The organism is Streptococcus dentasini, from assembly GCF_053206945.1.
In genome coordinates this window covers 57,672-115,342 of sequence record NZ_JBRUHS010000007.1, presented here as the reverse complement: position 1 = coordinate 115,342, position 57,671 = coordinate 57,672, and the positions used below count along the sequence as shown (strand labels likewise).

Genomic DNA, 57,671 nt, shown 5'->3' with positions numbered 1-57,671 from the left:
GAGCTTGAAGGGCTTTAATTTCAGCGATGCTAGCGAGCTTATTCTGCTCCTCAGCAATGCCTATGGCCAGCTGTCCTGAGAAGATCTGTGCTAAACCCAGAGCTAAGTTCTCTTCTACCTCTGTTATCTGTTTATCACCAGCAAAGTACATTTTCAGGGCTCCAACAGTCCTAGTGTTGATTTTGAGTGGAACGACAATAGCTGAATTGAGAAGGCAGCTTTTGTCAGGGCAGGAAATGGCTGATTTATCAAGAGCAGTCTGAGATTCTCCACTTAAGATAACACTTTTAGAGAGGTCGGTTTTAACGGGCTGTCCAGCAATATGGTGATCCTGCCCTATTCCTATGTGGGCTAGAACATTGGTGCGATCTGTCAGACCTACGGCATCAAAATTGGTATGGGCTTTGATAATGGTGCAGACCTTAGCTGCTGATTGCTGACTCAGCCCCTGTCGGAGATAGGGCAGGGTTTGCCGTGTTAAATCTAGGACATCCCGTGTCTGGACAGCCCGTAGCTGCTGTTCATTAGAAAGATAAGTCTTGAGGATAGCCAGAAATAGGGTCGATCCCAGACAATTGAGCAGCATCATCGGGATGACGATTAATTTGACCAGATCCCAACCTGTAAAAAATCCAACAAAGAGCATCTGGATAGACTCTGCCAACAAGCTGATAAAAATAACTTGAGCAGTCGAGGGGTAGAGCTTTTTACCTCTTAGATAATCGCCAATGCGACCACTGAGATAACCGACTAGAGAAGAACTGACAATATAAAAGGCACCGGAAAAATTTCCTTGGAGGAAGCGATGAATACCTCCGATAAAACCTACCACCGTACCGACTAGAGGTCCCCCTACTAGACTGGCGGTAGTGATGACTAGTGTTCTGGTATTAGCCAATGAATCTGAATGAGAAATAGAAGTGAGGATCGGTCTTTCAACCAAGCTTCGATCTCCTCTGATTTCGATTCCCGTCATATTGGAGATAATGACAAAAATACCAAAGATGATCATCAAGTCAATTGTTTCACGCTTGGATCGTTCACCAATTAGCTGCCGAAAGTAACTGTTATTGACAAGTAAGAAGGCTAGAATCATAATAATTCCCAGCCTTTGGAAAAGCAGAATCATTAACATAGCGAGAGCCTCCCATAGCTGCCTGCTGTATGACTATCCCTAGTATCTGCCTCAAAGAGCCTATTTGGCTAAATAAGGATAGATAGCTTGGTAGTCTGTGATAATTTTATCAGCTGCACTTAAATCTTGGAGTGGATAATCAGGATTGGCAAAACCAAAGCAGTACATTCCAGCTGCTTTGGCGGCCAGACTGCCATTTTTAGTATCTTCGATAACGGTGCAGTCGGCGGGATTGACCTTTAAAAGTTGAGCTGCTTTTAAAAAGACGTCGGGAGCTGGTTTTGAATGCGGCACTGCTTCACCAGTCACCATGTAATCAAAACAGTCTGCCAACTCTAACTCTGTCAGCGCATACTGAATATCACCTAAGGGGGAGGATGATGCAACAGCTAAACGGTAATCATGATCGTAAAGCCAGTGTATTAACTGCTGGGCACCCTTGATGGGACGAACACCATCGCGTGCTATCATTTCAGAACGCCGTTTATTCATTTCTGCAATGTAATCCGATACAGATTTAGGCAGTTGAAATTCGTCCTTCATTTTTTGCCACATGAATTCAAAGGTGGTCCCCATATACTGATATTGGTAACTTTCATCGGTATCAATTCCATGATCCCTCAGGATCTGCGTTTTAGTCTGCAAAAAAGTATACTCTGAGTCAACAATAACACCGTCCATATCGAAGATAATAATTTTTTTCATGGCTTCCTCCTCAATCTTGTGCCTCTATTGTAAACGTTATCTTTTACATTTTCAACCAGAAGATAGCCAGCCTGTTTCTTTGAGTATGAATAAGGAAAATGCAAAAAAGCTATTAAAATTCAGTGGCATTAAGCTTTGAGGTTAGTTTGCAGGGGAACGAGAATTTTAAATCTAATTTGAAAATCTCTCCATCTTTCGCTATAATAGGACGTTGTTAGCTCGGCCTTTGGCCGGCTTGTAATAAATATAAGAATAGAGTTTGAAGTAGCAAGGGCTGGGCTTGCCCTACTATTTCAAATAATAAAGGAAGCAAGATGACACTTCAAGATGCAATTAAAAGACGGCGAACCTTTGCGATTATCTCTCACCCAGACGCAGGTAAGACAACCATTACTGAGCAGCTACTCTATTTTGGGGGTGAAATCCGCGAAGCGGGTACCGTCAAGGGAAAAAAGACTGGAACCTTTGCCAAGTCAGACTGGATGGATATTGAGAAACAGCGTGGAATTTCTGTAACATCCTCGGTTATGCAGTTTGACTATGCTGGCAAGCGTGTCAACATCCTAGATACACCGGGGCACGAAGATTTCTCTGAAGATACCTATCGGACCTTGATGGCGGTGGATGCAGCTGTCATGGTAGTCGATTCTGCTAAGGGGATTGAGGCGCAGACCAAGAAACTTTTTGAGGTCGTAAAGCATCGTGGTATCCCCGTTTTTACTTTTATCAATAAGTTGGATCGTGATGGGCGAGAACCCTTAGACCTCTTGGAAGAATTAGAGGATGTCCTAGGTATCGCCAGCTATCCTATGAACTGGCCAATCGGTATGGGCCGATCCTTTGAGGGACTCTACGATCTTCACAACCAGCGATTGGAGCTCTACAAGGGTGATGAGCGCTTTGCTGAAATTTCAGATGGAGATACCCTCTTTGCCAGCAATCCCTTCTACGAACAAGCTAAGGAAGATATCGAGCTTCTGACTGAGGCCGGTAATGAATTTTCAGAAGAAGCCATTTTGGCGGGTGAGCTGACTCCCGTTTTCTTTGGTTCGGCTTTGACAAACTTTGGGGTACAGACCTTTCTTGATACCTTTTTAGAATTTGCCCCAGAACCACATGGCCACCAAACGACGGATGACCGTGTGATCGATCCTTTGGATAAGGATTTTTCCGGTTTTGTTTTTAAAATTCAAGCCAATATGGATCCCCGCCATCGCGACCGTATTGCCTTTGTGCGTATCGTTTCTGGTGAGTTTGAGAGAGGTATGTCAGTCAACTTAACGCGGATGGGTAAGGGGGCTAAATTGTCCAATGTTACCCAATTTATGGCCGAATCACGGGAAAACGTGGAAAATGCTGTTGCTGGTGACATAATTGGCGTTTACGATACGGGGACTTATCAAGTTGGTGATACTCTTACCGTCGGCAAGAATAAGTTCGAATTTGAGCCGCTGCCAACCTTTACACCCGAACTCTTTATGAAGGTTTCAGCCAAGAATGTCATGAAGCAGAAGTCCTTCCATAAAGGCATTGAGCAGCTGGTGCAAGAGGGAGCTATCCAGCTCTATACCAATTATCAAACCGGTGAATATATGCTGGGAGCTGTCGGTCAGCTTCAATTTGAAGTTTTTAAGCATCGTATGGAAGGTGAATACAATGCTGAAGTGGTCATGACCCCGATGGGCAGTAAAACGGTGCGATGGATTAAGCCTGACGACTTGGATGAGCGTATGTCGTCCAGCCGTAATATTCTTGCCAAGGATCGTTTCGATCAACCCGTTTTCCTCTTTGAGAATGATTTTGCCCTGCGTTGGTTTGCAGATAAGTATCCAGATGTGGAGTTAGAAGAGAAGATGTAATTATGTGTGGAAGCTACCTTCAAGGGTAGCTTTTTATATGGGGTTCTTAGATTAGGCAGATATTTAAGATTATCACCTTAAAAATCTCATTAATTAGTGATAAAACAGAAAAATTATTGATAAATATAGGTTTTGTAAGCAATTTGTTGTAGAGATGACAGTTTTTTTATATGAAAATTATGTTACAATAACGTAAACTATCATTAAGGAGAAATGTCTATGTCATTGGAAAAAAAAGAATATTTCAGTTTTCGTAAATTGAAATTTGGGCTGGCTTCTGTCGCCGTTGCAGCTTCTTTAACGGGGGCAGCCAGCGCTGCTCAAGCTGATGAAGCGGATTATCAGGAGGCTCAATCAGGCAGTCAAGGGCAGACAGCTGTCAATCAGCTGTCTGAGTCAGAGGAGCACACTCAAGTAAAAGAGCAGGTAACAGCTGCTCCCACTGCAGTAGCGCCTTCAGAAGGACAAGATCAAGAACTTGCTTCCAGTCAGGAAGATGGAGCTGTTAGTAGCGAAGTTCAAGCAACTGAAACATCAGAAAATACCAGCACAGCTGTCAGTCAATCGCTGGATTCTGAGTCGGTAGAGTTACAGACAGAAGCGGCGGTGTCTCGCATGCCAGCCCTTAGCCCAGAAGTCGCAAAATTAGCTTTTAGGCAGGCTGATGTTGCTAAGACGCGCTATCGTAACACTTTTGTTGATGATGGTCAGGGGAATTGGTACTATCTAGATAACGAGGGCAGTAATGTCACAGGCAGCCAAACGATTCAGGGCAAGGAAATGTATTTTGCCCAAGATGGTAAGCAAATCAAGGGACAAGAAGTTACTATTGACAATAAGGTTTATTACTACGATGCCGATAGCGGTGAGAAGTGGTTCAATCGCTTCCGTATGGGTAGTGATGTCCAGACTTGGTTCTACTATGGAAATGATGGTGCCCGCGTGTCAGGAGCTCAATCTATCAATGGCCAGAATCTTTATTTTGATCCTGATACTGGTAAGCAAGCCAAGGGTATTTTTGCGGTTGATAAGGATGGTAAAAACCACTACTATGATAGAAACAGCGGTAATCGTGTAGAAAATCGTTTTCTCCAAGTCGCTGATAAGTGGTATTATCTGGGATCGGATGGTGTTCCTCTGACCGGAGCGCAGACGATCAATGGCCAAGAACTTTACTTTAACGCTGACGGCAGTCAAGTCAAGGGGGATTTTGCAGAGTTTGGTGGTGCTAAGCACTACTATGAGGCAGGTTCAGGAGATTTAGTCAAAAACACCACCCGGGTGATTGATGGTGTTACTTATGACTTTAATCATCAAGGGGAAGCAGTGGCTCTCAATCAGATTGAGACAGTTAAAGCCAGTATTGTTATCAGCAGCTATGAATTCGGTCCCAGTGTGTCAAAGGTGATCCTGCAGTTTAATCAACCAGTGACTCCTGCGGTTATCCACAATGAGGCGACTGTTACTACTGCAGGGCTTGAACGTAAAATTCTCAATTCTTATGTATCCGATGCAGAAGGCCATGTCGTCTATTTTGATAGTAGCAACTATGTGACCTTGGAGCTGGATGTTCCTTATAACACAGCAGATAGCAGTAAGAATGCCTCGCCATTCACTTTTGATCTTGCTGCCTTCCGTAATAACTGGGTTGGCAGTTACATAGTTAAGGTTGATAATTTACAAGTAGAGGCTGATGGTTCGGATAAGCGTCAGACCGTAAATTCTGAACAAGATGCCATTAATAATCGTCTCTTACCCGATACTGATCGCTTTTCAGAACGCGGTAAACTCAGTCAATATCAGTATGCTGCCTACCAGCCTGAGCAGGCCAAAGCTGGTGAAAAAAATCCACTTATCGTCTGGTTGCATGGTGTTGGGGAGGTTGGTACAGATGTGAATATTCCTCTTTTAGCGAGCAATGCTGTTAAGCTAACTGAAGATTCTATCCAAGATCACTTTACATCAACAGGTAGGGGGAAGCAGAAAGGAGCTTACGTTCTTGTGCTGCAAACGCCAACGCCTTGGAACAAGGACGACACATCCAGTTTGATGGCAGCGATTCGTTCTTATGTAGCTGCGCATCCTGATGTTGACAGCCGGCGTATTTACCTATCCGGGGTCTCCAATGGTGGGGGGATGACCTTAGATATGGGGGTAGCCTATCCAAATTACTTTGCTGCTCTAGTACCAATTGCTGCTCCTTATGATGACTATCTTAGCAATAACAATGAAACGATTAGTGCTACGGCTATCAGCGCTTTGAGAAATCAACCCATGTGGCTGATTCATACGCGGGCAGATGATACTGTTGACCCTGATACTAATGTTTTGCCTTTCTATAAAGACTTGCTTAAAGCAGGTGCACAAAATAAATGGCTCTCTTACTTTGAGAGTAATGTCGGTCAATTTAATCCTAACATTACCTACAATGGTCACTGGTCCTGGGTTTACTTCCTGAATGATCAGGTTACTGGTGTTCAAAATACGGATAATGCTAAAAACTGGGATGGTTTATCTGGAATGGTAGCGACTAATGCTACTCACGGTGGTGATGGTCAAGCTGTCGTAAATGATCGATCTTACGGCAATGTCTTTGATTGGCTCAATGCTCAGGTGAGACGCCGTCGGTAATCCTCTATAAAAAGAAAGATCTCAGATGTCTTATCTGGGATCTTTTTGTATGATGAATTGTCACATTAAGTGCACATTTTTTCCCTAGAACACTTCATAAGGAGTTTTCCAGCCTAGGCATTTTCGTGGTCTGTTGTTTAACTTATCCTCCCATTCCTGAATGATTAAGGGGTGTGCTTCTGTTAAATCACTTCCTTTTGGGAAGTATTCCTGTAATAGTCTGTTTGTATTCTCATTTGTTCCACATTGCAAGGCGCATGAGTTAGGGAAATAAACCTCAACACTAAGCTTATAGGTGAGTTCATGATGTCTTGAGAATTCCTTTTTAAGCAGGCTTTAAGTGCATACAACTATTCTTTGAAATCTTTCAGGCCTTGTTTGTAAAAATAACCGCCTATGATACAGCTAATATCTGCGATAAAACCAAAGGAGATATTGACGGGGAGAGCAATGATAAAGAGGGTATGAGCTGCCGATGGAATGTTATTTTGTCCAGAATATTTTCTCTTAGCCAGAAGACCATAGATGAAGGTGACAATTTTTATTATGAGACTGATAAAAGCAAACACTAGATAGGTGAGTCCTGCTAGAGCTTCATCATCGGAAGTCGTTGACTGAATGGCCATATAGGAAAAAATGCTCCATTTTAACAGTCTTAAAACTAGAGCTAATCCCCCTCCATATAAGCCTAATTTAGCATTAATACTGGCTAAGTTATTCGATTCCATGTCTTTCTCCTTAGATACTTATCTTTGCTTGATTCAGTCTATCAGAGAGAAGCAGCTAATGCAAATTAAGTTGCGATGACAAAAGTTAAGCTGAAGTAGAATGGATAAACCAGCATCTGAGCATTGAACATTCATCACCTAAAAAGGCTCTGTAATTTCTGATGGGGATTTACCCACCGCAGGAATTACAGAGCCCAATAAATAGCAAGGGAAAACAAGGAAAATTGATAGCCTTACAATGATTGATTTTATTTTTCCTTTTGACAAGCGTTTTTTGGCTAAACAACAGCAGAGAAGGGGGATTATCTATTATGAGTCAGGTTTTGAAAAAAGTAGATTTTAAGAAAGCGCTATTAGGAGCCGTTGAACTCAATGTTTAAGAGTCTTAAGGCACGATCGAAGTAACTATCGTCATTAGCGATGTCATCTCTATCCTCTCTATACAGTTTTAAGTCGTCGGTAATAATACCTTGGATAGGACTCTGAAGGAATTGCATCATCAGGCTGTCTTGGTTGATAGTCCAAATATAGAGCTGTTTTCTTTGTTGGGCAGCTGACAGGAGAGTGATATCGTTGTAAGAAAATTCCTCTAAGGCATAAAAATCAACCTGATAATCGGGAATTGGTCCTAATTGCAGGGAAATAAGATAACCGGTATCAGCCTGAGGCAGTTTAGTTTCAAGGTTTTCAATCAGCTGACGGTCCAGTGACATAATCTTGTTGTTTTTTGTGATATGCAGCTGTTTGGCCTCCTTGATAAAAGCATCAAGGAAGACTTGAGGGTTATGGTTGTAAGGCTTGAGTTCAATAGCAATTTTTTGGTGATCTTGCTGGGCTGCTGTCATAAAATCTTTAAAGGAAGCGATATGACTGGTATAGCCGTTTTGGTGAGTTTTAAGACTAGTGACTTCGGCTAAGGTCATGTCAGAAATATTTTTATTAATCCCTGTCAGCCGTTTGATGTTTTCATCATGACTGACGACAAACTGATGATCTTTGGTCATAACGACATCCATCTCCGAATAATCAGCTCCAGCCTTGTGAGCAGCTTGCATAGCAGGGATGGAGTTCTCAACGGCACGACTGACATCCCCACGATGGGCAACCATTTGGGGATGATTCGTATTCTGTAGGAGATATAAAGAGAGGCCGTTGGAGGCAATCCAAATTATTAGACTTAGTATAAAGATGGGCCGAGACCATTTAGGAATTGCTGTCCTGCCTTCCCTTTTAGTAGGTGAAGCTGTTGATAACAGCGCATTACTCAGGAAGAGCTGCTGTACTAGAGTGATGATAATGGCATATTTTAAGGCGGTATGAAGGACAAATGTCAGGCTCCTCATCAAGCTGTAGAAAAAAGTTTCAATGACAAGATTTTGTCCATCTGGATCCAGAAGTGTAAAGAAGGGGATGCTGATACCGTAGAGCAGAGCTAAGAGTGTACTAGTTCCAAATGTATAGATACCAACTAGGCTTAAAAGCTTTATTTGCTGATTTTTAGTAAGCAACCAACTATCTCTTAGCGCTTGACTGGGCTTGTGACTACTTAAGGTATAAAGAGGCAGAAAGTAGATAAATCGCAGATTTAAGTAGGCTACCAGCCCAAGCATCGCCCAGTAGAAAGCCTTACCTGTTTGTGTTTTAACCAGTTCTTCTGAAATAAAGTTAGGAATTTTAAAGTGTTCAAGGGGGGTTGAATTTAGTCCAAGATTAGCAATAGGGACCATGAGTAAAAGATAGCAGAGGAAAATCAACAACTGAGGCCCAAGGAGCTGATGGAGTTTATAGGGAAGTTCTTTCAGGCGCTGCTTTAGGGAAGGTCCCTGATAGGTATTGGCGACTGTCGCTGTTAAAATGGCAAATTCTAAATAGATCATGCTGGCCAAAAGTAGCAAGTAGATAAATAGAAAACTGAGGGCTAGTGGGTGTGCAAAAAGATCCGGCAGATCATCAGGGCTGAGACCGGTTATCCCGGCAAAAAGCAGAATACGGTTAAAGACAAAGGCCAGAATTCCCTTAGCGACATAAGCTAAGCCAATCTGGAGCACAATGCTGGTCAAGATGTAAGTCCAGATATAGGTATGCAAATTTTTCCCTACCTCTTTTAATAAAGATCGCAGCGACAAGATAAATCCTCCTTCTCTTAGAATACAAAACTGATTTGATAAATAATCTGGTTGACAGTTAGAGATTGAAAAATAGGGTCAAAGCAGCAATAGATCAAGAAAAAAACAACTGCTGACTATCCTTGGGTACAAACACAGATAAGTTTATACGGTTCAACCGTGGCTGTGAGATCCTGGGCTTAGCCCCTATCTGTAAGTTCAAGATTGCCTGAAATGGCGGCAAGGACTCATACGCTCGCTCAGTTGGCCGAGGCAACCAGCAGACGCAATCTATCCAGTCGTATTGTGACCTTATTCAAAAGCGATCAAATTAGTTCAATTTTTAAAAAGCTATTGATTTATAGATAGTTTTAAGATTATTGTAACATAATCTTGGTTCAGGTTTGATTTATTTTATGACGTAAGTCTGGACAATTTAAGGCTAGGCGGACTATTAGAAATGACCTAGCTTTGAGCCAAACCATTTGTAATAATTACCCATCAAATACAGTCATAGATTTCTCTAATTCTTGTGACAGATGGCTTCGTTTATGCGCTTGGTAATCAGGATTATTTTTGACGAGATTATAGCGTTTGGAGAGATTCCAAGTCCCCGTAGGGTTGAGTTCAGGATGGTTGGATACAAAGTCGATCGTCAAATCCCATTCGCGGATATAGCCCAGAGGTCTTGAATGATAGGTGACGCCATCAATAGCAGTATCACCGTAGGAGCGATGAGCATGACCAAAAACGACATCTGCAACCCCGTAAGCTGAGAAGAGCTGGTGAAATTTCTGACTACCTAGAAAAGCATTAAATGGCATAAAGCGCTCATGGGTCATAGTGAACCGGCTATGGGGGACAAAATGCATGGCAATAATCAGCCGGCTGGTATCTAATTTATTTAGCTGCTCTTCTAATTTTGTCAAAATGCGCTCCGTAATTTGAGCATCACCTAAGGAGCGATTCAGTCTGCGGTCAAACCAAAATGTTTTCTTGCGTCGTATAATTTGGTCAATGGGCTCAGGTGAGAGGGAGTAGTCATACCAACCATGAAAGGCTAAAAGCTGCCGCTGTCCCAAGTTGTAAACTTGGAAATCCAAAGTCTCGATTTCTGTATCGGATAAGTCTAGCATATCGTGATTTCCTAAATTATAGGTTACTTCAAAATCCTGAGCTAGACTGTTTAGGAAGGGAAGAGAGACCTCTGTGTGGTGGTTGGAAATATCACCGGCGATATGAAGGTGGTCGATTTTTTTATCTATCAAGGTTGTGCGAAGAGTTCTTATTTCAAACTCGCTGAATCGGTTAAGATCGATGTGGAGGTCGCTCATAATTGCTAGTTTTGTCATGGGTCTATTGTAACAGAAAAATGCTTTCCGGTGTTAGCTATTTAGTCTGGGAGCCAGATCGTCGAGTCTCATTTTTGTAGTAGCAAATAGCAGAAGTAACAATACAACACATGGCAAATTTAAGGGCTTTGTGGTAAAATACTAAGGATACTAAGTAGATAGGAGAAACCTAATGGAAGTGGCTGAAATCCGTCAAAAAATAGTAGAAAATCAAGAGAAGTTGACTAGCTTCAGGAGGTCTCTTTGACCTCGATCGTCTAGAAGAAGACATCGCTTTGTTGGAAAACAAGATGACAGAGCCAGATTTCTGGGATGATAATATCGCTGCTCAAAAAACTTCACAGGAGCTCAATGAACTTAAGCAAAAATACGATACTTTTAGGCAAATGGAAGAGCTAGCAGAGGAGTCCGATCTTTATTTAGAAATGCTGGAGGAAGACAGCAGTGTTCAGGAAGAATTGGAAGAAACGCTTGAAAAATTAGATCGGATGATGACCAGTTACGAGATGGCCTTGCTCTTGTCCGAACCTTACGATAATAATAATGCTATCTTAGAAATTCATCCGGGTTCAGGGGGGACCGAGGCTCAGGACTGGGGAGATATGCTGCTGCGCATGTATCAGCGTTATGGCAATGCCAAGGGATTTAAGGTTGAAACCTTAGATTATCAGGCTGGTGATGAAGCCGGTATTAAATCAGTAACCCTCTCTTTTGAAGGTCCTAATGCTTACGGCCTGCTTAAGTCGGAAATGGGGGTTCACCGCCTAGTTCGGATATCGCCTTTTGATTCAGCTAAACGTCGCCACACCTCCTTTACATCGGTTGAAGTCATGCCGGAATTGGATGACAGTATAGAGATAGAGGTGCGTGAAGATGACATTAAAATGGATACCTTCCGTTCAGGTGGTGCTGGTGGACAAAATGTTAACAAGGTTTCGACGGGTGTTCGTTTGACCCATCTCCCAACGGGCATTGTTGTGGCATCGACGGTAGACCGTACCCAGTATGGTAATCGTGATCGAGCAATGAAGATGCTCCAATCTAAGCTCTATCAATTGGAACAGGAGAAAAAAGCGCAAGAAGTTTCTGCTCTCAAGGGTGACAAGAAAGAAATTACTTGGGGCAGTCAAATTCGCTCCTATGTCTTTACCCCTTACACGATGGTCAAGGATCACCGTACCGGTTATGAGGTTGCTCAGGTTGATCGGGTTATGGATGGCGATCTTGATGGCTTCGTTGATGCCTATCTCAAATGGCGGATAGAAGAATAAGATAGATTCAGAAAGGAAAACTATGGCACTTATTGAATTAAAAAGAGTCTCTAAGAAATATGATCGCGGTGCTGCGGCCCTGCGGGATATTTCGCTGAATATCCGACAGGGAGAGTTTGTTTACCTAGTTGGTCCCTCAGGAGCAGGAAAATCTAGCTTGATTCGCCTGCTCTACCGCGAAGAGCCTGTTAGCCGTGGTTCGATCAAGGTTGGGCAGTTCCACCTCAATAAAATCAAAAAGAGACAGATTCCTATCCTGCGTCGTTCCATCGGTGTGGTCTTTCAGGATTACAAATTACTTAACCACAAGACGGTTTATGAAAATGTGGCGTTTGCGATGGAAGTTATTGGTGAAAAGCCCCGCATTATTCAAAAACGGGTTAAGGAGGTTCTCAGACTAGTAGGGCTGAAACACAAAGAACGTTCTTTCCCTAAGCAGCTGTCTGGTGGTGAGCAGCAGCGCGTCGCAATTGCGCGTGCACTGGTCAACAATCCGCGAGTTTTAATTGCGGACGAGCCAACTGGTAACTTAGATCCAGAAATTTCTGAGGAGATTATGACCCTTTTAGAACGTATCAATGAACAAGGAACAACGATCTTGATGGCAACTCACAATAGTACAGTTGTCAATACTCATAAGCATCGTGTTCTAGCCTTGGAAGAAGGTAAGATTGTCCGTGACGAAGAGAAAGGGGAGTACGGTTACAATGATTAGTAGTTTTTTCCGCCACTTAAAAGAATCCTTTGTTAGCCTGAGGCGGCAGGGATGGATGACCTTTGCGGCTGTGTCATCTGTAACCATCACTCTGGCTTTGGTTGGACTTTTTGCCGCTGTCTTGCTCAATATTAACAAATTGGGGAACGATGTCGAAAATAATCTGACAATCAATGTTTACATGGAAACCAATGTTTTTGATGGGCATCAGACAAACTCTGATGGCAGCAATAATGATAGTTATCATACTATTTATAATCAGATTCAGGCTATTGATGGTGTCAAATCTATTAAGTTCTCCGATCGGAATGAGCAGCTGAAAAATCTGCAGGATGAATATGGGGAAGCTTGGTCTTACGATGAAACCAACAACCCTCTCTACGATGCGTATTTAGTTAAAGTTGATTCAGCGGATGACATGAAAAAGATCTCCGAGGAGATTAAAAAAATTGAAGGCGTTAATGATGCTAATTACGGCGGTGTTGATACCGAACAATTAACTGCGGTAGTCGGTCGTATTCGAACTTGGGGAACGGCTGGTACAGTACTTTTGGTGTTAGTAGCGATCTTCCTAATTTCTAATACTATTCGCATTACTATTATGTCTCGTAAAGATGACATTGTCATTATGCGCTTGGTCGGTGCTAAGAATTCTTATATCCGAACACCCTTCTTCTTTGAGGGAGCTTGGATCGGTATTCTAGGAGCGATTGTACCGGCCGTGGTTGTTTATTTCCTTTATAAAGCAAGCTTAAATGGTATTGGGCCATCTTTGGCAGCTGAAAACCTTGGCCTTTACCCAGCTGACCCCTTCCTTTACTATCTGGTGGGGAGCCTGTTTTTAATCGGTATTGTTATTGGTTCTATCGGATCCATGATTTCTATCAGTCGTTACCTTAGAGCCTAAGGCAGCAAAGTTAAATTAGGTTTGGATCGGTTCAATTTAGTGAGTATAATCATAAAGGTGTTATGATTTCAGTGTGTCATTATCACAGTTAATAGTTGAACAGAGAGTGGGGCTCAATCAGTAATCGTGGCAAAATCACGATTTTGATTGTCCTCGCTCTCCTATTTTAAGGCTCAGGCCTCTGCCACTTTCCTGTTTTTAGATGGCAGACTTTGGCAGTCTATCCCCAAACTGTTGGAGCTATCACTTGGATGGTTGTTAAACAGTCCACTGGACTGTTTAAGGGGGTGCCTAAGATAGGGAAGCGCCCTAAGATAAGGGACCCCCAATCAGCAGTGGTTCATTGGTGCTAAAGCACCTAATGAACTGTGCAGGGGTAAGACTTCTTGGCATAGCCAACAAGTCTTACTCCCAACCACTGCGTTGATCTGATAAATCTAGAGTATCTACTAAGAGTCTGGACTTTTGTCACAGACTCTTTTTCTTACGGTTTCCAGTCAGTTTTTCTCAGAGAGAAAAACAAGAGAACCACCACCTTAGTTGGTGGCTGATTATACAGTTGACATATATAGTTTAACTGTATATATTATCACTATAAAGTTTAACTGTATAGTTGAACGATATAATATTAGAAAGGACAAAACATGAGGCGCAATAAGGATCTTCCCTTGACGGAAACGACTTATTATATTTTATTGGCTCTATTTGAACCGGCTCATGGCTATGCCATCATGCAGAAGGTTGATGAGATGAGTGATGGCGATGTTTGGATAGCTGCTGGGACAATGTATGGTGCTATTGAAAATCTTCTCAAACTACAATGGATTCAATCAGTTCCAAGTAATGATAAACGTCGGAAAGTCTATCAAATAACTTCAGCTGGTAGAGAAATACTGGAATTAGAGATCCAGCGATTGAAAAAAATGGTGACCATAGCAAATAATTTGGATAAAAAATAATATACAGGGAGGATTTAGAAAGGGGCAAATTATGAAGAAATATCGTGTATTCTTTTATAATTTAAAACAAGAGGAAGAATGGATAAATGCTATTCAAAAAGGTGGCTATCGTCTCACTGCGGTAAATCCATTACTTTTTAGATACACCTTTGAAAAGTTACATGAAGAAGACTTCGTTAAACCAGTCAGGTTAGACTTTAGGAGTAAAATGACGAGCGAGGATTTTCAGGAATACTTGACCCTGTTTAATGACAGTGGGTGGAAATTCATTTACGGTGATAAGTGGGCAGGAAAAAATATTTTTTAAAGATACAAACAAATGCTCAGGATAGTAGTAATAATATTTTTTCAGATAAAGAGTCTAAAAGAGCTCTACAAAAGAGGATAATATCTAACCTAGGTGGCTTAGCGCTATTTTTCTTCCTATTAGCACTTACGGAATTTATCAGCAAGGCCAACAATGATTTTTTGTTTTCCTTTATAAACGTGAAAGAACAGTATTTAACCCCTGGTCTGTGGCAGCTAAGGGGGACCCTCCTTCTGGTTTTCTTTCTTATTTGAAACACCATTTGTTATCCTTTTTAGGACCCCAACGCTTGCTATTATTTATCTTTTAATTTCATTAGGCTATGTAAAGGTCTGTCTCAGTAGCTACAAGCAGTATCGCGGTTAAGGAAAATTGACTTCTGCCAAATCGTGATTCTTTAATCTCTAACCTTATAGATTGCATGATTGTATATTGGTATCTTATGTCTGTTTCTGCCGCTTTTGTTTTCTTATTTAGAAATACTGAGATTCATGTGATGAGGCCTATCGTGACTAAGTTTGACAGGAAATTTGTAATTCAGGGTAGTACCTTGTTTTGTTGGTTTTCAATTGTCATATTTCGGTTTAAAAACCCAGTTAACCCTACTTTTCTCCCTATTCGTTTGAGACGGTTTGATTCCCATTTTAGAAAGAAGGATTAGATTTTCAAAGTTTTCGGGCTCTAGAAGTTACTGTTACTTGTATTTTATGACCTACTCTTTTTGAAAATCTATTTCAGGAATTTTCAAAAAACTCTTTTCTTATGTGGTAAATAGGAGTATAATATGGTCATATTACTTTTAGCGGGCATAATGTGCTGACTCCAAATCTATTGAAAATACTTATATTTTTTGCAGGTTTGATAGAGTTAGATTAAGTCTCGTAGTTTAAGGAGGGAAAGCCTATGAAGAAGAGCTTCATTCATCAACAGCAGGAGATTTCTTTTGTGAAAAATACCTTCACTCAGTATTTGATTGATAAGCTTGATATCGTCGAAGTACAAGGGCCTATTTTGAGCCGAGTCGGAGATGGTATGCAAGATAATTTGAGTGGGGTGGAAAATCCTGTGCGTGTGAATGTCCTCAAAATTCCTGACGAGACTTATGAAGTTGTTCATTCTCTAGCCAAATGGAAACGTCATACTTTGGCGCGCTTTGGTTTCAATGAAGGTGAGGGGCTCTTTGTTCATATGAAGGCTCTGCGTCCCGATGAAGATTCTTTGGATCAAATCCATTCCGTCTATGTTGATCAATGGGATTGGGAGAAGGTTATTCCTGATGGTCGTCGCAATATTGTTTATCTCAAAGAAACCGTTGAGCAAGTCTACAAGGCTATTCGCCTGACTGAGTTGGCCGTTGAAGCACGTTTTGATATTGACGCTGTATTGCCTAAGAAGATTACCTTTGTTCACACTGAGGAATTGGTTGAAAAATACCCTGATTTGACGCCCAAAGAACGTGAGGATGCCATTACCAAGGAGTACGGTGCCGTCTTCTTAATTGGTATCGGCGGGGAGCTAGCAGATGGTAAGCCGCATGACGGCCGCGCACCAGACTATGATGACTGGACATCTGAGTCAGAAGAGGGTTACCACGGCTTAAATGGTGATATTTTAGTTTGGAATGAGGCGCTTGGGCATGCCTTTGAACTTTCGTCTATGGGAATCCGGGTGGATGAGGAAGCGCTTAAACGCCAGGTTGAGATTACCGGCGATCAAAAGCGGCTGCAATTGGAGTGGCATAAATCTCTGCTTAATGGTCTCTTTCCATTAACTATTGGCGGCGGTATTGGACAATCGCGTATGGCTATGTATCTTTTGCGCAAAAAGCATATCGGTGAAGTCCAATCCAGTGTTTGGCCAGATCAGGTACGTGAAGAATTTGATAATATTTTGTAGACCATAAAAGCAAGCGGGCTGGGCAGGCCTGTTTGTTTTTTTATAAATGTTATAATAAGAAACAGAACCATTTTCCATGCTCATACCCTTTAAAACTCAAAATAATGGGTCTTTGTACTTTTGAATATAATATGGTTTCTCGGTAAAGCTCAACTTAGGAATTAAAAAGCAATATTAGTAAAACAGAAAAAGACTGAAGCTTGGGGCTTTGTCAGCCTCTCTAAATTCCTTTGGAGTGTTTTACGGCTTAGCGACATGAAGTTTGGTTAGTCGATTTTACTAACCAAACGGAGTTAGTGGGAGAGGTAGCCAATTCACCATAGTGATTGGCGTTTGTTATCAAGTGCAAAGCACTTAGATAACAAGCCTCTGCCGTACCTTGATAATTGAACCCGCCTACACTCCTGTGGAATTAGATAAATGTCGCTTGATTCTTAATGAATCGTCACTCCATTTCCTAAATTCCTTTGGAGTGCTTAACGGCTTAGTGTCTTGGTAATCGAACCCGCCTATGACTCTGTGAAATTAGACTCGCCTTCTTAGAATCTTTGGAGATTCTTCGTCCGGCTCCCTAAATTTCTTTGAGTCGCTTAACGGCTTAGTATCTTAATAATTGAACACGGGCTAAAAGCTCGGGATTTAGATAAGCTTCCTTGTGTGCCAGCACACAGCGTCACCTTCCTAAAATCCTAGTCGCTTTTGACGCCCTTTGTATCTTAGTAAAGGAGAAAAAATGGCATTTGAAGATGAATTTTTTAGGCGTAAAACTCCTGATGAGCACAAATTGATAGCATATGGTTTTTATCAGACGCAGACAGGTTATTCTTATGCTGCTGATATTATGGAAGGGGATTTTGAGGCTCAGATTAATATAGCAAGGAATGGTCGTGTGAGTGGCTGCCTGATTGATAAAGACTTGGGTGAGGAATATACAGCTATTCACGTAACTGCGGGTGTGGGTCATTACGTTGGTCAGGTTCGAGAGGTTTACGGTGCGCTCTTAGAGGATATTGCACAAGCCTGTTTTGATGAGCATCCTTTTGATTTTCCGCAGTCCAATCGCTTAGCCCATCATCTAGCGATAAAATTTGGTGACCAATTTGACTATCCCTTTGCTAAATATCCTCAATATGCTGCCTTTCGTCATCCTGCTAATCAAAAATGGTATGCCTTACTTTTCCCCCTTGCATTTGGGAAATTGATTAAAGACGATAATCGTTTAGCTGAAAGAGATTTAGAGCGTCAGGTAGAGGTGATTAATATTAAGATTGCCAAAGAGCGTTTATCTGATTTGCTGCAGATAAATGGTATTTATTCTAGCTATCACATGAATAAGCAATCGTGGATTTCTATTGTTTTGGATGACAGCTTATCAGATAATCTTATATTTGAACTCGTAGAACAGAGCCGATCTTTGGTTGGACCTAAAGGCTATAAATCAATAAGCGGTCCCGACTACTGGCTGATTCCTGCTAATCCTAAATATTATGATATTGATGCAGAGTTTGCGGCTAGTGATAGGATTAAATGGACGCAGAAGGCGCAGATTCAAAAGGGAGACTGGGTCTTTATTTATATGACTGCCCCTATAAAGGCAGTGCGCTATGCCTGCCGTGTGTTAGAGACTTATATTCCTAATGAAAGTTACCGCGATCGGTCGGACATTAAGGCCTTGATGGAAATTGAGAGGGTTAAGACTTTTGAAGATTGGGAACTGCCTATGGATCTGCTTAAAGAACAAGGAGTTAAAACGGTTCGCGGTCCCAGACGCATGACTAAGGAGCTAATTGACTTTGTTGTCAATCAGCTAAAAGACTAGGATACTTTGTTGGCGGCATGCTTGATAAATTTTGATATAATAGTGAACATGAGAATTATTGCTGGAAGATTTGGTGGTCGTCCTTTAAAGACTTTACCAGGCAAGATAACTAGGCCGACCTCTGATAAGGTCAAGGGAGCTATTTATAGTATGATTGGCCCATTTTTTAATGGTGGCCGCGTCTTAGACCTATATGCTGGTAGCGGAGGTCTTTCGATCGAGGCGATATCTCGTGGGATGACTGAAGCTGTTTTAGTAGAGAAGGATCCCAGGGCTCAGGCCATTATTGCAGATAATATTAAGATAACCAAATCGCAAGGGCAGTTCTATCTGATTAAAAAGAAGGCTCAACAAGCCTTGCGGCTATTGACGGGGCCCTTTGATTTAGTGTTCTTGGATCCTCCTTACACAGAGGAAGAAATAGTTCAAAATATCCTCAGTTTAGAGAAGCTTAATCTCTTGTCCGAGGATGTGATGATTGTCTGCGAGACTGACAAGGCTGTCGTCTTGCCGCAGAATATTGGCCAGTTTTATACATGGAAACAGAAAATATATGGAATTAGTAAGGTAACAATTTATGTCAGATAAAATCGGTTTATTTACAGGATCTTTTGATCCTGTCACTAATGGCCACGTGGATTTGTTTAGGCGGGCCAGTCACCTTGTTGATCATCTCTATGTAGGAATTTTTTTTAATCAGGAAAAACCAGGTTTTTTTAGTGTGGACAGGCGGCAATTCTTAATCGAACAGGCGGTTGCTGGTTTGCCTAATATTTCCGTCATTTCCTCGCATGATAAGTTGGCCGTGGAAGTTGCTAAAGATATAGGGGCTGGTATCTTGATACGTGGCTTACGAAATACTCAGGATCTTAATTATGAAACCAGTCTGGACTATTTCAATCATGACTTAGCCCCCCAGCTGGAGACGATTTATCTATTGTCCTCTCCCGAGTATTCACAGATTAGTTCTTCGCGTATTCGAGAACTAGTTCATTTTGGGGCAGATGTACGCCCTTATGTTCCTGAAGCAGTTGCCTTAGAATTGGAGAAAATACAAAATGACGATTAGCTACGCTCAAAATGAGCAGTATCAGGGTTTCAGCGGCTTTGTTAAACGCTTTAAGTGGTGGCTGCTAGGTGGTCTACTGGGCAGCTTACTTCTGCTGCTTATTTTTTGCCTCTTTGCCCCCTTACCCTACTATGTAGAGGTTCCGGGGGGAGCCTATGACATCAACCAAGTTGTAACTGTAGACGGTAAAGCTAGTAAGAGTAAAGGCTCTTATAATTTTGTAGCTGTAGAGGTACGGCGGGGAACTCCTGTTCAGCTTTTTTATGCTTGGCTGACACCCTATACGGATGTTGTCTCTGATGATGAGATGACTGGTGGTGCCAGTACCAAGGAGTTTGAATTAATGAATCAATATTATATGGAGAATTCCCAGAATACGGCCGTTTACCAAGCCATGAAGCTTTCTGGTAAGAAAGTCCATATGGATTATAAGGGTGTCTATGTTTTGGATATTGCAGATAATTCAACGTTCAAAGGAGTTTTAGAGATTGCTGATACGGTGACAGGAGTCAATGGCAAGACCTTTAAAAATTCAAAGGACTTGGTGAAGTATGTTAGTGGGCTCAAGCGTGGTTCCAAAGTCAGCGTTCAATACACGCGCAAAAATCAGAAAAAATCAGCTGACGGTAAGGTTGTTAAGCTAAAAAACGGCAAGAATGGTATTGGTATCTCGCTGACAGATCATACCGAGGTTAGTTCCAAACAAAAGGTTAAATTTTCTACGGAAGGCGTTGGTGGTCCCAGTGCGGGTCTGATGTTCACCCTGTCTATCTATGACCAGCTCAATCAGGAAGACCTCTTGCAAGGGCGCAAGATCGCAGGTACAGGGACTATTGAACCAGATGGAAGCGTAGGTGATATCGGCGGTGTTTCACAAAAGGTGGTGTCAGCTGATAAGTCAGGAGCGGAGATCTTCTTTGTTCCTGATAATCCTATTAAAAAGAATGAAGAACAGTACTACCCTAAAGGAAATAACTATGAAGAAGCCAAGAAGGCTGCTAAAGATATCGACTCTGACATGAAAATTGTTCCAGTTAAAACTGCACAAGATGCTATTGATTACTTGAAGAAATAAAAAAATCAAAATCACGGTGAAGGTCGTGATTTTTTGGTTCTCTGATTTTATATTCTCCACCTGAAATTATTGACCTACCCAAGCTGACTTTAGTCACTATATTACCTGTCATTTTATATCTGGTTCAAAATAGTGTATAATAATAAGGTTAATGGAACTACTAGTGTTAGATTACTGCTGAAAGAAGGGAAGCCGATGAGACGAGAAATTTCCCCTGAAATGTTAAATTATAATAAATTTCCGGGGCCAAGTTTTGTGGTTTTTGATAATCATATTCAGTCTGATGGGATCAGTCTGGAATTGGTCGATAATTATCGGGAGGGTTTTAAGCTGGAGAATTTCCAGCAGCGTTTTTCGGAAATTTTGCTTAAATACGACTATATTCTAGGTGATTGGTCCAGTGATGAATTGCGCCTAAGGGGATTTTATAAGGATGATAGAGTTGTCAAAACGGATAGTAAAATTAGCCGTCTTGATGACTACCTGAAAGAGTATTGTAATTTTGGCTGCGCCTATTTCCTGCTGGCTAATCCTGAACCAAGAGAAGTGAAGTCTGATGAGGGAGATCGCCGTCGCCGCCGCGATAACCGCAAGCGTCGCTCTTCCCGCTCCCCAATTAATCCTAATGAGTCTTCTTTTAAGGTGAGAGAGGATAATAATCAGTCGCATCGTCATTTTAATAAAAAGGGAAGCAAAAAGAAGCAGGAAATAAACGATTCAAAAGAGGAACACTACCGTCAGCATTTCACGATTAGAAAGAAGGAAAATTGAATATGACTAAGGAAGGGGTTACCGTGAAGCCGTCAATTTACGGACTAACTCGAGATGAGTTGATTGATTGGGCTATGGCACACGGTGAGAAAAAATTTCGGGCCACTCAAATCTGGGACTGGCTCTATAAAAAACGCGTCCAATCATTTGAAGAAATGACTAATATTTCTAAGGAGTTCATCGCTGTTTTAGAAGAGAATTTTTGCTTTAATCCTCTTAAACAGCGCATTGTTCAAGAATCCGCTGATGGGACTATCAAATATCTTTTCGAGTTGCCGGATGGCATGCTGATTGAGACGGTACTTATGCGGCAGCACTATGGTTTATCTGTCTGTGTGACTACCCAAGTCGGCTGTAATATCGGCTGTACCTTTTGTGCCAGCGGTTTGATTAAAAAGCAGCGCGATCTTAACAATGGGGAAATTACTGCTCAGATTATGCTGGTGCAAAAATACTTGGATGACCGTGGTGAAGGCGATCGCGTCAGTCATGTTGTCGTTATGGGGATCGGTGAGCCGTTTGACAATTATGATAATGTTATTAGGTTCTTGCATACCATCAATGATGATAACGGCTTAGCCATCGGTGCCCGTCATATTACAGTATCGACATCAGGTTTGGCTCACAAGATTCGTGAGTTTGCTAATGAAGGTATTCAAGTCAATTTGGCTGTGTCTTTGCATGCTCCTAACAATGACTTACGTTCCAGTATCATGCGTATCAATCGGTCTTTCCCTTTAGAAAAGCTCTTTGATGCCATCGAATACTATATCAAGAAGACCAACCGTCGAGTGACCTTTGAATACATCATGCTCAATGAGGTCAATGATTCTCCTGAAAATGCGCAAGAACTGGCTGACTTAACCCAATCTATCCGCAAACTTTCCTATATCAACCTGATTCCTTATAACCCTGTATCTGAACATGATCAATACAGTCGCTCAACCAAGGACCGTGTGGATGCTTTCTATGATGTTCTTAAGAAAAATGGCGTCAACTGTGTGGTTCGTCAAGAGCATGGTACTGATATTGATGCGGCCTGTGGTCAACTTCGCTCTAATACGATGAAGCGCGATCGCCAAAAAGCAGTGGCAGGGGCTGCTAACTAATGACTAAAATTTTAGAACGGTTGTTTGATGGGGAGGCGGAAGTTACAGATTTAGGATATAAGCTTACTTGCTTCCTGTTGACAGGATACGGTCTCTGTCTGATATATCTGTGTTTTGCTCCCCAGCCATTTGAAATGACTGGAGTTGAAACGCCTAATATCCATTACTTGGGCCGGATTCCTGTCTTACTGGTACCCTTTAATTCTTTTATCAGTATTGGACAGCTAGATACTCTAAAGGAACTTTTTTGGATCATGGGGCAGAATTTCAGCAATCTCTTTTTACTGACTCCTGTCCTGCTGGGGCTTTTGGCACTGTTTAAAAGGTGGCGCCGCTGGCGTTTAGTCTTAGTGATGAGCTTTCTTATGAGTTTGTTCATCGAGTCTACTCAGATTCTCTTGGATCTGCTCTTTAATTTTAATCGGGTTTTTGAAATTGATGATCTTATCTTTAATACCTTAGGCGGATTAGTTGCTCTGTGGCTACTGCCTGTGTTACAATTTATAGTAGTTAAGATACTATTACGTAAGAAGAAATAAACAGAGAGTGAGACTCAATCAGTAAATTGTGATGGAATCACGATTTTGATTTTCTTTGCTATCCCATTTTAAGGCTCGGACCTTTGTCATTTTCCTGTTTAAGGGGGCGCTTGAAAATAAGACTGAGCCCCAAGATAAGGACTGCCAATTAGCGGTGGTTCATTGGTGCCACAGTATCTAATGAATTGTGCAGGGGTAAGACTTCTTAGCATAGCCAACACGTCTTACTCCCACCCACTGCACCAATCTGGTAAACTTAGAATATACTAATGAGTCTGGACTTTTGTCCCAGGCTCTTGTTATGGCTAAAACTAAAAAAATGGACACTCTTTGAAAGTCACTAGAATTCTGTTAGTAAATGTGCCTTGCTCTTGGGGAGAAAGGCCACTTTTTACATTTTTAGCCTTAGTAAATTTACTGGGTTGGGACTGCTGTACAACCCATCTGAATTTCTTGACTTATACGGATGGACTTTACAACCATGTAAATCACCAGTGCAGTGCAAGTTAGTAAGTACTAAGCAGACGCGGATTTGACCAGAACTTTAACCCGAAGATTGCTAATTCTGGGTTGTTTATTTGATTTTTAGGGGATAGGGAGCTTTTAAACTCCCTTTTCCATTTTGAGAGAGGAATTAGAAGTGATTATAAAAAAACTTTGGTGGTTCTTTAAACTTGAGAAAGGCCGCTATCTAATTGGAATTTTGTCATTGAGTTTAGTCAGTGTGCTTAATTTGATCCCACCTAAGGTGATGGGACAGGTTATTGATTCGATTGATGCTAAAGACTTAACCCTAACGAGCTTACTGACAAAATTAATTGTTTTACTCCTAGCTGCCCTTGGTATGTATCTCTTACGATTAGTTTGGAGGGTTTATCTCTTGGGGACTTCCTATCGTTTGGGTAAAATTTTACGTAGTCGCCTGTTTGAGCATTTCACTAGAATGTCACCCTCGTTTTTCCAGAAGTACCGTACTGGAGATCTAATGGCCCATGCGACAAATGATATTAATTCCCTGACGATGCTGGCAGGAGCAGGTGTTATGTCGGCTGTTGACGCCTCCATCACAGCTCTGGTAACACTTATTACCATGTTTTTTACTATTTCTTGGCAGATGACTCTGATTGCTATCATTCCTCTACCTTTAATGGCTTTTGCGACAAGCCGCCTGGGGCGTAAAAATCATGAATCGTTCAAGGGAGCACAGGCTGCTTTTTCTGATCTTAATAATAAGGTACAAGAGAGCGTGTCGGGGATCAAGGTAACCAAGTCCTTTGGTTATCAAGCGCAAGAATCTGATAGTTTTGCCAAAACCAATCAGGCAACTTTTGAGAAAAATCTCGTCAGCATGCGCTACAATAGCATGTTCACTCCGATTACACTAATTTTTGTTGGTTCCAGCTATGTCCTAACTCTCCTGGTTGGTGCTTATTTGATTACAGCAGGTCTCGTGACGGTCGGTAGTTTAGTCACTTTCATTACTTACTTAGATATGTTGGTTTGGCCATTGCAAGCGATCGGCTTTCTCTTTAATATCAGTCAGCGTGGTAATGTCTCCTACGATCGCATTTCTGAGCTTTTAGCTCAAGAGAGTGATGTTATTGAGGCTAGGCAGCCCTTGGAAACTATTGAAAATGGTGTTATTAGCTACGATATTGATCGTTTTGATTATGAAGACGAGGAGAGTTTGGCCGATATTCATTTCACGCTTGAAAAAGGACAGACTCTGGGAATCGTCGGTCAGACTGGTTCTGGAAAAACGACCTTACTTAAGCTTTTGCTGCGTCAGCATGATGTAACTTCTGGTATTATCAGCCTCAACGGTCATAATATTAAGGACTACCGTCTGTCTGACTTACGCAGTCTTATCGGTTATGTACCTCAGGATCAGTTTCTTTTTGCTATGACAATTTTAGAGAATATCCGTTTTTCCAACCCTCATTTAAGTATGGAGCAAGTTGAGACTGCCGCTAAACTAGCTCAGGTTTATGAGGATATTCAAGCTATGCCTGATGGTTTTGACACTTTAATCGGCGAAAAAGGTGTTTCGCTATCAGGTGGACAGAAGCAGCGGATTGCTATGGCTCGCGCTATGATTATGGATCCAGAAATCCTTATTTTGGATGATTCCCTGTCAGCTGTTGATGCTAAGACAGAATACACCATTATTGATAATCTTAAAGAAACGCGCCAGCAAAAAACAACTATCATTACGGCTCACCGCCTAAGTGCCGTTGTCCACAGTGATTTAATCCTAGTCATGAATAAAGGACGAATCATTGAACGCGGACGGCACGAAGAACTCTTAGAGCAAGGTGGTTGGTATGCCCAGACTTATGAATCACAGCAACTTGAAATGGAAGGAGAGCTTGATGGGAACTAAAGTAATGAGCCAGAAACTGGTATTTAAGCGACTCATGGCCTACCTGAAATCCTATAAGTGGTTAACTGCTTTTGCCTTGGCTTTCCTGCTTTTAACAACTATCGTGCAAACAGTAATTCCTCTAGTAGCACGTTATTTTATCGACCATTATATTGAAAATGTCAATCAAGTAGCTCTGATGATCCTTTTGGGCTATTTTCTGCTTTATGTCTTACAGATGATTTTCTCCTATGTAGGGAATTATCTCTTTTCCAAGGTAGCCTACAGTATTGTTCGGGATATCCGTCAGGATGCCTTTGACAATGTCCAGCATTTGGGCATGTCTTATTTCGATCAGACCCCAGCAGGATCCATTGTCTCTCGTTTGACCAATGATACTGAGGCTATTAGTCAGATGTTTTCAGGGATTTTATCTAGCTTTATTTCGGCTGTCTTCATTTTTGCGACAACCCTTTATACCATGATAGTCTTGGATATCCGTCTGACTGCCATTATTGTGTTCTTTTTGCCTTTTATCTTTATTTTAGTTGATCTCTACCGTAAAAAATCGGTCAGTGTTATTGAGGCAACCCGCAGCAAGCTGAGTGATATTAACACTAAGCTTTCTGAATCTATTGAAGGAATTCGGGTGATCCAAGCCTTTCGTCAGGAGGAGCGACTCAAAGAAGAGTTTGAAGAGATCAATCAGGATCACCTGCGTTATGCTAATCGCTCAGTACTCTTGGATAGTATTTTTCTACGGCCGGCTATGTCGCTTTTAAAGCTCCTAGGCTATGCTGTTTTGATGGCTTATTTTGGTTTGACTTGGCAAACGTTTGGAATCACAGCCGGACTTATGTACGCCTTTATCCAATATATCAATCGCCTTTTCGACCCGCTAATTTCAGTAACTCAGAATTTTTCAACTTTACAAACTTCCATGGTTTCGGCTGGTCGTGTTTTTATGCTGATTGATCGTGATGACTATGAACCAAAGCAACAGACACGGGATTTGAGAGTTGAAAACGGTGATATTGAATTTAAAAATGTTAGCTTTTCTTACGATGGCGAACGAAAAATCCTAGATAATATTAGTTTTAAGGTCAATAAGGGTGAAACAATCGCTTTTGTCGGACCAACTGGCTCAGGGAAGTCCTCGATTATCAATGTTTTTATGCGTTTTTATGAATTTCAATCTGGTCAAGTCCTCTTGGATGGTCAGGACATTCGTAATTATTCGCAGGAAGAACTGCGCTCTGCTATTGGTTTAGTTTTACAGGATCCCTTTCTCTATCATGGAACAATCAAATCCAATATTCGTATGTATCAGGACATCAGTGATAAAGCGGTAGCAGAAGCAGCAGAATTTGTCGATGCGGCTGATTTTATTAAGCAGCTACCACAGGGCTATGATGAGCCAGTGACAGAGCGAGGATCAACTTTCTCGACTGGTCAACGTCAGCTTTTGGCTTTTGCACGAACGGTAGCCAGCCAGCCCAAGATTCTCATCCTTGATGAGGCCACAGCTAATATTGACTCAGAAACTGAGGAGGTTATCCAGACTTCTCTGAAAAAAATGCGCCAAGGCCGAACAACTATTGCCATTGCCCACCGTTTATCAACGATTCAGGATGCTAACTGTATCTATGTCTTAGATAAGGGGCGTATCATTGAAAGTGGGACACACGAGGAGCTCTTGGCTAAGCAAGGAACCTACTACCGTATGTACCAGCTCCAAGCCGGTATGCTTTAAACTACAAAATTAAACTGCCCATCCTTTATTTGATAGAAAATGAAGCAGCTAGCCGAGCCTATTGCTTTGCCATCACTCTGTAAAAAGCATCTGTAAGAGATCGTGATTAGGTATAGCAATGTGAGTCTTTCTGTCCTTTGTTTTTCAGACTCATAGATTTATAAAAGAATAGTGCAGTTTCCTTGGTGAGTAAGAAACTACACCAGACTCTATACTAAAAAAAGTAGAAGTTCAGATGGCGAGCTTCTACTTTTAATTTCAATTTTATTCTTCGGAAGGACGTAGACTAGATAGATACGGATAGCCTGAGAGTAGGCCTTTGGCGCAGTACTGATGATGTTATTCAGAGGTTATTTGCTCATCAATTTTCTGATGCTGTTATAATTAGTCTTTTAAATTAATCTGTCCCAAGCACAAATATAAAGAGGTTGTAACATTACCAACCTCTTTTCTATAGGAGTATATATCACCTTAGTCTTCTGTTCCTAATTTGCGCTTGGTTGTCAAACCGAGGCCGGCCAAGGCTAAAACGGCACCGACAGCGGTAAGGGCTGCTTGAGCAGACTCACCTGTGTTAGGAAGGTTATTGTTTTGCTTATCTTGAACAGAAGCACTACCTTTGCCATCTGTCTGAGCAGCATCGATCGTTACAGGTCGTGTACCAGCAGCCGTAGGAGCAGCTGCTTGAGTATTATTATTGCGGTTTCCATTATTGCCTGCTGCCGCCCCATTACCAGCACCGACTGGATCATTTCCGTTTGCTGGGTTATTCTGTCCAGTATTAGCACTGTCATTACCAGTATTGGCATCATCGCTTGGATCAGATGTTTGGGCAACTGCTGAAGGATCCTTAGTCACATAGTGGAAAGTTGTTTTAGGCAAGAATTTTACCTGCTGCCCGTTGTAATTGAGAACATAGTTACCATTAGCGTCTGTTGTCGTAGTGAAACCATCCTCGTTTCGGATCTCACCATTGCTGCCGATTTCTAACATAGCGTAGAAAGCATCCTCACCAGCATTTGAGAGACCAAGAGCCATACCCTCCCCGCTATTGGAAAGGATAGAAATGGCGTGTCCAAAAGATTCCATACCATCACCACTGGCAATATTAAAGTAGTCCGAGAACCAGCTTAATGCCAAGTAGTAGGCAGTCGCCTTGTCTGAACCTAAGTTTTGGCCTGCATCGTTCTTTTGAGCAATAGAGGCTAGTCCATCTTGGTGCCCGTTTTCAGAATAAGCAGTGACACCGTCAGGGAAACCTAGATTGGTATCGTGGTCAATACCGTCAGTTTCAGATGCTTCTTCATCGGCACGTGCTTGTGCGTATGCCTTCATCAAATCGTTAGCTTCTGGTACTGGCACATTGATTCCGTTAAGTTGACGAAGTTGGGTCAAGTATTCATTCAGATACTTGGCGATGTTGTCCGCATTTGGTGTATAGGGCTGATTTGGATCAGCCACTTCGATATACTCATTAGCTGTACCATCGTAGTTAACATCCGTCACAGGGGCGGTTTTTGCTGTTGCAGTCAAAGTTTGGTCAAAGTCTACCGTACCGTATTCTTCTGTATTTTCTGGCTTAGTAGCAACCGAGTTAACGGACTGGGGCTGCGACGTTGAGTTAGCAGGAGCAGCTGCCTGCTGCTCAGCTTGTGGGGTTGCTTGAGCAGTATTGGCTGCTGTTGCAGAAGCATCCGCAACAGTGTTTGCAGCAGGTGCCGTGGTCGTAACTGTTTCAACTGGAGCTGATGATTCAGGGAGGACAGCAGCTACCGTGTCGGCTGCTGGAGCCGCAGCAGTATTGGCCGCAGTAGTTGATACCGGCTCGGTTTCAACCGCAATCTTTTCTTCCTTGCTGGCATCGGTCGCAGTAGTTTGTTGAGCTGCTGTATCAGTAGCCGTTGTCGCCTCGTCGGCTTGAACGGTCGTACCAACACCTACAGCGATAGTAGCAGTGGCAAGGATGGCTCCGCAGAGACCTGCGAATTTAGTTTTACGTTTGCTGAATGTATCTTTCTGCATAGTACTTCCTATCTAATAAAATTATTTGTTTTAACAGTGAGATATTTTATCACAGATTTAGGAATATGCAATATGCTATTCTAGGGCTAAAATACTTTTTTAGAGAAATAAGACAGATCATTTACTAGTAAAAAACCTTGATAGATTTCTGTTTAAAACAGTTGAGGAATTTCGAAAAGGTACTAGATTAAAAAAAGTTTCAAGTTTATTACAATTCATCTAAACTAATATTACCATTCTAAAACCCCTGCCTTAACAATGTTCTTGCCACTTCCTAATAGGTGTAGCAATAATCCTGTCTTTGCCGTGTTTTTTCAGATTAATAGAGTTATCAGATAATTCACATCAGTTACGCCTGTCATAAATTATCTGAAATAAATCTTGTAAACATGGAAGGCCTATGTTATAATTTAGCCATATTTAAGGAAAGATTGAAAGTGATTTAAATAGGAGTAACCAAGTGAGGTTGGGGATTTGTTGGCAACATTTTTGCCATTTCCTATAATCCTCAATTGATAAGGCAAAAAAGAGGTTGGGCCAAAATTAGCTCAGCCTCCTTGTTTTGGTATAAACTTTTGGCGCAGTGGTTGGGACAAGACTAGTTGGCAACGTCAAGAAGTCTTACCCCTGCGCCGTTCATTTAGAGAGTGGAAATACGAACCAAAATTTTTAATTTTTGGGCTGTTCCAGCTCCCTTTTTTTATTCCTTCAAACATTATAGCTGGTAAATTAGGACTTAAAGCACTTATATTCCAGATCCTATTTGCGGATAAATGTAGAGCAATCGTTGTGCTGGATTCATTCACTGTTACCCTGTTTAAATTCTTTATCCTGTGCTGCGGTGAGGACTAGATTGGTAGCGATAATTGAATATATCTGGTAGGATGTCCCAAACCTGTGCTTTTTTGGTATAATGGATAATGATTTTATAGAAAGAATAAAGTGAGAAGTAAGATGTCCAAGATAAAGATTGTTACAGATTCATCGATTACGATTGAGCCTGAGTTGGTGGAGAGTTTAGGAATTACGGTGGTACCTCTGTCAGTCATGATTGATGGTGTTATTTATAGCGATAATGACTTAAAAGAAGAGGGGAAATTTCTCTCACTTATGCGTCAGAGTAAGGAGTTGCCCAAGACCAGTCAGCCCCCAGTCGGTGTTTTTGCTGATATATATGAAAAATTAGTGAGGGATGGTGCGGAGCACGTTGTTTCCATCCATATCACTCACAGCTTATCGGGAACGGTTGAAGCAGCTCGTCAGGGAGCTGCTATTGCAGGAGCTGATGTGACAGTGATTGATTCAACCTTTGCGGATCAGTCCATGAAGCATCAAGTTGTTCAGGCTGCCATTCTGGCCGAGAAAGGAGCCAGTCTCGCTGACGTTTTAGCCAAGGTTGAAGAGGTTCGTCAGAAGTCGGAACTCTTTATCGGTGTCTCTACGCTGGAGAATCTAGTCAAAGGAGGTCGTATTGGCCGTGTGTCCGGCATGCTATCTTCCCTTTTAAATATCCGTGTTGTGATGGAACTCAAGGATTCTGTCCTCAACCCAATTGTCAAAGGTCGAGGAAATAAGACCTTCGTTAAGTGGTTGGATAATTTTATTGAACATGCTGAGACAAAAAAAGTAGCCGAGATTGGTATTTCATACTCTGGCGGTCCCGAATGGGCTCACAAGATGAAGGAAAGATTGCAAGAATTGGTGGAGAGCGATCGTATTTCTGTGATGGAAACTGGCTCGATTATTCAGACTCATACGGGTGAAGACGCCTTTGCAGTTATGGTGCGTTATGAATAAAAAACGATTGTTAGCCCCGGCATTCTTCCTATTTTGTCTAGTCGGTTTTGCTTTGGCTATTAATGTTCTTTTACCTAGAGCGGGTGGAGACCATGTTGCTTTTACCTTTAGAGTCGATGCTGAAGGCAAGACCTTTAATTATTTAGCTCTAGGAGATTCTTTAACAGAAGGAGTTGGAGATACAACTGGTCAGGGTGGCTTTGTTCCCATTCTATCGCGGTCTCTTGAAAATGATTACGGTTATCAAGTGGCTTCCAGTAATTATGGTGTTGCCGGCAATACCAGCCAGCAAATTCTCAAGCGGATGCAAAACAAAAAGGATTTGCAAAAGGGCTTGCAAAAGGCTGATATGATGACGCTAACAGTCGGTGGAAATGATGTTATGGCTGTTCTTAGAAGAAATCTCAGTGCTGATTTAAAGGTAGACAGTTTCAAGAAGCCGGCTCAAGAGTATCAGGGGCGCCTCCGTAAAATTGTTAAACTAGCCCGTCAGAGTAATCAGGAGCTTCCTATCTATATCGTAGGAATTTATAACCCTTTCTATCTCAATTTTCCAGATATGACTGAGATGCAGACTGTCGTTGATAATTGGAATAACAGTACTCAAGCGGTAACAAAAGAGTATAAAAATGTCTATTTTGTCCCTGTTAATGACCTGCTTTATAAGGGAATCAATGGTGAGGAAGGAATTACTCAATCCTCAGATGGTGAATCTGGAGATAGCAGCAGTATTCAAAATGATGCTTTGTTTGAAAAGGATCATTTCCATCCCAATAACACGGGTTATCAAATAATGGCTGATGCTGTTTTGGAGAAGATAAATGAAACAAAAAGTAAATGGTAAAAGAAATTGGTGGCAGTGGGGCTTTCTTGCTCTGCTTGCTTTTAATCTGGCCTTGGTTGGTGTTCTAATATTGAGACTAGGCACTTTTGAAGATTCGTCTAATCATGGAAATCAAGCGACTGTCAGTCAGTCTGATATCAAGATTGGAACATTTAGCTCATCACGCGATGAGCTAAATGCCACGGTAGCCTCCTATTTGAAGCAGTATCAGACTAAAAAAAATAGCTATAGTTTTTCAGCGACTTCCAGTCATGTCGTATTTGAGGGAACTTATACTCTTCTGGGATATCAAGTTCCGCTGCAAGTTTACTTCACTCCTGTTGTCTTAGAAAATGGCGGCATCCAGCTTGATGTCAGTTCTGTCTCAGCAGGAACCTTGTCGTTGCCAGTTTCTGAAGTGCTGAAATTTATAGCTTCCAGCTACGATCTACCAGATTTTGTTGAAGTAGATAGCAAGAAATCCGCTATCATCCTCAATCTTCCTAAGATGAAAAATAAAACAGGTGTCTATGTTAAAGCGACCGAGTTTAACCTAGTTAATGACAAGATTAGCTTTGATGTTTATAAGCGAAAGTAATTTTCTTGCTGATTTTAGGGAGATAAAGGCCAGTTCTGTAGGCGAATGATGACATTTTGTCGCTTTGAACTCGTCTGGAAGATGAAATATTGTAAAAAAGGCCCAAATTAACGTTTTATACTTGACCTTGTAAGGAAATTTAGATATCATAGTCTCTGTTAAAGTCATAAGTGCATAGATTTATTGACTTAATAATATTTGGAGGATTAGTGAAATGGCTAATAAACAAGATTTGATTGCAAAGGTTGCTGAAGCAACAGAATTGACTAAGAAAGACTCAGCAGCAGCAGTTGATGCTGTATTCTCATCAATTGAAGGATTCCTTTCAAAAGGTGAAAAAGTTCAATTGATTGGTTTTGGTAACTTTGAAGTTCGTGAACGTGCAGCTCGTAAGGGTCGTAACCCACAAACTGGTGCTGAAATCAAAATTGCAGCTTCAAAAGTTCCAGCTTTCAAAGCTGGTAAAGCTCTTAAGGACGCTGTTAAATAAGAATCGTTTTGATAATGCAAAGGCTGGGAGTCATAATCTCCTAGCCTTTCTTAATTTAGAAGTGAATAAGATGGGAAAAACATTTTTAATTGCCTTACTGATTTTGCTGATATTTACCGCACTTAAATTTCTTGTATTTGGTGTCGTGTTTAGAATCTTCAAGCCACAGGAAATGACGGAAGAAGAAAAGGCAGCTTTTGACAGTAAGATGGACGGCGAAGAAGAGAATGATGAGGTTGATTCTTTACTAAAATAGAGCAAAAAAGACTCGAGGTAACATCACCACCTCGAGTCTTTTGAATTGAGTTATCTATTGAACTTGTCCCCTCTGATAGGAGTTGTTGTAGACCTTGAAATTATGATCATGCAGAACTTGGGCAGCGTAGGCAGGCCAGTTAGGATTGCGAATGAGGCCGCGACCAACTTCAATGAGGTCTGCCTGTTGGGTTTGTAGGAGATACTCGTCCAGCTCAGGAGCGTTTAGGAGGCCGACTGCTGTAACAGGGATATTTACAGCGGTTTTCATTTTACTAGTATAAGGAGCTTGGTAGCCGCCATAGACTGGAATGTTTGGTTTGATATCCATCAGGCCGCCAGTAGAGATATCAATGCATTGAATACCATCTTCCTCTAACCACTGCCCAATAGTCTGCCAGTCTTCAATGCTATTTTGCTGGCCAGTCTCATCGTAGGCAGTCATAGAGAGACGGGTCCAGATAGAGCCATCGAAGTTTTGTTGAATAGCTGGTATTATTTCTTTAAGGAAGCGATAGCGATTCTCTAGACTACCGCCGTAAGCATCTTGACGGTGATTCGTTAAAGGTTCTAGGAATTGGTTGATTAAGTAGCCGTGGGCACCATGAAGTTCTATCATATCAAAACCGGCCTTTTGGGCTCTGCCAGCTGCTGTACTAAAGGCTTCTTGGGTCTGTTTAATGTCATCTACTGTCATTTCACGCGGCGTGGGGTAGTCTGCATTGTAAGCAATAGCGCTAGGGGCAATGCTGTCAACAGCATCTTTTGCCTTGCGTCCACCGTGACCTAGCTGAATACCAACCTTGGTGCCGAGAGTATGTAATTCGCTAACTAAGGCCTTGAGACCTGGGATATGATCATCACTCCAAATACCAAGATCATTATTAGTTAGTCGGCCATCGGGATGAACAGCCGTGGCTTCTAAGATAATCAAACCAGCCTGCCCTATAGCTCTAGCCCCGTAGTGAGCATGATGGAAGGGAGTGACCTTTCCATCTTCCTTGTCAACTACATACATGCACATGGGGGGCATGACAATACGATTCTTCAAATCCAGCCCCGCAATTTTAACAGGTGATAATAACTTTGACATTGCAATACCTCCAATAAAATTCTGTTTACATTATAACAAAAAGCTAATTTACGATATAAGAAAAAAATCCTCAAATTCCCTAACCTGCGGTTACATAGAAATTTGAGGATTTTTAGCTACTCAGACAATATAATTTAGCTGACCCTGGAAATCTTCCAACTTGTCATAGCCCTTCTGGGTCATGATAGTCTTCAATTCTTTTGTAATACGCTCAAAAATGGCTGGTCCTTCTTGGTGAAGAGCTGTTCCAATCTGTATCATGCTGGCACCGCAAAGGATGTGCTCAAAGGCATCGCGGCCAGATTTTACTCCTCCGGTACCGATGATTTTGATAGAAGGATTTAAGCGTTGGTAAAAGGCATGGACATTAGCTAGTGCTGTCGGTTTGATATAGTCACCACCAAGGCCCCCAAAACCATTTTTAGGTTTGATGACAACGGTTTCATCTTGGATGAAGAGGCCATTTCCGATAGAGTTGACACAGTTGACGAAAGCTAATGGAAATTTATTGAAAATGGCAGCTGCTTGATCAAAATGGGCAATATCAAAGTAGGGAGGCAACTTGATTCCAAGCGGTTTCGTGTAGTAGGAGAAGGCTTTTGCTAGAATTTGTTCAGTCGCTTCAAAATCATAGGCAATCTGAGGCTTACCAGGAACATTAGGGCAGGAAAGATTGAGTTCAACCATGCCCTGATAATTACTAGCCTGAATGGATTTGAGGATGGCATGTGTCTCTTCTTGACTCATACCGACAACAGATAGAAAGTGATTCTTGGACCCTGGTTGATTCTGAAGCTTGATGACATAATCCAGATAGTAGGTGAACCCCTTGTTAGGAAGTCCCATCGAGTTGATGGAGCCTAAAGGAATATCAGCATAGCGAGGTTCTGGATTGCCTAAGCGCGGTTCTAAAGTGCCAGTTTTGGTTACAAAAGAGCCTGCAGCTGACTGGTCAATTTTTGCTAATTCTTCTTTGGTCATGCAGTAGACCCCTGCTGCATTCATCAGACAGTTGTCAAAGGTAAAATCTCCGATTTGTGTTGCTGTAGAAACCATGCGAATCCTCCAATAGATCAATCTTATTAGCTTACATTCTACTATTTATAGGCAGTGAAATCAAGATTAAACGAATATTTAATGGAGAATAAGTGATATATGTTCGTATAATACTGCTTTAGTTTGAGATGTGCCTATAAAATTAAGGATTTAGCTGAACAAGTCCAAGGAAACACTGGATTTTTTGGCTATTTTTTTGTAGAATGTAAAGGTAATGGTATAATGCCGTAACGAATTTGACCCTGTAAGGGTTCATTTTAAGAAGGAGACACTATTAATGGTAAAATTGGTTTTTGCTCGCCACGGTGAGTCAGAATGGAACAAGGCAAATCTTTTCACTGGTTGGGCTGATGTTGATCTTTCAGATAAGGGGACACAGCAAGCGATTGATGCCGGTAAACTGATCAAGGAAGCAGGCATTGAGTTTGACCTTGCCTTCACATCAGTTTTAAAACGTGCTATCAAGACTACTAACCTTGCACTTGAAGCAGCTGATCAACTCTGGGTTCCTGTTGAAAAATCATGGCGTTTGAATGAACGCCACTACGGCGGATTAACCGGCCAAAATAAGGCAGAAGCTGCTGAAAAATGGGGTGACGAGCAAGTTCATATTTGGCGCCGTTCTTATGATGTTTTGCCACCGGCTATGGCTAAGGATGATGAGCACTCAGCACATACAGATCGTCGTTATGCTTCTCTTGATGATTCAGTTATTCCAGATGCTGAAAATCTGAAGGTGACCTTGGAACGTGCGCTTCCGTTCTGGGAAGATAAAATTGCACCAGCACTTAAAGATGGCAAGGATGTGTTTGTAGGTGCACATGGTAACTCAATCCGTGCCCTTGTTAAACATATCAAACAATTATCAGACGATGAAATCATGGATGTTGAAATTCCAAACTTCCCACCATTGGTATTTGAATTTGACGAAAAACTTAATCTTACAAAGGAATACTATCTAGGTAAATAAAAAGGTCCGGTGGACCTTTTTATTCCGAACTCAAAAATAAAGAAGTGAGGCGAGTCTGTGACAAAAGTCCAGATTCTTAGTAAATACTCTCGATTTATCAGATTGGCGCAGTGGTTGGTCGGATATCCTTTTCTTGGGGCGCTTTCCTATTTTTAGGCGCCCCCTTAAACAGTCCACTGGATTGTTTAAATAGCAGCCCACCTATACTAGTGTGATGAACTTGCTGTTCATCTTATCCCCAACCTCAAAAGGTCTCCCAGACCTTTTGAGCTGTGCGGAGGTGGGTTAAAAAGGTCTAGTAGACCTTTTTAATTGAGAAATAAAGCTTGTAAAGCAAGTGTCAAAATGCTCTAGTGGAGTTTGGCAGTCTGGGGATAGACTGCCAAATCCTGCCACCTAAAAACAGGAAAGTGGCAGAGGCCTGAGCCTTAAAATAAGAGAGCGAGGACAATTAAAATCGTGATTTTACCAAGATTTACTGATTGAGTCCCACTCTCAAGTTTTCTCAGTTTTTTAAAAGCTGGAGGAGTAGACAGCCTCGATGATTTTGATTTTGAGATAGTTAGTTCACACCTCTTAGGAAGGATTACCTAAGAGGTGTTTTTACATATTCTCAACTGGCTAACTTCGTTTAGAACTTTCATATTTCTTATCAATATTGAACCTGAAAAATACTTTTTGTTGACTGGGGTTTTTTTTCTTGAATTGTGATAGAATAGTCCTGATAGATTTTATTGAAGTGAGGAGACCATGGAGATCAGAAATCCATTTAAGAAAAAGGAAATAGTAAACGATACTGAGGAGAAAAAAGAACAAAAAGCAGACAAAGTTTTAGCTCGAAAAACCAAGAAAAAAACAAAGAAAGTAGGTTTTCTTTCTAGTATAACCAGCCGTCTTTATATTATTTTTGCCTTGGTTTTAGTTCTTTTAGCAGTCTTAATTGGACGTCTAGCTTATATGCAGGTCAGTAACCGGCAATTTTACTTAGATAAACTCAATAAGCAAACGACTTATACTGTTACCCAATCTTCAGAACGGGGACAAATTTACGATGCAACTGGTCAAGCACTGGTCGATAATGAAAAGAAGACCGTTGTGACCTACACGCGTAGCAATAAGGCTACAGCTCAGGATATTCGTGATATTGCCAAGCGCTTATCAACCATGGTCAATCTGACAGAGACCAAGGTTACTGAACGCCAGAAAAAAGATTTTTATCTAGCAGATTCTAAGCATTACAAGGCCATTGTGGATAAGTTGCCAGACAAGAAAAAATACGATAGCTACGGTAATAATTTAACCGAATCGGCTATTTATAAAAACGCTATTGCAGCTGTCCCTAAAAGTAAGATTAACTATTCAGAAAATGAGTTGAAACAAGCCTTTATCTTTAATCAGATGAATGCTGCTTCAAATTTCAGCACAGTCTACCTCACGACGGGGGATTTGACTGAAGATCAGATTGCCTATATCACAGCAAATAAGTCTGATCTGCACGGTATTAGTGTAGGGTCTGACTGGAATCAAACAGTAACGACCTCATCCTCATCCTTGTCAGATATTATAGGAACACTCTCTAGTGAAGAGACTGGTTTACCTCAGGAGAGTGCTGATGAATACTTGGCTAAGGGGTATTCTCTGAATGACCGTGTCGGAACCTCTTATTTACAAGAGCAGTATGAAGATGTTCTTCAGGGAACGCGGACGACTACCAAGATTAGTGTTGATAACGAAGGCAATGTTATCAAAAATAAGCAAACCTCACAGGGCAGTAAGGGGAATAATATTAAGTTGACTATTGACCTCGGTTTCCAAAATGGTGTTGAAGGAATTCTCAACCAGTACTATGGACCAGAGGTTGCTTCTGGCAATGCTGCTAATTCGGAAGGCGTTTATGCTGTGGCCCTGAATGCAGATACGGGTGCTGTCCTGGCCATGGCAGGACTGGCACACGATACGGATACAGGAGAGACTAATTCTAATGCATTAGGAACAGTAACTAATGTTTTTGTGCCTGGATCTGTAGTCAAAGGGGCGACACTGACAGCAGGTTGGGAATCTGGCGTTCTGTCGGGAAATGATAGTTTGGTTGATCAAACTATCAGTGTCAATGGTTCCAACCCAATCAATTCTTGGTTTACAGGACAGGGCAGCCGGTCTATTACAGCAACCCAAGCCTTAGAGTATTCTTCTAATACTTATATGGTGCAAGTGGCACTCAAGATGATGGGACAGGATTATTATCCAGGAATGAGTTTGAGCAATGATGGTGTAGACTCTACTATGACATCTTTGCGCAATGCCTATGCAGAATATGGCATGGGTGTTAAGACAGGTATTGATTTGCCCAATGAGTCGGAAGGCTATAGGACTGACGATTACAAACCTGGTAACGTTCTGACTGAGGCTTTTGGTCAGTTTGATAGTTATACCCCGATGCAGTTAGCCCAATATTCTGCAACGGTAGCTAATGGGGGAACTCGGATTGCCCCGCGTTTAGTTCAAGGTGTCTATAATAATAATGCTGATGGTGGCCTCGGTGATATGGTTAGCTCAATAGATACCAAGGAGCTAAACAAGGTCAATATCTCCAGTGAGCAGATGGGCTTGATTCAAGAAGGATTCTACGAAGTGGTGAATAGCTCAGATGGTTATGCAACTGGTAAGGACATGGCAAGTTCCTCTATTAGTATCTCTGGTAAAACCGGGACTGCTGAAACCTTTGCGACCGACAGCAACGGTAATAGTGTAACAACGGTTAACCTCAATGTTGTTGCCTATGGAAGCGCCAATGATGGAACTAAGGTGGCGGTAGCGGTTATGTATCCCCATGCTGCCAACTCGGAAACCAAGGCTCATCAAAACATTGCACGTGAGATTTTAAATCTTTATCAATCTATGTACGGTGGTGGCCATTAATTTAAGAATAATTCCAAAAGGCTGGAAAATTTCCAGACCTTTTTAGTGAAATGAGGATATAGATTTGCTTTACCCAACTCCTATTGCGAAATTGATTGACAGTTTTTCAAAATTGCCGGGCATTGGCAGCAAGACTGCGACCCGTTTAGCTTTCTATACAATCGGTATGTCTGATGAGGATGTTAATGACTTTGCCAAAAATTTATTAGCTGCCAAGCGCGAACTAACCTATTGCTCAGTTTGTGGTAATCTCACAGATGATGATCCCTGTGCTATCTGTACTGACGAGACGCGGGATAAGTCCGTTTTGCTGGTTGTTGAGGAGAGCAAGGATGTCACTGCTATGGAGAAGATCCAAGAGTACCACGGTCTCTATCATGTCCTTCATGGCTTGATTTCTCCCATGAATGGCATTGGTCCAGATGATATCAATCTCAAAGCCTTAATCAATCGTCTCATGGATAGCGAGATTAGTGAGGTGATTGTTGCTACCAATGCGACAGCAGACGGGGAAGCGACCTCCATGTATATCTCGCGTGTTCTCAAGCCTGCTGGTATCAAGGTAACGCGTCTAGCGCGTGGTCTATCCGTTGGCAGTGATATTGAGTATGCTGATGAGGTAACTCTTCTTCGTGCGATTGAGAATCGGACAGAATTGTAACCGTTAAATAGCTCTAATCAACTTGTTATATCTAGGACAGTTAAAACGAGGCTGAACTTTTGTTCCAATATCATTAAGTTAACTAGAGTCTGGGCAAAACTAGCTTCAACATAAAACCACACGGTGATTTCCATCTTGAACATAATCAGGATGAGATGTACACCGTGTGGTTTTTGATTTTTTCACGATTCAGTCGCCAGTCGTTTGGCTAATTTTGTTAGGCTCATGCTCATAAAAAGGAAGCCGACCTTCGTTTGGACGGCTTGATTACCCCCGACGTGGACTCGATACGCTTTAATCTGCCAAAAACGGGTTCAGCATCCGTCTTACGTTTGGTATAGATTTGAGAGTCTTTTTCACTGGGCAGTTCTTCCTTGATAACTTCTTCGTTCAGCTGCACGATTTTACGACCAGAAAAGACTTGACGCATAGGTAAAGAGCGTCATTTTCAAAAGCGTAGCTGGATGAAAGGCCAGACGACCAGTAGGAGACTTTTCCTTAAGCAGTAGGTCACTAGAAATACTATCTACAAACAGACTAATCAGCCTAGCCTCGTGTATCATAGGAATATCAACGGCAAGATTTAATGCCAAAGTCAATTGAGTTGTGCTATACTGTTTATACATTTGTCATAGCTTTCTAGTTGTTTTGTCGTTACTATAATCATAAACTACGACAGACAAAATGAGCATCTCCAATTTAGGAAATGCTCATTTTTTAGCTTTTGAGTTTCTTAAATAATTATAAAATAGATACTTCATTCTATTTTACGTTTCAAAATTGCAAAATAGGGAAATTAGTATTTCTTGCTTTTTCTTGTAAAGCCAATACCAAATAAGCTCAAGAGCAATCCTAAAACAGTAACTGTTGTCTGATTAGAATCACCAGTTTGTGGTAAACTTTGGCGAGAGGAAGAAGAATTACCTGAAGTGTTTTGTTTAGAAACAGACGAATTTTCCACTGTCAAAGTGACATTATCAGCCCATTCTAACTCAGTAGCTAGAATGTTATTTCCTGAATGGAGTTGCTTGGTTTCCTTTTCAGGTTCTGCAGGAGCAGCCGGTTTACTTTCTCTTTCAGGAGCTTCAGGAACAACAGGGCTGTTTTCTTCAGGCTAAGTGGCTTCTTCAGTATTTTGGGGTTGCTCCTTCTGAGTTTTTTCAGCGTTCTCTTCAGGCTCTGTAGGAGCAGCCAGCTCGCTTTTCTCAAGTTTAGCACCTTCTTCAGCCTTCTGAGGTTGTTCATCTTGATTCTGTTGCGCGTCCTCCTCAGGAGTTGTAGGAGCAGCCGGCACACTTTCCTCGGGTTTAGCATCTTCTTCAGTATTCTGATGCTGCTCGTCTTGAGTTTTTTCAGTTTCCTCTTCAGGAACATCAGGAACACTTACCTTTGGTTGAGTGGCTTCTTCAGTATTCTGATGCTGCTCGTCTTGAGTTTTTTCAGTTTCCTCTTCAGGAACATCAGGAACACTTACCTTTGGTTGAGTGGCTTCTTCAGTATTCTGATGCTGCTCATCTTGAGTTTTTTCAGTTTCCTCTTCAGGCTCTGTAGGAGTAACTGGTTCACTTCCTTCCTCAGTTTTAGCTTCCTCTTCAGGAACCACAGGTGCCTCAGGTTCGCTTACCTCAGGTTGAGCAGTTTCCTCAGGTGTCGGAGTGGCTTCATTTTGCTTTTTTTCCACCGGTAAGTTGTTATTATTAGCCAGATTGTAAACTGTCATATCAATAACTTTGTTATTGATAGGGTCTTCTGAATAGAGTTTGAAATCTTGTGTGTTAGAATTTGCAAATCGAGCTACTGTATAAGATTTCCCATTTTCAAATAAAAACTCGACAGAGGTTTTATCAGTAATAACCTTGAAATTAGATACTGTTCCGACATAACCAGAATAGGTCTTATTATAATTATTGGCTAATTCAGTTGGTAACTTGTCGGTATAGCTAGTAACTTGATACCATCCAGTAGTAGGATCATAATTTAAAGAAATCTTATCGCCGCCTTGCCAAATATCTAAATAGATACGACCTTCTGGGGAACTAACCGAAATATCGAACTCTTGAGCAGCGGGTTGCTCTGGAACATCGTAGAAGCTATGAATATCACCATTTGTATCTTGACCTATAATATAAGCAGGACCTTGAGGATTGCTAGCTGTTAAGCTGTATGTACCGACTTCATTAGTCCTCATGCCCTGAAGTGCTGAACCTAGCACATCATTACGCAATTTAATATCATTATCTAATGTGAGGGTACGAGGAGTGCTGTACGCCCCAATCGTATGGTAAGGCAGATCGTCATTCCATGTTGTGTCTCTTAGATAGTTCCAGTTACCAATCCAGCCAAGAGCGGTTAAACTAGAGTTGATATCATCTAAGTTTGAAGAGCCATCTGTGTTGATTGCATAAAAATCAGAACCTAAATCTAAACGTTCGACATCTGTTTCAGCAACGAATCCGCCGTTTTCATCAAGGTGTCCGACAACATAGTAAGTACCAGTAGTTTCATCTTTCGAGTAATCTTTTGCTCCGAAGATAAATACTTGCTTAATCCATCCGTTTGGCATAACCATTGTTTTGACAATCGGACATTCTACCGGTGCATTACCATCAAAGTTACGTCCATGGAAAAACTCATTTGCTTCAATTTTTGTGCTAGGTGCCCAATCTACGCCGTTGGCTGAAGTGTAAACGCCAAACTCGTTTCCTTCCGCCGTATACATATAGTATTTACCATCTTTGGTAAAGACATAGGGATCGCGGAAATCAAAACCATTTTTAGCATTATCCACTGTCAGCAGTGGGTTACCATCGTTAAGCGGTCTGGTAAAAGTCTCACCGTTATCCTCAGAAACAGCTCCAAAGATAGTTTGCTTTCGAGTATCTTGCTTAGCACCTGAGAAGTAAACAACACGTTCGCCAGCCTTAGTACCAGAAATAGATCCATCAGAAGTAATGATAGATCCTGTCATTGTTGATTCCCAACCATTCGTTGGATCTCCACCGTTTGGCAGTAAAGCACTATTGGGAACTGTGTAGTTAACAAAATCTGTGGTAAATCGATGTTCCCACTCTAAACCATGTAAGTAGTAGATATCCCAGCCGTTTTTGCTATCATTTCGTACAATGGTTTGGACATCGTTTGAAAAAGTATCTGATACACCTAAGTGGGCATCAGGTCGCAATTCATCAGTCTGTTGCGCAGCAAGCAAATGAGGTGTATCTTCTGTAGGTATCTCAGGACTATTGGCATCAGCCACTAAAGAAACTGGTAGTAGTTCGGCGGGGAGAGTAGAATCCGGCTGCATGACTTCATCAGCAGCCAACTCATAGGTCGCAGTGGTTTGCTCACCAGAACTTTCAGGAGTATCACTGAGAGCCAGAGTGTTTTCTGATGTCTCTTCGGTTGTCAATGGTGCAACCTCTTCTCCCTCAGTGATAGTTTCATCAGCAGTTGTTACAGGAATTTCAGGTTGATTTTCAGAAGGCAGGAGCTCTGAGGGTGTTTCGTCTGGACTGCTGGCAGTTACTGCTGTTGTTTCCTCCGTTATTTCATCAGCTTGAACAAGGTTTTGTGACCCCAAAAAAACAGCTCCTGAAAGAGTGATAACTCCGATTGTTCCATATGCTTTTGATTTTCGAATGAAACCGTGACCTTTTTCTTTGAACATTAGATGTCCTTTCAATGTTTTTAATGTAATAAGATAGTCTGTCTTTAAATTCATGGCCTAGTTAAAAGAGAACCAAGGATATTTTTAGGCAGAAATAAAAATGAAAACATTTTTCTGAAACTTTTCACTAACTTTAATTATACTATTATTCTTGATAAAAGGCTTGGAATAGAAGTTTTTCATCTATTATTTTGATTGAAAATTGATCAAGCTAATCAAATCCTATTTCAACTCATTGAATGCCTGAGGTTATTGGTTATAAGACCGTTAAACTAAGGAAAAATGAGAAGAGAATGTGATAGACACCGTGATTGCTGAGTATTTGCCTGAAAATGGGCTAATCTGCAAGATTGCATGGAAGAAACTAATAAATTGAAGAAGTTAATTTTTTAGAAAGTCCCAGATTTCTAGTTGCTAACTTAAAAACGTCCGCTAGAGAGTTTTACTCTCTCTTCATGCCTGGTTAGGATAATTCTTATCACTTGTGTAAAAATGAAGAAGGTCATTCAGTCAATAACTGCGTCTTGCATGTAAAACATTTAAAATACATAGGGATAGAAGCTTTTGTTCCTGCCTCGTTTTCTATTATAGATTTTTGGCCTTTTGGACAATCTTGTCCAAGGCTTTTTGTCGCTTCTGGTCAGAAATTTTTTCAACACCAGTAATTTGACTGATGGTGACTGAAGAAATGCCACATGCTTTTAAAATCTGATTTTTCAGAACTTTACCATAGTCTTGTGCAAATAGCGTAATAAAGGCAGGTGTATTGTGGGTAGTAATAATCCAGGCCTTACCATTGAGATGGCCTTTCAAGCCAGTCTTAGTGTTGTGGTAAGCAAAGCCAGCGACAAAGACACGATCCATAAAGCCCTTAAGCACTGCTGGCATCCCTGACCACCAAATAGGGAAGATGAAAATGAATTGGTCTGCCCAAGTTACTAAATCACGGTATTTAGCGGTTTCAGGATCAGAGGCTAAATCACGCCTGCGATGGCTATTATCAAAATGTAAAACGGGATTAAATCCTTCAGCATAGAGGTCTAGTACCTCAAGATTGTGGGACTTATCAAGGTTTTCTCGCACTTGTTTGAAGATGTGTGCGTTGAAACTTTGTGGGTTAGGATGGGCCGTAATCATTAAAATATTCATGCGTTTTCTCCTTTGATGTAAATATCAAGCATATGTTCGATCATGGTTCGCAGAGATGCTTGTGAAAAGTCCGTTCCGATAGGACTTTTTGACAAAATAGCCAGACCTGAGATGAAGCTCCAGAAGTGAAAGAGAGTTTCGGCTTCACTATTGTGGAACCCCTCCTCCTGTCTCAGTTTAAGAACAACACACTTAAAAGCATCAAAACCGGGTAAGTCTTTGTCTGCTAAAATAGTATATTCAGAAAGCTCCATGTATTTAAAGGGATATTTAATAAAAAGTGCTTCAAAGACATAAGGATTCTTTTGTGCGGCTAAAACAAAGTTAAATCCCATTTGAGCCAATTTATCTCTCGCCGATGAGGATGAATTGATATTTAAGGTCATTTCACCGGCCCAGAAATCAGAGAGGCGTGATAGAAGGAGTCTGAGATAACCATCTTTACTGCCAAAGTGCTTATAGGGAGCACCGTGTGTGACACCACATTTTTGTGAGACTGTTCTTAGCGATAGATTATCTATGCCATGCTGGTAAATTTCTTCTATTCCTGTTTGGATTAAATTTTCCTTGAGCTGCGCTGTATTTCGTTTCACATAATCTCCTTTCTCAGCAAAAAGTATACATTGACTACTTTTTGAATGAAGTATACACCGTCTACTTTTGTTTGTCAAGAACTTTTCAATATTGACAAAAAATAATAAAAAAGATATTATGTTAAGCAGCTTAACGTAATATAAGGAGAAAGTGGATGGCAAATAATCTGCTCAATTTGAGCCAAGAGTTGCAAATATTTGTAGAAAAATATAAAAGACTGGAACAGGAACAACACCATATTCCCGATAGGGATCTGACGATGGTTGAGGTTCATCTGTTAGTCTTAGTTGGGCAGGAGAGGGGAATTGGTCTGTCTCAGATTGCCAAAAAACGACAGATTTCCCGCAGTGCCGTTACTCAGCTGGTCAATAAATTAGTTCTAAAGGGCTATCTGCAAAAGAAACTTTCACCGCATAAGAAGAGTTCTTATGGTTTGATTTTAACAGAGTTAGGGCAAGAAATTTACCAGCTGCATCTCTATCAGCACGAGTTTCTGAGGAAAAAGCTAGAGGAGGTTTTGGCGGTCTATCCCGAGCATTTTTTAGAAGAGGTAAGACAGTTGATGTCGGAAGTAGAAGGTGTCTGGGACGCCTTGGTAAAAAAGAATCGAGAAGGCTGGAACAATGGAGATTAGACTGATTAGTGATACTGCATTAGCAGACAGTGCTTTTGACATCATTATCAGTGGCTTAAAGCCTTCTAGCCCTTATCGGTTGGAGATGACCCTCTTGAATTACTATAATATCAACGCTCCTATGAACTTAAGTCGGAGAATTCCCTGGCGAGCCAGTGGTCTTTACGATTCAGATCAGCAGGGCTGTATTCGACTCAGCCAAGCAGCTTGCCAGTCTGGCTCTTATCGAGGACAGTATCCCATGGGGTTGTTTTTTAACAGTAGACCAGACAAAATAAAGAAAACAAGCCTGCCTTCGTGTTTAGAAGATATCTCGTTAGACGAGCGCTTTGATGTCCTTTTGGAAGTGTTTGAAGGGAAGCGAAAATTGGGAGAATTGCGGTTTCCACGTTATTACCAACTGCCTCATATCAGGTGGCAGGATGTCTCCTTTTCCCAAGCCAAAGCCAGACTTTTTTATCCAGAAAAGGCTCACAATTTCCCAGCCATCGTTGTACTGAGCGGCAGCGATGGTCGGATTGAAAAAGCCCAAAATATAGCTCAATTACTGGCCAGTCATGGATTCGTGACTATGGCTTTATCTTACTTTGGCTTGGAGGGAACAGCTCCTTATTTGGATAGGATCGATTTAGCAGTGGTTGAAGAAGCAGCAACTTATCTAGCAACTAGATCTGACGTAGACAGCAGTCGTTTAGGACTGTATGGTCGCTCCAAAGGAGCTGAAATGGCCTTGTGTGTAGCAGCTTATCTGCCTGATTATTTTCAATGCTTGGTACTCAACTCTCCCTCCTGTGCGGTGATGGAGGGATTGAAAAGCTTTCGCAACTCCGGTCATTCATCCTGGGTCTATCAGGGGAAAGCATTACCCTATACTCATTTCTCACTCAAAGATTTTATCAAGAGCCGCTTATTGAGGCGCCCTTTTATTTCTTATTGTAAAGATAGCTTGATTCCAGTTGATTCTATCAAGGCTAATGTGCTCTTGATAGGAAGTGAGCGAGATGAAGTCTGGCCAGCCGCTGACTCTATTAAAAGGATAGAAGCCGCTTGGAATCAACACCAGCGGCCCCTTTATCATCTGGAAAGCCTCTTGCTTAAAAATAGCGGTCACATGCTGAGCATAGCTTTTCAGCCTAACAATCGGTATAAAAAAATAGCTTGGCCAGAGTTCTTAGCTGACAGTCAGAAATCTTGGCAGGCAACTTTGGATTTTTTCAAAAATTATCTGTAGACTCTTTCTGACTATCCCTAATCCTATCCAATTATGCTATAATAGTGGGCGGCTAAAAAATTAAGATAGAAAAGGGAACTTATGTCTAAACAAACATTAGTTTTATTATACGGTGGACGCTCGGCAGAGCGTGAGGTATCCGTCTTGTCGGCTGAAAGCGTCATGCGTGCTGTTGACTATAATAAGTTTACTGTCAAGACTTACTTTATCACCCAAGCTGGTGATTTTATCAAGACGCAAGAGTTTACCAGCCAACCTCAGGATGATGAGAAACTGATGACCAATGAAACGGTTAATATGACTGCAAAGATCAAGCCAAGTGATATTTATGAGGAGAAGGCTGTGGTTTTTCCAGTGCTCCATGGTCCTATGGGCGAGGATGGTTCTATTCAGGGGTTTCTGGAGGTGTTGAAGATGCCTTATGTGGGGACCAACCTCCTCTCATCCAGTGTTGCTATGGACAAGATTACCACTAAGCATGTTTTAGAATCAGCCGGTGTTCCTCAGGTGGCTTATGTGACCTATATGGAAGGTCAGGATATGGCAGAGGCTATTAGCCAGACTGAGCAAAAATTGGTCTACCCTGTCTTTGTTAAACCAGCTAATATGGGTTCGTCCGTTGGAATTTCTAAAGCTGAGAATGAGGAAGAACTGCGTGCTGCCCTTGAACTAGCCCTCAAATACGACAGCCGTATCTTGATTGAGCAAGGTGTCAAGGCGCGTGAAATTGAAGTCGGTATTCTTGGCAATACTGATGTTAAGACGACGCAGCCGGGTGAAGTCGTCAAGGATGTGGCCTTCTACGATTACGAGGCCAAATATATTGATAACAAGATTACTATGGATATTCCAGCCAAAGTATCTGAGGAAATTATGACTAAGATGCAGACCTACGCTGAGACAGCCTTTCGTGCTATCGGCGGCTGCGGTCTGTCTCGCTGTGATTTCTTCCTAACTGAGAGCGGTGAGATCTACCTCAACGAGCTTAACACTATGCCAGGCTTCACTCAATGGTCCATGTATCCGCTTCTATGGGAAAATATGGGACTGCCTTATAGAAATTTGGTGACAGAATTGGTCCGCCTAGCTCAGGAAATGTTTGATAAACGCGAGGGACACTTATTATAAGTGTAAAACGAGCAAAACTATTGTGAACTGAGTCGGCTGTGTAAGAGTATTTTCAGCTATCATTGAAAAAGAGAGTGGGAAAAAATCAGTTGATTAGGTTGGCTGTATCAATCTGGTAAATGTAGAATATGCTAAAGAGTCTGGACTTTTGAACCAGACTCTTTTCTACCATTTGTTAGCTGTAGTGGGTGATGAAAAGTATACTCTGGAGAGAACAAAATCGGTTCTCTTTTTTCAATTTCCAGAAAAAGTTAAAAAGTTTCCAGAAAAACCAAAAAATAGTTTGAAAATTCAGATATATAGGTATATAATAGGGCCGAATTATGTAGAAATGAGGAGAAAGCTTATGCAAAAAGTTGAACAGTTTAGCAAGTGGCTTAGTAAATGGTTCACGGTCATTGTTATCATTTGGGCAGCATTTAACTATGTCCTGCCGCAAACGAGTACTTGGGTTATTCCCAATACGTCCTACTTACTGGGAATTATTCTGTTTGGGATGGGTTTGACTCTAACGACTGAAGATTTTATTCGGATTTCTAAGCGTCCCATTCCCGTTGTTCTTGGAACAGTAGCTCACTATGTCATTATGCCAGGCTTGGCCTGGCTGCTCTGTCTGCTTTTCCACCTAAAGGGAGCAACAGCAGCTGGGGTTATTTTAGTTGGCTCTTGCCCTAGTGGGACATCATCCAGTGTTATGGCCTTCCTTGCGGGCGGAGATGTTGCCTTAGATGTCTCAATTGAAGTCTTATCTACCTTGCTGGCCCCCTTGATGCTGCCGACTCTTCTATCCCTTTTGGCAGGACAATTTATTGCAGTTCCGGCGGCTAAGCTCTTTTTATCAACCCTACAAATTGTTGTTGTTCCTGTCGTTTTGGGGGTTATCGTCCATCGACTCTTAGCTCATAAAATTGATTCAGTTATTAAACTCATGCCCCTGATATCCCAAGCAGCTATCCTTTTGATTATCGGTGCAGTCGTATCAGCTAATCATGCTAATATCTTTACTTCAGCTACGGCCTTAGTTATTCCTGTTGTGATGCTGCATAATCTTTGTGGTTATGGTTTAGGTTATGGCTTTTCTAAGTTATTGCGCTTGAAAGAACCTCAGCAAAAAGCTATTACCTTTGAAGTCGGCATGCAGGATTCAAGTTTAGGGGCAACACTGGCTATTAAATACTTCACTCCCCAAGCAGCCATTCCTTCAACCATTTTCTCTATTTGGCATAATATCTCAGGTTCGATATTATCGTCTTGGTGGAAGAATCACTCCAAGGAGCTGGTTGTCCAAGAAGATTAAGAAAGATTGGGAATTAAGCTTGACCAACTGAAGTGCAGTTGACTAGGCTTGTATAGTATAAAATCCCTGTTCACTGCGTAATGCACCCCAAAAGTTAGACAGATAACGAATGGAGGTCAGTACATCGATGAGCAGGGATTTTATAGTGTTTATTTTTGACTAGTATTGGTCAATTGCCGCCAGTCTCTGAGACGTTGCAGTTGGGTCATGACCAGCATTGTTAAAATAATCCGAAATGGAATTTCAAAAATTTTAAGCCAGCGACCAGCTAGATACTGAACAGATATAGGGGTATGGTAATAAATTTGGATGAGCAAGGGGGTAAAAATAAAGGTTCCCACCAGCATGATCGTGAGTGTAGCTAGGCTAACATAGAGCCAATCTTTTTTAGCATGCCAACTGAGTGCTTTACCATAGAAGAAAATACCATACAGTGCGCCTTGAGCGGCTTCAAGCAGGGTCCACCAGATGATAAACTGGGAGGTGCCACCAGACAGACTGTCTACAATGTCAATAAGACCGAGACAAATAAAGCTATACAAAGGTCCTCCGATTGCCCCAATCATGGTTGAGACAAGGAAGGTTAGGCTGAAGACCAGCTGCTGAGGGATGATTGGAATAGAAAATTTACTAACAGCGACTGATAGGGCTACTAGCATAGCTAACGTTACTAACTGTTTAGTTGTGAGCTGAGGGAAATAATTTTTTGAGAACATAAAAAGGCTCCTTACTAATTTTAGTGGAGCTGTTTAAAATGGAGACAGCCCTAAGCTAGATGTGTAAAGAACGATGGCTAGGCTTAGGGAATCCTTGATTAAAAACAGCGGATGCAATGATTTACCGCGCTTGAGCTTCGTTATGTGACAACATCCCATTCACATACACTTGACGCAAATCATTTACTCTGTATTAAAAATACTTTGTTAGTCTAGCATTCTTTGGCTTATTTTCCTAGTTTTATGGATAATTCCATAGAAAATGTTCGTGTTTTTATGATTTCTCCCCTAAATCTTAAAAGGGGCCAGTTTGATGGCAAATTTATGGTATAATTTCTTATAAATGTTTAGCTGAAGATAAATAATGAAGGAATTCTTATGAAATTAACGTTACATGAAATTGCAAAAGTGGTGAACAGTCTCAATGACGTTTCAGTTTTTGAAGATTTTTCTATCCATAATATTGAATTTGACAGTCGTAAGGTTGCAGCAGGCGATCTTTTTTTACCGCTCAAAGGGGTACGGGACGGTCATGAATTTATTCCGAAGGCCTTTGAAAATGGTGCTGTGGCATCATTTTCTGAAATTGAACTAGCTGGTGTCCCCTATATACAGGTAAAAAACTGCCTGTCAGCCTTTCAACTTCTGGCTAAGTATTACCTAGATAAAATGGCAGCTGAGGTCATTGCTGTAACTGGTTCTAATGGTAAGACAACGACTAAGGACATGATTCATGGTGTATTAGCGACGACTTATAAAACATATAAGACACAGGGAAATTACAATAATGAAATTGGTTTACCTTATACAGTTCTCCATATGCCTGATGATACGCAGAAGTTAGTACTGGAAATGGGGCAGGATCATCTAGGAGATATTGAGCTTTTGTCCAAGATTGCTAGGCCAAAAATTGGGATTGTGACCTTGATTGGTGAAGCTCATCTTGAATTTTTTGGCAGCAGGGATAAGATTGCTCAAGGGAAGATGCAGATTGCCTGTGGTATGCCTTCGGATGGTACCTTAGTAGTTCCTGCGGATAAAATTGTTAACGCGTATTTGCCTAAAGAGTGCCAAACCGTGCGTTTTGGAGCGGATGAGGACATTTTTATTACTGATTTGGTCGAAGAAAAGGAAGGCTTGCATTTTAAGGTTAATTTTCTGGAGGGCGGTATTGAATTGCCTCTGCCTGGGCGCTATAATGCTACGAATGCGATGCTAGCAGCTTATGTCGGTCTATTGGAAGGGGTACCGGATTCTTGCATTCAGTCAGCTCTCAAACATTTGAGTCTGACTAAGAATCGTACGGAGTGGAAAAAGGCTGGTAATGGTGCGGACATCTTAGCAGATGTCTACAATGCTAATCCGACAGCGATGAAGCTAATTTTGGAGACCTTTCTTGCGATTCCTGCTAATGAGGGTGGCAAAAAGTTGGCTGTCTTGGCTGATATGAAAGAATTAGGTCCCCAGTCGGTACAGATGCACACCGATATGGTTAGGAACCTTAATCCTGACGATTTAGATATCCTTATCTGCTATGGAGAAGATATTGCTGGCTTGGCCCAATTAGCTGGTCAAATGTTTCCGGTTGGTCGAGTTTATTACTTTAAAAAGACGGAACAAGAAGATCAGTTCGCTGAGATGGTTGACCAGATTAAGAAACTGTTGAAGCCTGAAGATCAAATTTTACTCAAGGGCTCGAATTCCATGCACCTTGACCAAGCTATAGAAGCCTTGTTGTAGGTACTGTAAGATTAGAGGAAAGGGACTTTTAGAATGGGAGAATTCTTTCTAAATTTTTTCACAACGGTAGAAACTCAACCCCCAACTATCACAGGTTTTTGGTATCTGATGATTTTGATGGGAATAGTCGTTTTGATAGGCCTGACTGTCTGTTATCATAAAAGTTCAGCCTATGTTAATTTTTTTAAATGGTTGCAGATTGTGCAGTTACTGGTACTTTATAGCTGGTATTTGGTGTGCCATATCCCTTTAGCTAACAGTCTACCTCTCTACCATTGTCGTTTGGCTATGGTTGGTTTGGTGCTTTTGCCAAATAAGTTTCCTCTCAAACACTATCTTGCCTTGATGGGGGTTGGCGGAGCATTTTTTGCTCTGGGCTATCCTGTTCCAGACCCCTATACGTTTCCACATATTACAGGGGTTTCCTTTTTCATTGGTCATTTTGCTCTTTTAGTTAATGGTCTAGCTTATTTGCTCAATTATTTTCAAGTGACTCGGTTCAGTTTGGCAAGGATAGTGGGGTATACCTTTGTCTTGGACCTGTTTCTTCTTTGGGTTAATCATCTGACTGGCGGTAATTACGGTCTTATGCGTTTTACACCGATTATTGATAACAGCAATGTTTGGGTAAATTATGTTGTTGTTTCTGCTGTTTTTAGCCTAGCCTTGGTTTTGGTTGAACTTTCTTTTAGAAGGTGGAAGAAAGCCTGAAGGCTTTTTCTTTTTGCTTTCGTCACTGTTCATATTTCTATCATTTATGCTATAATGATAGAGACTGTAATTCGACTTATTTTTCAGCATTATTGCCCAATTACTAGTTGGTGGAAGCTGAAAAACTAAGGACCGTTGGTGAAAATATGGTGTTTAACCATGATAATAACGTAAACAATCAGAAGCCATGCTCTAACATTATTAATTGAGCCTGCCCACAACTCTGTGGAGTTCGGTGTCCTAGTTTGAATTGCTGAAGCTTGTCGCCGAAAGATCAAGCAGCAAGAATAGTGAGAAAAAGGTGCGTTTCTTAGGGATAACGGTTTTTCCTTTGAGTCGCTTTAATGGCTTTGTATCTTAGAAAGGGAGTCACCATGAGTGATATTAAAATTATTGCCCTAGGGGGTGTTCGTGAAAACGGAAAAAACCTCTATATTGTTGAGATCAATGAATCTATTTTTATTTTAGACACTGGTCTCAAGTACCCTGAAAATGAACAATTAGGGGTCGATGTTGTTATTCCTAATATGGATTACCTTATTGAAAATAAGAAGCGAGTGCAGGGGGTCTTTCTGACTCACGGTCACGCCGATGCTATTGGTGCTCTGCCCTACCTTTTGCAGGATGTACGAGTTCCGGTCTTTGGTTCAGAATTAACCATTGAGTTAGCTAAACTCGTTGTGAAAAATAACGCTCAGACAAAGAAATTTAATAATTTCCACGTTGTTGATGCTGGAACAGAGATCGAGTTTCAGGATGCAGTCGTTTCTTTCTTTAGTACGACTCACTCAATCCCTGAGAGTCTGGGAGTTGTTTTAGGAACGGATCAAGGTAATATTGTCTACACTGGGGACTTCAAGTTTGACCAAGCAGCCAGTCAGGGGTATCAGACAGATTTTGCTCGCTTGGCTGAAATTGGTCGCGAAGGTGTTTTAGCTCTTCTGGCAGATTCAGCTAATGCTGACAGTAGGGTGCAGGTGGCCAGTGAAGCTGAAGTAGGGATTGAAATGGATGATGTTATCTCTGATGCTGAAGGTCGCATTATTGTCGCGGCGGTGGCTAGCAACCTCTCGCGTATCCAGCAGGTCTTTGATGCGGCTGCGGATTATGGCCGTCGAGTTGTGTTGACAGGCTTTGATGTGGAAAATATTGTGCGGACAGCGATTCGTTTGAAAAAGCTGAGTATTGCAGATGAAAAGCTCATTGTTAAACCCAAAGAAATGCATAAATTTGAAGACCGCGAGCTAATCATTTTGGAAACAGGCCGTATGGGAGAACCTTTAGAGGGTTTGCGTAAAATGGCTATTGGACGCCACCGTTATGTTGAAATTAAAGATGGCGATTTAGTTTATATCGTGACAACACCGAGTGTCGCCAAAGAAGCAGTTGTGGCTCGTGTCGAAAATATGATTTACATGGCTGGCGGTTCTGTCAAGCTGATTACGCAAAATCTGCGTGTGTCAGGTCATGCTAATGGCCGCGATTTACAGCTGCTGATAAATATGCTGCGCCCAAGTTATCTTCTGCCGATTCAAGGGGAGTACCGCCAACTGCAGGCGCAAGCCGATTTGGCTGAAGAGGTGGGGATCCTTCCTGAGAATATCTACATCATGAAGCGTGGTGATATCATGGTGCTTAATGAGGAAGGCTTTCTGCATGAAGGCGGTGTGCCAGCTAGCGATGTTATGATTGATGGTAATGCTATTGGTGATGTCGGGAATATCGTTCTGCGTGATCGCCGTATTCTGTCTGAAGATGGTATCTTTATCGTTGTTATTACAGTGAATAAAAAGCAAAAAACGATTGTCTCTAAGGCCAAGGTTCATACTCGTGGTTTTGTCTATGTCCGTAAGAGTAGGGATATCCTGCGTGAAAGCGCAGACTTGGTCAATAAGACGGTTGAAGATTACCTAGCAACAGACGGTTTTGAGTGGAGTGAATTAAAGGGACAGGTTCGTGATGAACTCAATAAGTTCCTTTTCGATCAAACCAAGCGCCGCCCGGCTATCCTACCAGTTATCATGGAAGTGCGTTAGGATGTTGGAATGATTTAGTCAGTAAAGCAAATAAATAAGGCAGGGAGGCCTGCCTTTTTCCTGTTGAAAAAAGGAGATAGATTTATGGCATCTTTTCAAATTGAATATCATTCAAAGGTATTGGGATATGAACGGCAGGTCAATGTGATTTATCCGGATGCTTTTAAAATAGCGCAAGAAGCTGTTGATGATACTGATATTCCGATTCTCTATCTTTTGCATGGCATGGGAGGCAACCATAATTCGTGGCAGAAACGCACCAGTATTGAGCGTTTACTTCGTCACACTAACCTTATAGTGGTTATGCCTTCAACGGATCTGGCTTGGTACACGAACACGGCTTATGGTCTCAAATATTTTGATGCTATTGCTAAAGAGCTGCCTCAGGTTATGCGCCGTTTTTTCCCAAATATGACGGATAAGCGAGAAAAAACCTATATTGCTGGTCTTTCTATGGGTGGCTATGGTGCTTATAAGCTAGCTCTGTTGACTAATAATTTTGGCTATGCCGGCTCTTTTTCTGGTGCTTTGCAATTTGATATGGGCAATCTGCGTGATAGTCTTGAAGAAGATGTCAGCTATTGGCAGGGGATTTTCGGTGATTTATCGTCAAGTGATATTGAAAGGCATTACTTAACGACTATGGTGGCTCAGCACGATATGAAAACGAAGTTTTATGCTTGGTGTGGTGAGCAAGATTATCTTTACCCAGCAAATGAGAAAGCTGTGGCAGACTTTAAAGAGTTGGGCTTGGACATCACTTACAGAACAGCATCTGGCAGGCATGAATGGTACTATTGGGAGAAACAGCTGGAAGCTTTTTTAGAGTGGCTGCCTTTAGATTATGTAAAGGAAGAGCGCTTGTCCTAAGCCTTGCTTTACAAATTTGTGACAGGATGACTTCTTGCTTGTGTTTTAGGGTCCCTCTTGTTATACTTATTTTCCTTTAGAATGATTGACAAAAAGGAGGGTATTTATGAGACGATTGTCAGGTATTATTCTTGCTGTTCCAAAAGCTATTTTTAGTTTTGCTTGGCGATTTTTCTGGGGAATGGTTAGGACTGTTCTAATCCTAGCGGCCTTGCTGCTGTGCTTATTTTGGTATGCCAACCACTCTCATTCGCCTGTAGCACAGTCTCTTCAGGAAGCTTTTGCAAATGTTAATGCGCAAATCTCTCCTAACAAAAATCTTGATCGGAACTTACAGGATTTAACAACGGATGTTACGGCAAATCACCAAAAGGGTGCTCGTTGGGCAGAACCGTCAGCAACTGTCTACCTTGAGTCAACTAATCCTAGTTTTGTTAAGGCTTACCAAGATGCGCTTGCTGCTTGGAATGCAACGGGAGCTTTTACCTTTAAGCAAGTTCATGATAAAGCTGGAGCTGACATCATTTTAAGTGATCATTCGGACGCTAACAGCCAAGCTGCTGGCGAGGCCCAGACAACGACAGAAAGTTTGAGTAATCGGATTACACACGCTGATGTTTATCTCAACAGCCACTACCTTTTGGATGCAGCCTATGGTTACACGCAGGAGCGCATTACTAATACGGCTGAACACGAATTAGGCCATGCTATCGGTTTGGAGCATGATGATAGTCAGACATCCGTCATGCAGTCGGCCGGTTCATACTATGGTATCCAAGAGGTTGATGTAGCTGCCGTTCAAGAACTCTATGCTGATTAGGATCAATTAGGAGGTCTTATGTTCTCATTTGTTAAAAATTGGGTGCACCGATATCCTGAACAAGCCTTCTTAGTCATTTTTAATACGGGAATTTTTGCTTGGTTGCATACCACTGGCTCAGCGATTGCAAATCAATTGGGGCTGGCTTGGGACAAGACTAGTCAGCTGCCTACTTGGCTAACTAATCTAACCCATAATAGTCTGGCTAGTTTGCAGAATTTCTTTGGGCATACAGCTTGGACTTGGCTGATTATTTCCATGCTATTAACAGTGATTTTGCGTTTTATTAGGGGGCTATTCAAACTGATTTTATTTGTCTTTATTGTTGGTGCTGGACTCTATCTGGTTTACCGGCATCAGACTATTTTGGGGCAGTTGCCTGGTTAGAAATACGGGAATATCGGCATTAAACTATTGTTTTTGCTGTGTAAGCGATAGAACTAAGGTTTTGAAGCTCTTTGACAGTCTCATGATACGCCACTGGCTTATGATCATCTAGCTCTGTTAGCTTCATTTCCCACCCCAGAGATTCTCCAGTTCTTCTGAATTGTGAGGCAAGCTAAGCTGATTTTCTTTAAGTATAAAATATTAGCTGGTCAGTTGTTTTATATCTTAGGGATTGGAAGAATAAGAAATTTCAAACAAGGATTTTGGAGTTATTTCTTATTCTCTTTTTGTTATAATAAAAGTATGATTATTTTACAGGGAAATAAATTAGAACGCTCTTTTGCAGGGGACATCCTTTTTGATAATATTACTATTCAGGTTAATGAGCGCGATCGCATTGCCCTAGTCGGTCGCAATGGAGCAGGAAAATCAACATTGTTGAAAATTTTGGTTGGCGAAGAAGCCCCGACCTCTGGTCAGGTTAATACTAAACGAGATTTGAGTCTTTCTTATCTGGCTCAGGACAGCCGTTTTAAATCTGAAGATACTGTTTATGGCAGCATGTTACGAGTCTTTGAAGATTTGCGCCGGCAGGAACATCAATTGAGGATGATGGAGCAGCAGATGGGAGAGGTCTCAGGTGCAAAGTTAGATAAACTAATGCAGGATTACGACCAGCTGTCCGAGAACTTTCGTAGCCAGGGGGGCTTTAACTATGAAGCAGAGATCAAGGCTATTTTAAATGGCTTTCAATTTGATGAGAGTATGTGGCAGACTCCGGTTTCTGCCTTATCGGGAGGCCAAAATACCCGCTTAGCTCTGGCTAAGATGCTGCTGGAAAAACCAGAACTTTTGGTGCTGGATGAACCGACCAATCACTTGGATATTGAGACCATTGCTTGGCTGGAGAACTATTTGGTTAATTACCAAGGAGCCTTGA

General features: G+C 41.5%; 48 protein-coding genes, 4 pseudogenes and 1 riboswitch (2 of these 53 cut by a window edge). Of the genes and pseudogenes, 37 read left to right on the top strand and 15 right to left on the bottom strand.

Going from position 1 to position 57,671, the window contains the following annotated elements; genetic code table 11:
• On the bottom strand, positions 1 to 1,135 hold the 5' portion of the coding sequence (locus tag ACVR1G_RS06800; protein WP_447452431.1) for a LytS/YhcK type 5TM receptor domain-containing protein. 617 nt of this gene lie to the left of the window's left edge; 1,135 of the gene's 1,752 nt are visible here — the first part of the coding sequence; the start codon lies at positions 1,133 to 1,135; its stop codon lies off the left edge, out of view.
• A 60-nt stretch (positions 1,136 to 1,195) separates the two neighbouring features.
• Positions 1,196 to 1,840 carry an HAD family hydrolase gene (locus tag ACVR1G_RS06795; protein WP_447452430.1) on the bottom strand — a complete coding sequence of 215 codons (645 nt, stop codon included), beginning with the start codon at positions 1,838 to 1,840 and terminating at the stop codon, positions 1,196 to 1,198.
• Positions 1,841 to 2,154: 314 nt separating this feature from the next.
• Between ACVR1G_RS06795 and ACVR1G_RS06790 the strand changes: the two genes are divergently transcribed.
• The 3 genes and pseudogenes from ACVR1G_RS06790 to ACVR1G_RS06780 all read left to right on the top strand — a co-directional run.
• The gene (locus tag ACVR1G_RS06790) at positions 2,155 to 3,699 is read left to right on the top strand and encodes a peptide chain release factor 3 (RefSeq protein WP_447452429.1); all 1,545 of its coding nucleotides are present in this window, start codon (positions 2,155 to 2,157) and stop codon (positions 3,697 to 3,699) included.
• 219 nt (positions 3,700 to 3,918) lie between these two features.
• Positions 3,919 to 4,039 (top strand): annotated as a pseudogene (locus tag ACVR1G_RS06785) (YSIRK-type signal peptide-containing protein); the annotation flags it as partial.
• Between the two features lie 344 nt (positions 4,040 to 4,383).
• A pseudogene (locus ACVR1G_RS06780) lies at positions 4,384 to 6,330 on the top strand (PHB depolymerase family esterase); the annotation flags it as partial.
• 84 nt (positions 6,331 to 6,414) lie between these two features.
• Here the strand turns inward: ACVR1G_RS06780 and ACVR1G_RS06775 are convergent.
• The 4 genes and pseudogenes from ACVR1G_RS06775 to ACVR1G_RS06760 all read right to left on the bottom strand — a co-directional run.
• A pseudogene (locus tag ACVR1G_RS06775) lies at positions 6,415 to 6,654 on the bottom strand (transposase); the annotation flags it as partial.
• Between the two features lie 26 nt (positions 6,655 to 6,680).
• Complete coding sequence (locus tag ACVR1G_RS06770; protein ID WP_447452428.1) at positions 6,681 to 7,058, bottom strand: hypothetical protein; 378 nt, start codon at positions 7,056 to 7,058, stop codon at positions 6,681 to 6,683.
• Between the two features lie 353 nt (positions 7,059 to 7,411).
• On the bottom strand, positions 7,412 to 9,187 hold the full coding sequence (locus ACVR1G_RS06765; RefSeq protein ID WP_447452441.1) for a glycerophosphodiester phosphodiesterase: 1,776 nt from the start codon (positions 9,185 to 9,187) through the stop codon (positions 7,412 to 7,414).
• A 470-nt stretch (positions 9,188 to 9,657) separates the two neighbouring features.
• Positions 9,658 to 10,515 (bottom strand): metallophosphoesterase, encoded by an 858-nt coding sequence (locus tag ACVR1G_RS06760; protein ID WP_447452427.1) that lies wholly within the window; start codon positions 10,513 to 10,515, stop codon positions 9,658 to 9,660.
• Positions 10,516 to 10,687: 172 nt separating this feature from the next.
• Here ACVR1G_RS06760 and prfB point away from each other — a divergent pair.
• The 15 genes from prfB to ACVR1G_RS06685 all read left to right on the top strand — a co-directional run bounded on the left by prfB (position 10,688) and on the right by ACVR1G_RS06685 (position 27,067).
• A protein-coding gene (gene prfB, locus ACVR1G_RS06755; RefSeq protein WP_447452426.1) for a peptide chain release factor 2 occupies positions 10,688 to 11,786 on the top strand; the annotation gives its coding sequence in 2 pieces (ribosomal slippage) (positions 10,688 to 10,759 and positions 10,761 to 11,786; 1,098 coding nt in all).
• A 22-nt stretch (positions 11,787 to 11,808) separates the two neighbouring features.
• Entirely contained in the window at positions 11,809 to 12,501 is a 693-nt protein-coding gene (ftsE, locus tag ACVR1G_RS06750; RefSeq protein ID WP_447452425.1) for a cell division ATP-binding protein FtsE, read from the top strand.
• The gene (gene ftsX, locus ACVR1G_RS06745; protein WP_447452424.1) at positions 12,494 to 13,408 is read left to right on the top strand and encodes a permease-like cell division protein FtsX; all 915 of its coding nucleotides are present in this window, start codon (positions 12,494 to 12,496) and stop codon (positions 13,406 to 13,408) included. Before ftsE ends, ftsX begins: the two co-directional genes overlap by 8 nt.
• 644 nt (positions 13,409 to 14,052) lie before the next feature.
• The gene (locus ACVR1G_RS06740; RefSeq protein ID WP_447452423.1) at positions 14,053 to 14,367 is read left to right on the top strand and encodes a PadR family transcriptional regulator; all 315 of its coding nucleotides are present in this window, start codon (positions 14,053 to 14,055) and stop codon (positions 14,365 to 14,367) included.
• 31 nt (positions 14,368 to 14,398) lie between these two features.
• Positions 14,399 to 14,674, top strand: coding sequence for a DUF2812 domain-containing protein (locus ACVR1G_RS06735; protein WP_447452422.1), 276 nt, complete (start codon positions 14,399 to 14,401; stop codon positions 14,672 to 14,674).
• A 903-nt stretch (positions 14,675 to 15,577) separates the two neighbouring features.
• A complete protein-coding gene (gene asnA, locus ACVR1G_RS06730) occupies positions 15,578 to 16,570 on the top strand; it encodes an aspartate--ammonia ligase (RefSeq protein WP_447452421.1) in 993 nt (330 codons plus the stop codon).
• Between the two features lie 733 nt (positions 16,571 to 17,303).
• Positions 17,304 to 18,389 (top strand): MmcQ/YjbR family DNA-binding protein, encoded by a 1,086-nt coding sequence (locus ACVR1G_RS06725; RefSeq protein WP_447452420.1) that lies wholly within the window; start codon positions 17,304 to 17,306, stop codon positions 18,387 to 18,389.
• Between the two features lie 48 nt (positions 18,390 to 18,437).
• Positions 18,438 to 18,977, top strand: coding sequence for a 16S rRNA (guanine(966)-N(2))-methyltransferase RsmD (rsmD, locus tag ACVR1G_RS06720; RefSeq protein WP_447452419.1), 540 nt, complete (start codon positions 18,438 to 18,440; stop codon positions 18,975 to 18,977).
• Complete coding sequence (gene coaD / locus ACVR1G_RS06715) at positions 18,967 to 19,458, top strand: pantetheine-phosphate adenylyltransferase (RefSeq protein ID WP_447452418.1); 492 nt, start codon at positions 18,967 to 18,969, stop codon at positions 19,456 to 19,458. The genes rsmD and coaD overlap by 11 nt, the downstream gene beginning before the upstream one ends.
• Positions 19,448 to 20,533: a SepM family pheromone-processing serine protease gene (locus tag ACVR1G_RS06710; protein ID WP_447452417.1), complete on the top strand. Its 1,086-nt coding sequence runs from the start codon at positions 19,448 to 19,450 to the stop codon at positions 20,531 to 20,533. The genes coaD and ACVR1G_RS06710 overlap by 11 nt, the downstream gene beginning before the upstream one ends.
• A 195-nt stretch (positions 20,534 to 20,728) precedes the next feature.
• A complete protein-coding gene (locus ACVR1G_RS06705) occupies positions 20,729 to 21,304 on the top strand; it encodes a YutD family protein (RefSeq protein WP_447452416.1) in 576 nt (191 codons plus the stop codon).
• A 2-nt stretch (positions 21,305 to 21,306) separates the two neighbouring features.
• Positions 21,307 to 22,413 carry a dual-specificity RNA methyltransferase RlmN gene (rlmN, locus tag ACVR1G_RS06700; RefSeq protein ID WP_447452415.1) on the top strand — a complete coding sequence of 369 codons (1,107 nt, stop codon included), beginning with the start codon at positions 21,307 to 21,309 and terminating at the stop codon, positions 22,411 to 22,413.
• Positions 22,413 to 22,952, top strand: a complete 540-nt coding sequence (locus tag ACVR1G_RS06695; protein ID WP_447452414.1) for a VanZ family protein — start codon at positions 22,413 to 22,415, stop codon at positions 22,950 to 22,952. The genes rlmN and ACVR1G_RS06695 overlap by 1 nt, the downstream gene beginning before the upstream one ends.
• Positions 22,953 to 23,592: 640 nt before the next feature.
• On the top strand, positions 23,593 to 25,335 hold the full coding sequence (locus ACVR1G_RS06690) for an ABC transporter ATP-binding protein (RefSeq protein ID WP_447452413.1): 1,743 nt from the start codon (positions 23,593 to 23,595) through the stop codon (positions 25,333 to 25,335).
• The gene (locus ACVR1G_RS06685; RefSeq protein ID WP_447452412.1) at positions 25,325 to 27,067 is read left to right on the top strand and encodes an ABC transporter ATP-binding protein; all 1,743 of its coding nucleotides are present in this window, start codon (positions 25,325 to 25,327) and stop codon (positions 27,065 to 27,067) included. Before ACVR1G_RS06690 ends, ACVR1G_RS06685 begins: the two co-directional genes overlap by 11 nt.
• Before the next feature lie 471 nt (positions 27,068 to 27,538).
• Here ACVR1G_RS06685 and ACVR1G_RS06680 read toward each other — a convergent pair whose 3' ends face one another.
• Positions 27,539 to 29,089, bottom strand: a complete 1,551-nt coding sequence (locus ACVR1G_RS06680) for a putative cross-wall-targeting lipoprotein signal domain-containing protein (protein WP_447452411.1) — start codon at positions 29,087 to 29,089, stop codon at positions 27,539 to 27,541.
• A 954-nt stretch (positions 29,090 to 30,043) separates the two neighbouring features.
• On the opposite strand from ACVR1G_RS06680, the gene fakB reads away from it, so the two are divergent.
• From fakB to ACVR1G_RS06655, 5 genes are all read left to right on the top strand, one after another.
• Positions 30,044 to 30,886 (top strand): fatty acid kinase binding subunit FakB, encoded by an 843-nt coding sequence (fakB, locus tag ACVR1G_RS06675; RefSeq protein WP_447452410.1) that lies wholly within the window; start codon positions 30,044 to 30,046, stop codon positions 30,884 to 30,886.
• Complete coding sequence (locus ACVR1G_RS06670) at positions 30,879 to 31,730, top strand: SGNH/GDSL hydrolase family protein (protein ID WP_447452409.1); 852 nt, start codon at positions 30,879 to 30,881, stop codon at positions 31,728 to 31,730. Before fakB ends, ACVR1G_RS06670 begins: the two co-directional genes overlap by 8 nt.
• Entirely contained in the window at positions 31,708 to 32,307 is a 600-nt protein-coding gene (locus tag ACVR1G_RS06665; protein WP_447452408.1) for a YpmS family protein, read from the top strand. The genes ACVR1G_RS06670 and ACVR1G_RS06665 overlap by 23 nt, the downstream gene beginning before the upstream one ends.
• A gap of 214 nt (positions 32,308 to 32,521) precedes the next feature.
• Positions 32,522 to 32,797 carry a non-specific DNA-binding protein Hbs gene (hbs, locus tag ACVR1G_RS06660; RefSeq protein WP_002962273.1) on the top strand — a complete coding sequence of 92 codons (276 nt, stop codon included), beginning with the start codon at positions 32,522 to 32,524 and terminating at the stop codon, positions 32,795 to 32,797.
• 70 nt (positions 32,798 to 32,867) lie between these two features.
• Positions 32,868 to 33,053: a hypothetical protein gene (locus ACVR1G_RS06655; RefSeq protein ID WP_447452407.1), complete on the top strand. Its 186-nt coding sequence runs from the start codon at positions 32,868 to 32,870 to the stop codon at positions 33,051 to 33,053.
• A gap of 54 nt (positions 33,054 to 33,107) precedes the next feature.
• Here the strand turns inward: ACVR1G_RS06655 and ACVR1G_RS06650 are convergent, their stop codons facing one another.
• Complete coding sequence (locus tag ACVR1G_RS06650; protein WP_447452406.1) at positions 33,108 to 34,145, bottom strand: oxidoreductase; 1,038 nt, start codon at positions 34,143 to 34,145, stop codon at positions 33,108 to 33,110.
• A gap of 120 nt (positions 34,146 to 34,265) precedes the next feature.
• Positions 34,266 to 35,201 carry a dihydroorotate oxidase gene (locus ACVR1G_RS06645; RefSeq protein ID WP_447452405.1) on the bottom strand — a complete coding sequence of 312 codons (936 nt, stop codon included), beginning with the start codon at positions 35,199 to 35,201 and terminating at the stop codon, positions 34,266 to 34,268.
• A 277-nt stretch (positions 35,202 to 35,478) separates the two neighbouring features.
• Here ACVR1G_RS06645 and ACVR1G_RS06640 point away from each other — a divergent pair, with 277 nt between their 5' ends.
• The 3 genes from ACVR1G_RS06640 (at position 35,479) to recR (ending at position 39,751) form a co-directional block, all read left to right on the top strand.
• A complete protein-coding gene (locus tag ACVR1G_RS06640; RefSeq protein WP_447452404.1) occupies positions 35,479 to 36,171 on the top strand; it encodes a phosphoglycerate mutase in 693 nt (230 codons plus the stop codon).
• Positions 36,172 to 36,921: 750 nt separating this feature from the next.
• A complete protein-coding gene (gene pbp2b / locus ACVR1G_RS06635; RefSeq protein ID WP_447452403.1) occupies positions 36,922 to 39,090 on the top strand; it encodes a penicillin-binding protein PBP2B in 2,169 nt (722 codons plus the stop codon).
• A gap of 64 nt (positions 39,091 to 39,154) precedes the next feature.
• Positions 39,155 to 39,751 carry a recombination mediator RecR gene (gene recR / locus ACVR1G_RS06630; protein ID WP_447452402.1) on the top strand — a complete coding sequence of 199 codons (597 nt, stop codon included), beginning with the start codon at positions 39,155 to 39,157 and terminating at the stop codon, positions 39,749 to 39,751.
• Between the two features lie 376 nt (positions 39,752 to 40,127).
• On the opposite strand, the pseudogene ACVR1G_RS06625 reads toward recR, so the two are convergent.
• The 5 genes and pseudogenes from ACVR1G_RS06625 to ACVR1G_RS06605 all read right to left on the bottom strand — a co-directional run.
• A pseudogene (locus ACVR1G_RS06625) lies at positions 40,128 to 40,377 on the bottom strand (transposase); the annotation flags it as partial.
• Between the two features lie 170 nt (positions 40,378 to 40,547).
• Positions 40,548 to 40,712, bottom strand: coding sequence for an LPXTG cell wall anchor domain-containing protein (locus ACVR1G_RS06620; protein ID WP_447452440.1), 165 nt, complete (start codon positions 40,710 to 40,712; stop codon positions 40,548 to 40,550).
• 153 nt (positions 40,713 to 40,865) lie between these two features.
• Positions 40,866 to 43,472, bottom strand: coding sequence for a glycoside hydrolase family protein (locus ACVR1G_RS06615; protein WP_447452401.1), 2,607 nt, complete (start codon positions 43,470 to 43,472; stop codon positions 40,866 to 40,868).
• A gap of 531 nt (positions 43,473 to 44,003) precedes the next feature.
• Entirely contained in the window at positions 44,004 to 44,567 is a 564-nt protein-coding gene (locus ACVR1G_RS06610; RefSeq protein ID WP_447452400.1) for an NAD(P)H-dependent oxidoreductase, read from the bottom strand.
• Entirely contained in the window at positions 44,564 to 45,160 is a 597-nt protein-coding gene (locus ACVR1G_RS06605; protein WP_447452399.1) for a TetR/AcrR family transcriptional regulator, read from the bottom strand. The genes ACVR1G_RS06610 and ACVR1G_RS06605 overlap by 4 nt, the downstream gene beginning before the upstream one ends.
• Positions 45,161 to 45,315: 155 nt before the next feature.
• Between ACVR1G_RS06605 and ACVR1G_RS06600 the strand changes: the two genes are divergently transcribed.
• From ACVR1G_RS06600 to ACVR1G_RS06585, 4 genes are all read left to right on the top strand, one after another.
• Positions 45,316 to 45,795, top strand: coding sequence for a MarR family transcriptional regulator (locus ACVR1G_RS06600; RefSeq protein ID WP_447452398.1), 480 nt, complete (start codon positions 45,316 to 45,318; stop codon positions 45,793 to 45,795).
• Complete coding sequence (locus tag ACVR1G_RS06595) at positions 45,785 to 47,026, top strand: acyl-CoA thioesterase/BAAT N-terminal domain-containing protein (RefSeq protein WP_447452397.1); 1,242 nt, start codon at positions 45,785 to 45,787, stop codon at positions 47,024 to 47,026. Before ACVR1G_RS06600 ends, ACVR1G_RS06595 begins: the two co-directional genes overlap by 11 nt.
• 81 nt (positions 47,027 to 47,107) lie before the next feature.
• On the top strand, positions 47,108 to 48,154 hold the full coding sequence (locus tag ACVR1G_RS06590) for a D-alanine--D-alanine ligase (RefSeq protein ID WP_447452396.1): 1,047 nt from the start codon (positions 47,108 to 47,110) through the stop codon (positions 48,152 to 48,154).
• Between the two features lie 346 nt (positions 48,155 to 48,500).
• Positions 48,501 to 49,451, top strand: a complete 951-nt coding sequence (locus tag ACVR1G_RS06585; RefSeq protein ID WP_447452395.1) for a bile acid:sodium symporter family protein — start codon at positions 48,501 to 48,503, stop codon at positions 49,449 to 49,451.
• A 149-nt stretch (positions 49,452 to 49,600) separates the two neighbouring features.
• On the opposite strand, the gene ACVR1G_RS06580 is transcribed toward ACVR1G_RS06585, so the two are convergent.
• The gene (locus ACVR1G_RS06580; RefSeq protein WP_447452394.1) at positions 49,601 to 50,167 is read right to left on the bottom strand and encodes a folate family ECF transporter S component; all 567 of its coding nucleotides are present in this window, start codon (positions 50,165 to 50,167) and stop codon (positions 49,601 to 49,603) included.
• Between the two features lie 103 nt (positions 50,168 to 50,270).
• Positions 50,271 to 50,360, bottom strand: a riboswitch (THF riboswitch).
• A gap of 185 nt (positions 50,361 to 50,545) precedes the next feature.
• Here ACVR1G_RS06580 and ACVR1G_RS06575 point away from each other — a divergent pair.
• The 7 genes from ACVR1G_RS06575 to ACVR1G_RS06545 form a co-directional block, all read left to right on the top strand.
• Positions 50,546 to 51,907, top strand: a complete 1,362-nt coding sequence (locus ACVR1G_RS06575; RefSeq protein ID WP_447452393.1) for a UDP-N-acetylmuramoyl-tripeptide--D-alanyl-D-alanine ligase — start codon at positions 50,546 to 50,548, stop codon at positions 51,905 to 51,907.
• A 33-nt stretch (positions 51,908 to 51,940) separates the two neighbouring features.
• The gene (locus ACVR1G_RS06570; RefSeq protein ID WP_447452392.1) at positions 51,941 to 52,618 is read left to right on the top strand and encodes a YwaF family protein; all 678 of its coding nucleotides are present in this window, start codon (positions 51,941 to 51,943) and stop codon (positions 52,616 to 52,618) included.
• 374 nt (positions 52,619 to 52,992) lie between these two features.
• Positions 52,993 to 54,654, top strand: a complete 1,662-nt coding sequence (locus ACVR1G_RS06565; protein WP_447452391.1) for a ribonuclease J — start codon at positions 52,993 to 52,995, stop codon at positions 54,652 to 54,654.
• Positions 54,655 to 54,738: 84 nt separating this feature from the next.
• Positions 54,739 to 55,524, top strand: coding sequence for an alpha/beta hydrolase (locus ACVR1G_RS06560; RefSeq protein ID WP_447452390.1), 786 nt, complete (start codon positions 54,739 to 54,741; stop codon positions 55,522 to 55,524).
• Positions 55,525 to 55,630: 106 nt separating this feature from the next.
• Positions 55,631 to 56,344 carry a matrixin family metalloprotease gene (locus ACVR1G_RS06555; protein ID WP_447452389.1) on the top strand — a complete coding sequence of 238 codons (714 nt, stop codon included), beginning with the start codon at positions 55,631 to 55,633 and terminating at the stop codon, positions 56,342 to 56,344.
• Positions 56,345 to 56,362: 18 nt separating this feature from the next.
• Positions 56,363 to 56,731 (top strand): hypothetical protein, encoded by a 369-nt coding sequence (locus tag ACVR1G_RS06550; protein WP_447452388.1) that lies wholly within the window; start codon positions 56,363 to 56,365, stop codon positions 56,729 to 56,731.
• A gap of 303 nt (positions 56,732 to 57,034) precedes the next feature.
• Positions 57,035 to 57,671, top strand: the start of a protein-coding gene (locus ACVR1G_RS06545) for an ABC-F family ATP-binding cassette domain-containing protein (protein WP_447452387.1). It continues 1,295 nt past the right edge of the window; 637 of the gene's 1,932 nt are visible here — the first part of the coding sequence; its start codon is at positions 57,035 to 57,037; its stop codon lies beyond the right edge, outside the window.

Excerpts from the sequence above, each read along its gene's own strand:
- ACVR1G_RS06795 (WP_447452430.1), bottom strand. The coding sequence starts at position 1,840 with ATGAAAAAAATTATTATCTTCGATATGGACGGTGTTATTGTTGACTCA.
- ACVR1G_RS06790 (WP_447452429.1), top strand. The coding sequence starts at position 2,155 with ATGACACTTCAAGATGCAATTAAAAGACGGCGAACCTTTGCGATTATC.
- ACVR1G_RS06770 (WP_447452428.1), bottom strand. The coding sequence starts at position 7,058 with ATGGAATCGAATAACTTAGCCAGTATTAATGCTAAATTAGGCTTATAT.
- ACVR1G_RS06760 (WP_447452427.1), bottom strand. The coding sequence starts at position 10,515 with ATGACAAAACTAGCAATTATGAGCGACCTCCACATCGATCTTAACCGA.
- ftsE (WP_447452425.1), top strand. The coding sequence starts at position 11,809 with ATGGCACTTATTGAATTAAAAAGAGTCTCTAAGAAATATGATCGCGGT.
- ftsX (WP_447452424.1), top strand. The coding sequence starts at position 12,494 with ATGATTAGTAGTTTTTTCCGCCACTTAAAAGAATCCTTTGTTAGCCTG.
- ACVR1G_RS06740 (WP_447452423.1), top strand. The coding sequence starts at position 14,053 with ATGAGGCGCAATAAGGATCTTCCCTTGACGGAAACGACTTATTATATT.
- ACVR1G_RS06735 (WP_447452422.1), top strand. The coding sequence starts at position 14,399 with ATGAAGAAATATCGTGTATTCTTTTATAATTTAAAACAAGAGGAAGAA.
- asnA (WP_447452421.1), top strand. The coding sequence starts at position 15,578 with ATGAAGAAGAGCTTCATTCATCAACAGCAGGAGATTTCTTTTGTGAAA.
- ACVR1G_RS06725 (WP_447452420.1), top strand. The coding sequence starts at position 17,304 with ATGGCATTTGAAGATGAATTTTTTAGGCGTAAAACTCCTGATGAGCAC.
- rsmD (WP_447452419.1), top strand. The coding sequence starts at position 18,438 with ATGAGAATTATTGCTGGAAGATTTGGTGGTCGTCCTTTAAAGACTTTA.
- coaD (WP_447452418.1), top strand. The coding sequence starts at position 18,967 with ATGTCAGATAAAATCGGTTTATTTACAGGATCTTTTGATCCTGTCACT.
- ACVR1G_RS06710 (WP_447452417.1), top strand. The coding sequence starts at position 19,448 with ATGACGATTAGCTACGCTCAAAATGAGCAGTATCAGGGTTTCAGCGGC.
- ACVR1G_RS06705 (WP_447452416.1), top strand. The coding sequence starts at position 20,729 with ATGAGACGAGAAATTTCCCCTGAAATGTTAAATTATAATAAATTTCCG.
- rlmN (WP_447452415.1), top strand. The coding sequence starts at position 21,307 with ATGACTAAGGAAGGGGTTACCGTGAAGCCGTCAATTTACGGACTAACT.
- ACVR1G_RS06695 (WP_447452414.1), top strand. The coding sequence starts at position 22,413 with ATGACTAAAATTTTAGAACGGTTGTTTGATGGGGAGGCGGAAGTTACA.
- ACVR1G_RS06685 (WP_447452412.1), top strand. The coding sequence starts at position 25,325 with ATGGGAACTAAAGTAATGAGCCAGAAACTGGTATTTAAGCGACTCATG.
- ACVR1G_RS06680 (WP_447452411.1), bottom strand. The coding sequence starts at position 29,089 with ATGCAGAAAGATACATTCAGCAAACGTAAAACTAAATTCGCAGGTCTC.
- fakB (WP_447452410.1), top strand. The coding sequence starts at position 30,044 with ATGTCCAAGATAAAGATTGTTACAGATTCATCGATTACGATTGAGCCT.
- ACVR1G_RS06670 (WP_447452409.1), top strand. The coding sequence starts at position 30,879 with ATGAATAAAAAACGATTGTTAGCCCCGGCATTCTTCCTATTTTGTCTA.
- ACVR1G_RS06665 (WP_447452408.1), top strand. The coding sequence starts at position 31,708 with ATGAAACAAAAAGTAAATGGTAAAAGAAATTGGTGGCAGTGGGGCTTT.
- hbs (WP_002962273.1), top strand. The coding sequence starts at position 32,522 with ATGGCTAATAAACAAGATTTGATTGCAAAGGTTGCTGAAGCAACAGAA.
- ACVR1G_RS06655 (WP_447452407.1), top strand. The coding sequence starts at position 32,868 with ATGGGAAAAACATTTTTAATTGCCTTACTGATTTTGCTGATATTTACC.
- ACVR1G_RS06650 (WP_447452406.1), bottom strand. The coding sequence starts at position 34,145 with ATGTCAAAGTTATTATCACCTGTTAAAATTGCGGGGCTGGATTTGAAG.
- ACVR1G_RS06645 (WP_447452405.1), bottom strand. The coding sequence starts at position 35,201 with ATGGTTTCTACAGCAACACAAATCGGAGATTTTACCTTTGACAACTGT.
- ACVR1G_RS06640 (WP_447452404.1), top strand. The coding sequence starts at position 35,479 with ATGGTAAAATTGGTTTTTGCTCGCCACGGTGAGTCAGAATGGAACAAG.
- pbp2b (WP_447452403.1), top strand. The coding sequence starts at position 36,922 with ATGGAGATCAGAAATCCATTTAAGAAAAAGGAAATAGTAAACGATACT.
- ACVR1G_RS06615 (WP_447452401.1), bottom strand. The coding sequence starts at position 43,472 with ATGAATTTAAAGACAGACTATCTTATTACATTAAAAACATTGAAAGGA.
- ACVR1G_RS06610 (WP_447452400.1), bottom strand. The coding sequence starts at position 44,567 with ATGAATATTTTAATGATTACGGCCCATCCTAACCCACAAAGTTTCAAC.
- ACVR1G_RS06600 (WP_447452398.1), top strand. The coding sequence starts at position 45,316 with ATGGCAAATAATCTGCTCAATTTGAGCCAAGAGTTGCAAATATTTGTA.
- ACVR1G_RS06595 (WP_447452397.1), top strand. The coding sequence starts at position 45,785 with ATGGAGATTAGACTGATTAGTGATACTGCATTAGCAGACAGTGCTTTT.
- ACVR1G_RS06590 (WP_447452396.1), top strand. The coding sequence starts at position 47,108 with ATGTCTAAACAAACATTAGTTTTATTATACGGTGGACGCTCGGCAGAG.
- ACVR1G_RS06585 (WP_447452395.1), top strand. The coding sequence starts at position 48,501 with ATGCAAAAAGTTGAACAGTTTAGCAAGTGGCTTAGTAAATGGTTCACG.
- ACVR1G_RS06580 (WP_447452394.1), bottom strand. The coding sequence starts at position 50,167 with ATGTTCTCAAAAAATTATTTCCCTCAGCTCACAACTAAACAGTTAGTA.
- ACVR1G_RS06575 (WP_447452393.1), top strand. The coding sequence starts at position 50,546 with ATGAAATTAACGTTACATGAAATTGCAAAAGTGGTGAACAGTCTCAAT.
- ACVR1G_RS06570 (WP_447452392.1), top strand. The coding sequence starts at position 51,941 with ATGGGAGAATTCTTTCTAAATTTTTTCACAACGGTAGAAACTCAACCC.
- ACVR1G_RS06565 (WP_447452391.1), top strand. The coding sequence starts at position 52,993 with ATGAGTGATATTAAAATTATTGCCCTAGGGGGTGTTCGTGAAAACGGA.
- ACVR1G_RS06560 (WP_447452390.1), top strand. The coding sequence starts at position 54,739 with ATGGCATCTTTTCAAATTGAATATCATTCAAAGGTATTGGGATATGAA.
- ACVR1G_RS06555 (WP_447452389.1), top strand. The coding sequence starts at position 55,631 with ATGAGACGATTGTCAGGTATTATTCTTGCTGTTCCAAAAGCTATTTTT.
- ACVR1G_RS06550 (WP_447452388.1), top strand. The coding sequence starts at position 56,363 with ATGTTCTCATTTGTTAAAAATTGGGTGCACCGATATCCTGAACAAGCC.